This is a genomic window from Arthrobacter antibioticus (assembly GCF_030063205.1).
In the GTDB taxonomy this organism is placed as follows: domain Bacteria; phylum Actinomycetota; class Actinomycetes; order Actinomycetales; family Micrococcaceae; genus Specibacter.
Window position 1 is genome coordinate 271,206 of sequence record NZ_JASISQ010000004.1, and the last position, 57,671, is coordinate 328,876.

Below are 57,671 nucleotides of genomic sequence, written 5' to 3' on the forward strand. Positions count from 1 at the left end.
TTTGCGTTCACTATGACTAACTATCTAGTCACAACTTTTGTTCCCCGGCAGCTTTAATGACTTGTTCAAGCAGTGAAATGGCTTCCTGGGTGGCTTGTAAACGGATCATTTCCCTGTCACCACCAAAATGATACTCATAGGATTGTGCCTCGCCGTCGAGGGCGACACCTATATAAACATGGCCAACTTCCTTGCCCTGATGCGGTTCCGGACCGGCAACACCAGTGGTTGAGATGCCCACTCGGGAACTAGCTGCTGCACAGGCTCCCAACGCCATGGCGCAGGCAACCTCGGCGTCCACTGCCCCCCGGCTTTCCAATAATTCGCAGGAAACTCCCAGCAAACGTTCCTTGAGCACGTTCTGGTAAGCAATGACACCGCCTTGAAACATCCCTGAAGCACCCGGAACCTGAATGAGAGTTGCCGCCACCATCCCCCCAGTAAGCGACTCCGCGGTAGCAACAGTGATATCTGCCGCCACAGCTGAAGCGATCAGCGCAGCCAAACCCGTCTCAGTCAACATCCGCTACCCCTGCTCTTTGTAGTCATTGGTGCTTGCGCGCTCCGCACTGTCAGGCCCTGCACTCTCAAGCCCGGCACTAATGCGACCAGACCTACGCAGCTGCCACGCTTTCAACACGTAATCCACTCCTGTGACCACTGTGACGGCAAGGGCCGCCAGCATGAGAACCAAAGCAAGAATTGAGAGCCAGGAATGTGCCGGAGTCACAGGCAGGAGGTAAACGAAGATCGCCAAAGTTTGCATGACGGTTTTGAGCTTGCCGCCCTTTGACGCCGCCATCACCCCGTAACGGATCACCACGAAGCGCAGTAGGGTAATGCCCAGCTCGCGAACAAGCATCACAATGGTGACCCACCACCACAGCTCCCCTACAACTGAAAGCATGACAAGCGCGGAACCAATGAGAAGTTTGTCGGCAATAGGATCCGCAATCTTCCCGAAGTTTGTGACAAGTCCACGCGCCCGGGCGATATCGCCGTCGAGCTTGTCTGTGTAAATAGCAACCACAAACAACGCTGCCGCCAACCACCGCAGTTGCCCGTAGGCACCCCCGTCCGCCACGAAGGCCCAGATGAAAAATGGCACCAACACGATGCGCAAAAGCGTCAACGCGTTGGGTAGGTTCCAGTTCGAAGGGCGTGGCGCCACCGTTTCACTCACTGTGCAAGGCTATCGGCAAATAGGACGGCAGGACGATTTTTGCATCGTCTGGCCAACTTTAATGTCCTGACAAACGCTAATGTCCTGTCAATGACCATGCGTCCTCGCCACCCTCTTCATCGTCACCTGTTACATCTGCGCCATCGTTGTAGTCAACCACTTGGGTCCGGTTGGCCAGGTCATCCGCAACAAGATCGCCTCCCCAACCATGGTTGGCATTGGCGTTATCGGCAAGTGCGGCAATCTTGGGGTCAACGCCAGGGGCGCCTGATCCTTCGGACGAAGGATCGCTGCCTGAGACTGCCGGGGTGGCTCCGTCACCGCGAATGGCGGCGAGGGTTTCGGCAAGATCATCCGGCTTGACGAGTACATCGCGTGCCTTGGATCCCTCAGAGGGACCCACTACCCCGCGGGACTCCAACAAGTCCATGAGCCGGCCGGCCTTGGCGAACCCAACACGCAGCTTTCGCTGCAGCATCGATGTTGAGCCGAACTGTGTAGTCACCACCAGTTCAGTTGCCTGCAGCAGCACGTCCATGTCATCACCGATGTCATCTTCGATGATTTTCTTGGGCGCCTCGGTAGCAACATCATCGCGATAAGTGGCTTTCAGCTGACCCTTGACATGGTCAACGACGCTCTTGATTTCAGCTTCTGTGACCCATGCACCCTGCACACGGACAGGCTTGGATTTGCCCATAGGAAGGAACAGGGCGTCACCTTGGCCTAGAAGTTTCTCTGCACCGGGCTGATCAAGGACAACTCGAGAGTCAGTGACGGATGAGGTGGCAAATGCCATCCGCGAAGGTACGTTGGCTTTGATCAAACCTGTCACAACGTCCACTGAGGGACGCTGTGTGGCAAGAACCAGGTGGATACCGGCGGCACGTGCAAGCTGGGTGATGCGAACAATGGAATCTTCCACATCGCGCGGAGCAACCATCATCAAATCCGCGAGCTCATCGACTATCACCAAGAGGTACGGGTATGGCTTAATAACGCGTTTTGAATCAACCGGCGGATGAACGCTGCCGGCTTTCACTGCCTTGTTGAACTCGTCAATGTGCTTGAAACCAAAATTCGCCAGGTCGTCGTAGCGGGTATCCATCTCACGTACTACCCACTGCAAGGCTTCGGCGGCTTTTTTAGGGTTGGTAATGATGGGGGTGATCAGGTGCGGGACGCCTTCATAGGCCGTCAATTCAACACGCTTGGGGTCAACCATCACCATCCGCACCTCATCTGGGGTGGCCCGCATCAGGATGGAAACAATCATGGAGTTCACAAACGATGACTTACCAGCACCGGTTGCACCGGCAACAAGAAGGTGCGGCATCTTGGCTAGGTTTGCCACGACAAAGCCGCCTTCAACGTCCTTGCCCACCCCCATAACCATTGGATGTTCGGTCCGCCTGGCGTTAGCCGAACGAAGCACGTCCCCTAGCACCACAATTTCCTTGTCGGCGTTAGGGATCTCGATGCCAATGGCGCTCTTTCCCGGGATGGGGCTCAGGATTCGTACATCCGATGACGCCACGGCATAGGAAATGTTCTTGCTCAACGCAGTGACACGCTCAACTTTTGTGCCCGGAGATAATTCAATTTCATACCGGGTAACTGTGGGCCCGCGGCTAAATCCTGTGACCTTGGCATCAACGTTGAATTGTTGCATTGTATCTGTCAGTGCCGCCACCACTGTGTCATTGGCTGCGGTGGCGTCCTTCCCTGGGGGCCCTGCCGGCAAAAGTTCAGAACCCGGCAGCGTGTAGGTGACGTCTCCGGAAAGTTGGAGTTGTTCCGAGCGGGCCGGGATGGGACTTGGGGCCGTTCTTGGCGGGGCCGCAATGGTGCGATCTACCACTGAGCCAACGCCGTCTGCGTTAGCTGCAGGGTTGCCTGCAGCATCCCTGGCCGCGTTTGCGGCAACAATACCGATCGCTTCGGTTACGGGCTCCGTGTTCTGCTGGCCGTCAAAAACTTCGCTGGTGGTGGGAAGTCCCTGCCTGGCCTTGATCTTATCCGCTGCCAACTCATCTCTGGTTGGCCGGCGCACCCCTGGCCGCAGTGAGGCATTGGCCGACGCCGGGGCCTGGTTTTCATCCTCGTCCGCGTCTATGAGAGGGGTATCGAATGCTTCAATACCCAGAACATCATCATTCTCAGCCTCACGGGCAGCCTTCTGTCGGGCCCGCAGTCCTCGCGGCTTCTTCGGCGGGTTGGCGCCGTCGTGGTTGTCCTGGTACAAGTAACTTTGATCGTGGCCAGTCCCGTCCACGTCATAATCCGACTCCGGTGCGCTACCCATGAGTTTCTCGTAGGCACCGCGCAAACGTGCCGGAATGTGGCGCACCGGTGTGTTGGTTAATACCAGCACACTGGCGAAGGCAACAACGGAGAAGAACACTACTGCGGTAACGGAACCCAATTTGGCCACGAGGCCTCCACTGAGTGCACCCACCATGCCACCGGCCGCACTGACACCAGCAAAACCATCAGCAATGTTGGGGTTGCCCGCGGCAACATGCGCCAAGGCGCAGCCAGCCAGTGTCAGGATACAAAAGCCTAGCGCCACCCGATTATTCGTGGACATGTCGGTTGGCTGCCTAAAAACTAAGACAGAAAAAATAAGGAACATTGGTGGCAGCAGCACGGCGAACCAGCCAAAGCTGCCCTGCACAACACCCTGCACTGCGTCGGCAACGTTTCCGGAAAGTCCCCACCACTCAAAAGTGGCAATAATGATGGCAAGTAAAATGAACAGCAGTCCCGAACCGTCACGACGTTCGTGGGCGGGCATGGCGCTTTTGTCGGTTCCCATGCGGCGGATGGCGCCTCCAATCAAGTGGCCCGTGCCCTGCCACAAGCCCACCACCATGCGCACTGGCCACACCAAACGCACCTCCGGCTCAGGAACGGGAGGTTTGCTGCGTGTTACCGGCGTCTTTGTGGTCTTTGCGGTGCGCGGTGAAGCGCCACCCTGCTGACCGGCGGACGAACGGGCGGGGGAAGAACGAGTCGCCATAGTCCAACGGTACCGCCCGCAGCGCGGGATCCTGCGGATTTGGCCAGCAAAGAACACGTGGTGGCAGGCACACACACCATCCGGAGCGGCTAAGCCTCCAGCACCACCGGGATGATCATTGGGCGTCGACGCAGCTTACGATTGACCCAGGTGCCAATCACCCGGCGTACAACCTGCTGGAGCTGGTGGGTTGTGTGATCGGTTGAAGCCATAACAGCTTCTTCAAGAGCTGCCGCAATTTTGGGTTTGATCTCATCAAAAACGGATTCATCTTCGGCAACACCGCGAGCATGAATATCTGGACCAGAGACGATCTTCCCGGTGGCCCGATTAACCACAGTGATGATGGAAATAAATCCCTCATCACCAAGTACGCGCCTGTCTTTGAGATCGGCATCGGTGATCTCGCCAACGCTGTGACCGTCAACGTAAACAAAACCACATTCCACCTGGCCCACAATCTTGGCCACGCCGTCTTTTAGATCGATAACAGAGCCGTCGTCGGTGAGCAGCACGTTTTCTGCCGGGACACCGGATGAGATAGCGATATTGGCGTTGGCGATGAGGTGCCTGGTTTCCCCATGCACTGGCATGACGTTCTTGGGCGTCAGGATGTTGTAGCAATACAACAGCTCCCCCGCAGCGGCATGACCTGACACATGAACCTTGGCAGTGCCCTTGTGGATGACGTCGGCGCCAAGCTTGAGCAGACCGTTAATAATCCGGAACACAGCGTTTTCATTGCCTGGGATCAGTGACGAGGCCAAAATGACTGTATCGCCCTTGCCCACTATGATTTTATGATCTCCGTTGGCCATGCGTGACAGTGCGGCCATGGGCTCACCCTGGGAACCTGTTGACATCAAAACAACTTTATTATCTGGAAGCTTATCTACGTTTTTCAGGTCAACAAGAACATCTGCCGGCACGTGCAAATAGCCCAGCTTGGCGGCAATGGCCATGTTTCTGACCATTGAACGCCCCACGAAGGCAACTTTGCGATCGTGCAATACTGCAGCGTTGAGCACTTGCTGCACGCGATGGACATGGGAAGAGAAGCTAGCGACAATGATGCGTTTGTCGGCTTTGCCGAACAGTCCCTCGAGCGTGGGCCCAATCTCTGCCTCACTGGTGGTGAAACCGGGCACATCGGCGTTGGTTGAGTCAACGAGGAACAAATCAACCCCCTCCTCCCCCAGCCGGGCGAAGTGGCGCAGGTCAGTAATGCGCCCATCAAGGGGCAGCTGGTCCATCTTGAAGTCGCCCGTGTGCAGCACAGTGCCACCGTCAGTACGAATGAACACAGCTAGCGCGTCAGGGATCGAGTGATTTACGGCAATGAACTCACACGCGAATGGGCCCAGCTGTTCGACTTGCTCCTCTTTGACAGTCAACGTCCACGGCTTGATGCGATGCTCAATTAGCTTGGCTTCGATGAATGCCAGTGTCAGTTGCGAGCCGATCAGGGGGATGTCTTGACGCAGACGCAAAAGGTACGGGACCGCGCCGATGTGGTCCTCGTGACCATGCGTAAGTACTACTCCAACAATGTCCTCTAAACGGTCCTTGATGTAGGAAAAGTCGGGTAGGATCACGTCCACACCGGGCTGGTCCTCTTCAGGGAACAGCACGCCGCAATCAACTATGAGCAGCTTGCCGCCCATTTCAAAGACTGTCATGTTGCGGCCAATCTCACCAATGCCGCCCAACGGAACTATGCGCAAAGTTCCCTTGTCCAGTGTGGGTGGTGTTCGCAGCCCGAGCTCGGTCATTTGGCTCATGCCTAGACTTCCATTCCAGCTTCGGCAAGGTCAGCCTTGATCAAGGCGATCTCCGCTTCGTCCGGCTCCACCAGGGGCAGCCGGACAATGGAGTTGGGCAGGAGTCCTTGCCACTTGAGAATTTGTTTGACGGCGACAGCCCCTTGCACGTGGCCCATGGTTGCCCTAATAACTGCATCAAGTTCAAAGTGAATACGGCGGGCCGTGGCAAAGTCTCCAGCCGTGGCGGCGTCAATCAGGGCACGGAACTTGCGGGGAGCAACATGGGCGCTGACACTGACAAGTCCGACGGCGCCAGCAGCCATCAGCGGCAGCGTCAGTCCGTCGTCGCCCGAGTAAACATCGAGATCGGTGTTCGCCAGGACCCGGCTTGTCGCGGTGAAATCTGCCTTGGCGTCCTTCAGCGCAGTGATGCGAGGGTGCGCGGCCAGCCGGATGATCGTCTCGGTGGTGATAGGCACCCCGGAACGTCCAGGGATGTCATAAATCATGACTGGAAGCTCGGTGGAATCAGCGATGGCTTCAAAGTGAGCCTGAATGCCGGCTTGGCTGGGCTTGTTGTAATACGGGGTCACAAGCAGCAACCCATCGATGTCCAGCTTGGCAGCACGGCGTGAGAGTTCGATCGAGTGGCGGGTGTCATTAGTTCCGGTGCCGGCGATGACCCGGGCACGGCCACCCACTGCATCGATGACAGCCTGAAACATACCCAGGTTTTCTTCATCAGTGAGGGTGGAGGTTTCACCGGTAGTGCCCGTGACCACTATGCCATCACAGCCGTCGTCAACAAGTTTGCTCGCCAACTCTCCGGCCACTTGGTAGTCCACTGCTCCAGCGGCAGTAAAAGGGGTAACCATGGCGGGCAACAAGGTACCGAAGGGACGTAGGGAGCGCTCAGAGACAGACATACCTAAAACGTTACCTGTAAGTTCACGATTTAGCGCAACGCAGCCCACAACTCTGGTTGTGGGCGGGTGATTTTGTCTCCTTTGTTCAGTTTGGCACCCTCAGAGTGAATCCAGGAACGGCAACCACTGTTCAAGTACGGGACCGGCAGGACCCAGCGTTGTGCCGTGGTTGCGCCCGGGAAGCTCCACGAACCGGGCATTGGCCATAAGCTCGCAGGCACTCTTTGAGTCTTTTAAACGGCCTGTGTCAGCACTGCCAGCCATCAAGAGCGTGGGTGTGGCAATGCCGGCCAACCGACTCTCCGGGATGGGCAAATCCCTCTCCGTCTGGGCAAAGTAGGCGCGCATCGCCGCTGCGTCGTTAGCAAGGAAAGCAGCCCGGGTCGCGGCGTCTAAGGCGCGTCCCAGATGTTCCTCCCAACCCTGCACAAAGGCGGGCATACCGCCTGAGCTGAGGGCGTCGTCGTACCCGGGGAAGAAAAGATCGCCAATGTTCCCCGGCTGGATGCGGTACGTGCCGCCAAGAGTAGTTAGCGAAAGCAGCCTTTCCGGGGCCTGGACTGCCAGCGAGAGCCCCATGCGTCCCCCCACTGAATACCCGCCAAAATGGGCTTGCGGGGCCTGGACAGCGTCAAGGACGGCCAGCACATCGGCCACCAAAGTGTCCATGGTGTAGTCACCCGCAGAGTCCGGCTTGCCGCTACGGCCGTGCCCTCGCAGGTCCATGGCGATGACCCGGAATTGTTTTTGAAACTCCTTGGTGTAGCCAAATCCACGCCAAATGGCCCTGCTCAGGGCGCTGCCATGGACCAGCAGGAGCGGCTCGCCCTGCCCAACCTCGTCATAGGAAAGTTCGACGCCGTCGTGCGGGTTCTGTGTGACTGCCATCTCTGCCTGCCCCTCTCCTGTGCTGGTGGTGACTGTGCTGGTCTTGACTTTACTGGTGGTGACTGTGCTGGTGGCGACTGTGCTGATCTTGACTGTGCTGGTGGCGACTAGAGATCGCTTCGGCAGCTGTGCGTCTCCACAGTTCGGGGTTTGCTGTATGGGGTTTAGCGCTTTGGGCGAAACAGTGCAATCGCGTCACGCATGGCTTTGCGGGCGCGTTTGCGGTCCCCCGCCGCGTCGTAAGCGCAGGAAAGCCTGAACCAGGAACGCCAGTCTTCGGGCTCAGCTTCCGCCTCGAGTTTGTATTTTTCAAACTCTTCATCTGCCGCACCGCGCACTATCCGGCCGCCCGGAGTTCGTGGCAAATTGTCCTCGGGCAGGCCACCTTCAGCCTCAAGAATTTTCGCCATCTGTTCGGTTTTTGCCCCAAACCTGACTTCGCTGATCAGCGCCCACCCCGCAACTAGCGGGATGACAAAGTAGGACACTCCCAACAGTTTGGCGATCCAGTCCGAGTCACCAATGAGCAGGACGGCTCGTTGCATCATGACGACCATGTAAAAAACCAGCAAAAGGCAGATGAGCGCTACCCAGATTTTGGTCTTAGTAATTTTCATCTTCGACACAGCAGTATTTGCCATGATCCTAACCTTCCAGATCCATGTAGCCGTCAAGACCCACGGTTAGGCCGGGCCGGCTGCTCACCGTTCGAACTCCGAGCAGAACGCCCGGCATAAACGATTCGTGGTTGAAGGAGTCATGGCGAATGGTTAGTGCCTCGCCCTGGCTGCCAAAGAGAACTTCCTGATGGGCCACCAAACCTGCGAGTCTGATGCTGTGCACGGGGATACCCTCAACACTGGCACCGCGGGCACCGTCCATTTCCGTTTGAGTGGCATCTGGGGCTTCGGGAATTCCTGCCGCTTTACGGGCTGCTGCAACAAGCCCAGCCGTGCGCAACGCCGTACCAGAGGGGGCATCAACTTTGCGGGGGTGGTGGAGTTCAATAATTTCAACGGAGTCAAAGTACCGTGCAGCTTGGGCGGCGAAGCGCGTTGCCAAAACCGATCCAAAAGCAAAGTTCGGGGCAATCAGCACGCCAGTCTGCGGGTGCCCAGAGAGCATTTTTTCAAGGGTTTTTAGCCGCGCAGCATCCCAACCGGTGGCGCCAACCACCGCATGGATGCCGTGTTGGAGAGCAAAGTGAACGTTCGCCTCGGTTGAGTCGGGAACGCTGAGGTCAACAACAACGTCGGCACCATTGTCAACGAGCAGCTCCAATGAGTCATGTCGCCCCAGCGACGCCACCAGCTCCATGTCCGGTGCCGCCTTGATTGCCGCAACGGCGGCAGTTCCCATTCGTCCCTTGGCACCGAGCACGGCAACCTTCAGCATTTCACTCATGGGTTTAAGCCTACTGGCTTTCCGGAGCCCACCCATTCAACGCTGCCATCAGTGAAGAATTGCTCCTTCCAAATGGGTACTTCTGCCTTGATCCGTTCCACCAGCTCCGAACACAACTCAAACGCCTCTGCCCGGTGGGAGGATGCTACGGCACAGACAAGGGCCGGTTCACCAATTTCCAGCGGCCCCACCCGGTGCGCAACCCAGATTCGCACAGGGTGCCCATCCGGGTCCTGTGAACTATCGCGCAGCGAGTCCACAACACCGTTGAGTACACCCGTGGCTAGTGGGTGCGCACTGTAGGCCAAACGCGCAACTTGTTTTCCGCCGTCGTGGTTGCGCACTACCCCACTGAATGTGACGACGGCACCGGCAGTTTCGGATTCCACTGCCGCGATCGCGGCGTCAACAGAGATGGGCTCTGCACTCAAACGTGCATAAATGACTTCGATGTTAGTGGCCATGGTGACCCGCCACTTGATCGCAAAGATGCTTGATGACGGGATCCAAAACCGCCAGACCGTCCATGACTCCAGAGGGAGAACCGGGCAAATTCACTATCAGGGTGTTTCCGGCTAGACCCGCATGCCCGCGGCTCAGCGCAGCCATAGGTGTTTTTGCCAAACCGGCTGCCCGCATCGCTTCCATCAGCCCCGGGATTTCCCTGTCAATCAATGGCAGCGTCATCTCCGGAGTTTGGTCATCGGGACTTAATCCGGTCCCGCCACTGGTGATGACGACGGCGGGTTGTTTCAGCAGAACTGCGCGCAGGGCCGAACCCACGGGCGCTCCATCAGGAACAACCAAGGATTCCATGGCGTCGAATCCGTGTTCGCGAAGCCAGTTGATGATGATGGGTCCTGTTGTATCCTCGTACACGCCCAGAGCTGCCCGCGTGGAGGCAATGATGACCCCGGCGCTACCCAATGAGGTTCCGGGTTCACAGGCACTCATGCTGTGCCGTCCGTGGTGCGCGAGGTTTGCGAATCCAGGACTACGTCAGTTTCTGCTGGGTGGGTGGACGATTCACTGACCCAGTCCCCGCTCTTGCCCCCACTTTTTGCCAGCACCTTGATCCCTGAGATCACTGCGTGTTTATCGACTGCCTTGATCATGTCGTACACGCTCAGTGCAGCCACCGAGACAGCTGTCAGTGCTTCCATCTCAACGCCTGTCACACCGCGGGTTTTTACAGTGGCTAACACTGTGACAGCGCTTTGGCCAAGATCAAAGTCAACTGTGACCTTTGAGATTGGCAGGGGGTGGCATAACGGTATGAGCTCGGAGGTTTTTTTAGCCCCCATGATGCCGGCAACACGGGCTACGGCCAGGGCGTCGCCCTTGGGCAGCCCTCCCTCACCCAGTAACCGCATCACTTCGGCGCTGGTGGACACCGTTCCCGTCGCGGTGGCTTCTCGGGTGGTAGTTGCCTTCGCAGAAACGTCCACCATGGCGGCAGTTCCGTCGCGGCGCAGATGGGTTAATGCGGGAGTCTCGGGGATAGTCACAACAGCCATACTTCCACCTTTGCACCAGCCTGCAATTCCGTGACACCCGCTGGGATGCTGATCAGCGCGTTCGCCTGCGCCAGGGCTCCCAATAGGTGAGAAGATTCCCCACCTATTTCTCGCACTGAGGGCGCCGATTCAAATTCTGGACCGGAGTAAATACCACGGCGGACCTGCTGTTTACCCACAGGCGAGATGATTGGGTGTTCCAGGGTAGCTACCACTCGTTGACGCGGCGCTGGAGCGCCAAGCAACATACCAAGAGCGGGGCGCAGGAACATTTCAAAGGATACAAAGGCGCTCACGGGGTTACCTGGAAAACCGATGAACGGAATGCCTCTGTAGGTTCCCAGCGCTTGTGGTCCTCCGGGCTGCAATGCGACGGAGACAAAGTCTACGGCAGCCTCGGAGCTAGGCTCACCCAGCGCCTGCCGGATAACTTCAAAGGCACCTGCGCTGATGCCACCGACCGAGATGATCAAATCACAGCAGGGGCCGGAAGCACCGTTGAGCAGCTGGTCTTCACCGACATAGCTATCCAACAGTCTCAACAGCGCCTCCGGGTCATCCCTCACCACGTGCGAACGGACCACTTCTACGCCGGCTTGAGTCAGGCTGGCTCTGAGCAATGACTCGTTAGCGTCAAAGATCATCCCCGGTGGCAGGCCCGCGCCTGCCATGGAATCTCCGGGGGCCAGGACCTCATCACCTGTTGTTAGTAGCAGCACACGAGGTTTAGCCCGCACTGCCAGCTCAGTGCATCCAAGAGCAGCCGCAAGACCCACGTGGGCTGCGTTGATAAGCGTTCCTCCAGCAATCACCACAGAGCCCCGTTGCACGTCGCTTCCTTGAGCACGAACAAATTTTCCAACTGTGGTTGCAGGCAGCTCAACATTCTCCCCGGGCGCACCAAAGTGTGCGGGCAGGGCAAGCTCAATGGGAACTACGGCGTTGGCGCCAAGGGGCATCATGGCACCGGTCATGATGGGAGCTGCCTGGCCAGCTGCCAGTCGCTGCGGGACGGCTCCTGCAGCAATGGTTTCAGCTACACCGTAAACGGTTGATTTATCCAAATCAATGTTTTCAGGTTGTTCTGCTTCTAGATAAATTGCATACCCGTCCATCTGTGAGTTTGCAAAAGGAGGCAGGTCCAGCGGCGCCACCAGATCGTTGGCCAGCACCCGGCCCAAGGCACTCTGCAGTGGGAGGGGCGTACCGCCGTCGCCCATTTTCAAGGTAACGCCGGCACCGACACCAGCTTCAGCAACAATGCCCCCAGCCCAGCTTCGCCGCAATAGCTGTTCAACTGCCTCAAGATGTTCAAGAACTGCTCTGCGCATGGCTTCCTTCCAATGGGCACCGGGCGGCGCGCACTTCACTAAGCGTAGGCGAACCATCCCTCAGCAGGCGGCACCGCTGCTTCTTTTGTTACGGTACAAATTAGCGGATCAACGAAAGGAACGATCGTTATTCCACCGTCCATGAGCTGGCTGTTTGACAGAGCAATTCTGGTGGGCATCCCACTGATGGCAGTAGTGGTTGCCGCACTCATAACCCCCGCATATTTAGCCCTCCGCGGCGACTGGCGGTCCTGGTGCGTGGCTCCACCGATCACCACTCGTAAATGGCGCAGGCCTACCACCTACTTCCCGTTCTCGCTGTTGCTCGCAGGCATCACAATCGTCACTGTGATGCCTTCCCTGGTGTTCGAGGCGTTGGGCTGGGAAGGGGCACGGCAGTTCGTTTGGAGTGTCCTGTTTTGGTTCCCTATGGCGGTGCTGATGCTCTCGATCGTGTGGTGGCCGCCATTTCTGGGACCCCGATGGTACAGGTGGTGGCGGGCAGCCGGTGGGAGTCGTGATATTTTGCCCTGGACTGCCAGTGAACTATCGGGCGCGACAGCTCTGCCGGAGGGACGCCGCAAGAAACGTTTGCTGCGCAATATAGAGGTTTCAAAGGCATTCGTCCAAAACGTTTTAGGATAGTTGCGCTGTCTGCCTCCAGCGGATTCCACCAGCGGATTCCTCCAGCGGCACGCCGGGAACCTGATAATGGCGTAGCGTTGAGGCATGGAGACCAAACGTGTAGGGCTGGGCATGCCGGAGATGCCACCTGGATCACCGGAGTCCAGTGCGCCACGCCCCGGCGGGACGGGAACATCTCTGGTGGACCAGTTCGGTCGAGTTGCAAGCGATATGCGCTTGTCACTGACCGACAAGTGCAATTTACGGTGCCATTACTGCATGCCTGAGGGCGGTTTGGAATGGTTGAAGAAGGATAAGTTGCTGACCGCGCCCGAGATAGTGCGGCTGGTGGGCTTGGGCGTTAACAACTTAGGTGTGCGCGAATTACGGCTCACGGGCGGGGAGCCGCTTGTGCGTGGCGACTTGGTTGAAATCATTGCTGGGATTCGCATCAATCACCCGGAACTACCCATCTCACTGACAACCAATGGTGTGGGCTTGGCGAAGAAAGCACAGGCCCTGGCCGACGCTGGGCTGACGCGCCTGAACGTTTCCATGGACACTTTGCACCACGACGCATTTCTCCAGCTGACACGTAGGCCTTTCCTAGACCAAGTGCTTGCCGGGATTGAAGCCGCGGATGCCGCTGGTCTAACACCCATTAAGATCAACGCGGTTTTATTGCGTGACATTAATGATGCTCATGCCGCCGAGTTGCTCCAGTGGAGCTTGGACCGGGGATATGAGCTGCGCTTCATTGAACAAATGCCGTTGGATGCCGACCACGGCTGGACCCGTGAGGGTATGATCACTGCCGCCGAGATGCGTGCACTATTGAGCAGTGACTTTGAGCTGACCCCGGATCCTCGGGCACGCGACGGCGCTCCCGCTGAACGCTTTGAGGTTCGTCATACCGGCTCCTCACAGCTATTGGGCACAGTGGGCATCATCGCCTCGGTGACCGAACCGTTCTGCACGGACTGCCGGCGAACCCGCATCACGGCCGAAGGAAAAGTCATGAGTTGTTTGTTCTCCCGGACCGAGGTAGACCTCCTTGACCTGCTGCGTGCAGGAACAACAACGGCCGACGACGACGCCGTGATCTCCCGCTGGCAGGACGCCATGTGGGCCAAACCTCGGGCGCACGGAATGGGCCATCCCGGTTTGGGTGATGCCGACTTCGTGCAGCCTGACCGCAGCATGAGCGCCATTGGAGGATGAGTATGCGAGTACGCTTTTTTGCCGCCGCTGCAGCCGCGACGGGTGTTGAAGAACAACGCGTGGACCTGCAAGCCTTGGCCGCGAGGCCACCGTTTACCTTAGCTGACTTATCGCAGCTGCTCGTGAACACTTTTCCGGTGTCAGCCTCAAGTCACGCTCCCCCGTTGGCGGAGGTTCTGACCCGCTGTAGCTTCCTGCTCAACGAGGTCTCTACCAGGGACCTGACAAGGGTGCTCTCACCTGGAGACGTGGTTGACGTGCTGCCACCCTTCGCCGGAGGCTAGCGCCCGCCTCTACTCCTGCGCACGGTAAGTCAGAAATGCTGCGCCACCGGCATGGTGGCGCAGCATTTCTGACTTACCGCGCGCACACCCCGAACGTCTCAGTTTCTTCAAACGGGCCAACCACAGTGATAGTGCGTGGGGAGGCGGCTAGTTCTTGAGCCAGCTCCTGAATCTGGACAGCCGTGACCTTGCGGATCCGATCTAGAGACTCATCAATGTCAAGGAACTTCCCGGTGACCAGCTCAGCCCGGCCAAGTCGTGACATGCGAGAGCCGCTGTCCTCAAGACCCAGCACGATTCCGCCGGCAAGTTGCCCCAGCGCCTTCGCCAGCTCTGACTCGCTGACTCCGTGTTCGGCCAATTTCTCCAATTCGGTTTCAAGCAAACCTATAACTTGACCAACTTTGCTTGGCGCACAACCTGCATACATGCCGAAGTACCCGGTATCCGCATAGGCAGAAGCAAAGGAATAGGTGGAATAAACCAGTCCGCGCTTTTCGCGGATCTCCTGGAATAAACGTGAGGACATGCCACCACCAAGGATGGAGTTCAGCACGCTCATGACATAGCGTCTGGGATCCGTGGCACGCAGTGACGGGCAGCCAAGAATGATGTTGGCCTGTTCAACCTGGCGTTTAATCACGTGCAAACCGGTCATTCCGCTAACATCGGCAGGCTCGCTGGAGCGTCTGTCAGCGGGAGCAACCCCGTCATCCAGTGACCAACCAGCCGTGCGCAGAGCCTGCAACACCTGCTCACACACCGCCTCATGGTCAAGTCCGCCGGCAGCGGTGATAACAAGCGTTTCCGGCCTGTAATGCTTTTGGTAGTGCGCCCATACTGACTCCCGGCCAACAGCCATAATGGCTTCGGGCGTGCCGCCAATGGGACGTCCCAACGCGTGTTCACCAAGCACGGCTGCAACAAAATTTTCGTGCGCAACGTCTGTGGGGTCATCGCTATCCATAGCGATTTCCTCCAAAATGACGTCGCGTTCCTGCTCCAGCTCGGCCGGATCAATCACGGCTGAGGTGACCATATCCGCAATCACGTCAATGGCCATGGGCAGGTCAGTGTCAAGCACACGTGCGTAGTAGCATGTGCTTTCTTTGGCCGTAGCTGCGTTGGATTCCCCTCCCACCTCGTCAAAGGCGGAAGCAATTTCCAACGCCGTGCGGCGTTTAGTTCCCTTGAACAACAAGTGTTCAAGGAAATGGGTTGAGCCGTGTTGGCCCTCGGATTCATCCCGAGAGCCAACACCAACCCAAAACCCGATTGTCGCACTGCGCTGTCCGGGCATGGACTCCGTAAGGACCCGCACTCCCCCGGGCAAAACCGAGCGGCGCACTACTGCACCACCGGCCTCGCCGGAGATGACTGTGGAACTCTCACTCGTGAGTGTCTCGGCAGCGCTTACTAGCGGCAAAAGGGTAATCGCCATGAATTACTGCGCAGCGCTTTCGGCTACTGCTTCATCGGCTGCGTTCTCATCTTCGGCAACTACCGGTGAGAGTGAGAGCTTGCCACGGTCATCGATCTTGGTGATTTCAACCTGGATCTTCTGGCCCACGGAAACTACGTCATCAACGTTATCCACGCGCTTGCCATTGGCCAGCTTACGTAGTTCGGAGATGTGCAGCAGACCATCTTTGCCCGGTGTGAGCGAAATGAACGCACCAAACGTAGTGGTCTTAACAACTGTGCCCAGGTAACGCTCGCCGATCTCAGGAACCTGAGGATTGGCGATGGCGTTAATCGCTGAACGAGCGGCGTCAGCTGACGGTCCGTTCGTTGCACCGATGTAAACCGTGCCGTCGTCTTCAATGGAGATGTCTGCGCCGGTGTCTTCCTGGATCTGGTTGATCATCTTGCCCTTCGGCCCAATGACCTCGCCGATCTTATCAACGGGGATCTTAACCGCGATGACGCGGGGCGCGAACTCGGAGAGCTCATCCGGTACGTCAATGGCACTGGTGAGGACGCTGAGGATGTGCAAACGAGCTTCGCGAGCCTGCTTTAGTGCGGCGGCCAAGACTGAGGCCGGGATACCGTCGAGCTTGGTGTCCAGCTGGATAGCCGTAACAAACTCGGAAGTACCTGCAACCTTGAAGTCCATGTCGCCGAATGCGTCTTCGGCACCAAGAATATCGGTCAGTGCCGCGTAGCGGGTCTGACCGTCAACCTGGTCGGAAACCAAGCCCATGGCAATACCTGCAACAGCAGCCTTCAACGGCACGCCCGCGTTCAACAGTGAGAGCGTTGATGCACACACCGAGCCCATGGACGTGGAACCGTTGGAGCTCAGTGCTTCTGAGACCTGGCGGATGGCGTACGGGAATTCTTCACGCGAGGGCAGAACAGGCATGATGGCCCGCTCGGCCAAGGCGCCGTGTCCGATCTCGCGGCGCTTGGGCGAGCCCACGCGGCCGGTTTCACCGGTTGAGTACGGCGGGAAGTTGTAGTTGTGCATGTAGCGCTTGCGCGTTACCGGGGACAGCGAGTCAATCTGCTGTTCCATCTTCAACATGTTCAGTGTGGTGACACCCAGGATCTGGGTCTCGCCGCGTTCGAAGATTGCTGAACCGTGAACACGGGGCAGAACCTCAACTTCAGCGGTGAGCTGGCGGATGTCCGTCAGCCCGCGGCCGTCGATGCGAACCTGCTCGGTGAGGATACGCTGGCGAATGACGTGCTTGGTCACGGCACGGAAAGCAGCTGAAAGCTCCTTCTCACGGCCGGCAAACTCGGTAGCCAATGCGGCAACGGTTTCATCCTTCAAAGCGTCAGAGGCGTTTTCGCGCTCCTGCTTGTCAGCGATGGTGAACACGGTGGCCAGCTTGCTTGCGGATGCCTTTTCAACGGCGTTGTAAACATCATCCTGGAAGTCCAGGAACACCGGGAACTCAACGGTGGGCTTGGCTGCGCGTGCGGCCAGATCTGCCTGAGCTTCACAAAGCGCCTTGATGAACGGCTTGGCAGCTTCAAGACCCTGGGAAACGATCTCTTCGGTGGGGGCCTGGTGGCCCTGTTCCTTGATGAGGTTCCAGGAGTTCTCGGTTGCTTCAGCTTCCACCATCATGATGGCGACGTCATCGCCGGCAACCTTACCGGCCACAACCATGTTGAACACGGCGTTTTCCAGCTCGGAGTGCTTCGGGAAAGCTACCCACTGTGGCCCCTGTCCATCGTCAACCAAGGCAACGCGTACGCCACCGATCGGGCCGGCAAACGGCAATCCGGAAAGCTGAGTTGACATGGAAGAAGCGTTGATAGCTACCACGTCGTACAAAACGTCGGGGTTGATTGCCAGCACTGTGACAACGACCTGAACTTCATTGCGCAGGCCCTTGACGAATGCCGGACGCAACGGGCGGTCCATCAAGCGGCAGGCCAGAATGGCCTCGGTTGAGGGACGGCCTTCGCGGCGGAAGAAGCTGCCCGGGATGCGGCCGGCGGCGTACATACGCTCTTCCACATCAACTGTCAGCGGGAAGAAGTCAAAGCCCTCACGCGGGTGCTTGCCAGCCGTTGTGGCTGAAAGCAGGACGGTGTCTTCGTCAATGTAGACCATGGCTGCGCCGGCGGCTTGCTGAGCAAGACGTCCGGTCTCAAAGCGGATAACTCGCTTGCCGTAGCGGCCATTGTCAATGACAGCCTCTGAATACTGAATCTCGGGACCCTCCATAAGAGAGTCACCTCCATTTCTTGGTAGATGTTCATAATGAACCCCCGCCAAGGAGCGGCACCGCGCATTCTTCCCAGGCGTGCCACCGGATCATGCTGTGGCTTTCTGTACAACACCCGGTCTTCGATCGAGGCCCACGGGCGTGAAGCGTGAATCGCTTCTTCCCGGAGGCCACTACCGAGGACCACGAGTGCGTGAATGCGTCGGTTGCGCCCTTGTAATGCAGGGGTACGTGCTGGCTGCACTAGGCGGCCTGCACAATTTTTTTGTGCTTTATCTGTTTCTTACACTGGGAAAGGCGGCCTTCCAACACCTAAGGACATTACATCCCGGCAGTAGGAAGGCCGCCTTAGTCACAGACTAGCGGCGCAGACCGAGGCGCTCGATGAGCGTACGGTAGCGGGCGATGTCGGTGTCCTTGAGGTACCCAAGCAGGCGACGACGGCGACCAACCAGGAGCATGAGCCCACGGCGGGTGTGGTGATCGTGCTTGTGCATCTTCAGGTGCTCGGTCAGGTCTGAGATGCGTCGTGTGAGCATCGCTACCTGAACCTCGGGCGAACCGGTGTCGCCTTCGCTGGTTGCGAAAGCCTGCATGATTTCTTGCTTTACAGCGGCGTCTAATGCCACAAGTAACTCCTTGAATGTGCCGTGAACATGATGAACTTCAACTCAGCAATTTCTTGCTGAGAATGAAGCGAAGCCAGCCACCACGGACTGCAGCCGGATTCCACTTTTGAGTTTAGTCCAAAATGAGCGTCGATGTCGAAGTGGGTGAGGAAGCACTCACCGCGCGAGGAAACCATACCCCAGGCTTCTCAACTCAGAATGTCCCGGCTTTCGGTGACGTCGTGGTGCATTTGTTCGATGAGCGCTTCGGCCCCTGTGTAAGCCACCATCCCACGAAGTCGTTGAACAAATTCCACGACTACATGCTGACCATATAAGTTGAATGCCTCCACCGGCTCCTGCGGCCGGTTGATCACATACGCCTCAACCTGCCTGCTCACCCCAACAAAAGTAGGGTTCGATCCCACCGAGATGGCTGCTGGCCAACGGTGCCCGTGCGTGTCAGTAAGCCAACCGGCGTAAACCCCGTCGGCCGGGATGATCCCGCATGCATCCGGGGACAGGTTCGCCGTGGGAAAGCCTAGTTCGCGTCCGCGTGCAGCCCCGTGCACCACTTCTCCACTCATAGTGTGCGAACGGCCCAGCACTTGGGCGGCCATGTGGACGTCACCCTTATGCAGCGCCTCGCGCACCCAGGTTGAGGACCAGCGCCTATCGTGGCCTTCATCATTGACAACCACGACGTCGAACCCCAGATCCGTGCCCAGCTCCACCATTGTGCTCAGATCACCCGAGTTGGACTTGCCAAACCTGACATCGTTACCAATGACAACAGCACGAGCTCCCAAGGTGTTAACAAAGACACTGCGAACGAATTCCTCCGGAGTTTGCTGAGCAAATTCAAGCGTGTATGGAAGTACAAGCACACCATCAAGGCCAAGGTTGCTCATGGCTGAGAGTTTATCTACCAGTCCCATAATTTGCTCCGGGGCGGACTCCGGCCGGTGAACAAGTGCCGGATGCGGATCAAAGGTCAGTGCCACTGATAAGGCACCGCGGGCCTTCGCCTCAGCACGCACCTGCGCCAAGACTTCCTGATGCCCCCGGTGCAGCCCATCAAAGTTGCCCAAGGTGACCACGCTGGGGCCAAAGTCTTGGGGAACTTCATCCAATGAGTTCCAAATCTGCACTACTTTTCCTCATCCAATTCGTTGCTCGCGCCGCTGTTGTGCGCCTGGTCGTTTCAGTGTCTGCCCACGATTACCTGTCCAAGATTACCTGCTGACAGGCCCCGGTCCGGTCCAGGGTTCCATGGGCGTGCGTTCATCCCCGGCAGCCAGCGAAAGGATCCAGCGATCAGAGGCAGTGCCCCGATCGTTGTAGTCTCCTCGGATCATGCCTTCAAATTTGAAACCAAGCTTCCACGCCAATTTCCGGCTGCCCCAGTTAGGCACCAGAGCATTCCAATGCACATAGCTGAGGTTTAGCTGGTTGAAAGCAAAATCAAGGAGCAGCCGAATGGCCGCCTCTGCGGCTCCTGTGCCGCGGGCATGGGCACCAAAGTTAATGCCAATGGCTGCTGTCCCAGGGTTTTTACACTGCAGATCTACTGTGCCAAGAAGCGTATCGGTAACGGGATGGGCCACGGCAAAAGTCAGTATGTCCCGATTGGACCAGCCCTGCTGCGTCAGCGTCTTGATGAAGTACTCTGCATGCTCCATTGAGTAATCGAGGGGCACAGTGGTCCACCGCACGGCCTCTGCATTGCGACAATTCTCAACCAGCTGAGGGGCATCGGCCATGGTCAATTCACGCAGCACCACGGTGGCGTTACGCAGCGTTGGGATAACAGGGGTGTTCACCAACAGGGCGGGGGAAGGCGCCAGAGTCCCGCCAGCGGTCTGGCCAGCAACAGTGGCTTGGCTAGCATCAGCGGCCTGGCCAGCATCAGCGAACTGCGCAGCGGTCTGACTGAAAATACTGGCATCACTGACTTGATCGTTGGCTTTACCGTAGCCAGGTATTTGTGCAGCGAGTGAAAAACCACAGCGTTGTGCCAGGGCAATGCTGGGCTGGTTGCCGTCAGTGCACAACCAGTGCAGAATGCCCAAGCCCAAATTGCCAAAGGCGTACCCGCACAGCAGTCCTATGGCGCGTTGGGCACTGCCAGTCCCCCGTCCTGCGGGCAGCATCTTGATTCCCACGCTTGCCGAACCCCCGTCAGTGGTTGCATAGACTTCCTGCAAGCTCAACGTGCCAACTACTTGCTCGCCTTTCGGCATGCGCTCAAGGATCGCGAAGCGTAGATTCGTTCCTGCAGCCCATCCGGCGGCAATGGATCCTGTTATGAATTCGCTGGCCTGGTCCGCGTCCATATCCGCAACGGAACCGGAGAACTTCACGTTCAACGGGTCTTGATGAATCTCGGCAAAGACCTGCGCATCCTCGGTTCTTAACCGGCGCAAAGTGGTGCGGCCATCGCTCAAGACGGGGTACGCAGGAGGCCGCGTCAGTGTACTCACTTCACTTCCCTGTGACGGTAGAGCCAGATCAGCCCAATAATGGGCAGTAGCAGCGGTATGTACCCGTACCCTTTTCCAAACATGCTCCACACGGTTGAGTGCGGGAAAGCGGCCGGATCGAACACGCTCAGCGCACCAATAACAAGTACGCCCAGCAGCTCCACGCAGATGGCGATCGTGGCCGTCAGGGCCCATTTCGCACCCGGTTTCGCCAGGGCTACTGTCGCCACTATGTAGACCACAGCCGCGAAGGCGGATAAGAGGTACGCTACGGGGGCGTCGGCAAAGTGGGTGGCGATCTGGTAGCCAGCACGGGCGGTTGCCGAGATGGCAAACACTGCGTAAACCGTGATCAGCAGACGGCCTGCCCCGGTAGTTCGTCCGCTCGGAACCTCTTGCGTGGCGGTGTCTGAAGTCTTCATAATCCAATTCCTAGTTGCAGTGCGTGCGATGCCTGAACGGCTGCGGCGGGACCATACCAAATCTGCGCCATCCGAGCCGCCATGACTACCACGGTGACACCCACCGCTCCCATCACATAATTTGACCAAAAGGTTCGTTCCATCATGGCCCAGTAGAAACCAGCTACGGGAAGCATGGCGGCCGTGAACATATAGCCCCAAAATTCCCATGCCTCACCAGCCATTGTTTCACCGTTGGCCAGCCTGACAATTGAACCAATGGTGTAAGCCACAATGAAAAGTTCGACGGCGATCAGGCCCAGCAAGGTGATGTCGTTGGGTTTCTTCTTCAGCACGGCTGCAACGAAGCACACCATAGTTGAGGCTAATCCGAGAATGCCACCAATAATGAGCCAGGCATCAACAATCATGTGGCGCTCGTTTCCGGCTTGGCAGTTGTTGGTGTGGGATCAGGCGGGAAGACAAGAACCGGCTTGGCTGATTTTCCTGCATCGGCCAACAATGCCACGAGCGTGCCATCGGGGGCGAATGCCGCTGCTGGCTCGGAAACTGTGTGCAGGCCTTCAGCGCTGGCAGGGATACGGCGGCCGAAGGAGAGCTCATTGGCTTCAGCTGCGCTGAGTTCACGCACGGGCATCAAGGCGCGAGCCGCATCGGCGATATCCACAATTTGAAGGTTATCCGCCAATTCTTCAAGGGTGCGGGCGCCGTCAAGGTTGTAGGGTCCCACTGCGCTGCGGCGCAGGACTGTGAGGTGGCCGCCAACACCGAGACCGGCACCCAGATCGCGGGCTAACGCGCGGATATAAGTTCCTGAGGAACAACGCACTGTGACGTCAATGTCAATGTAAGCAATTGCGCAGTCTATCTGGGGATCCAGCTCGGCTATAGAGGCCTGGCCAGCGGCCTCACTAGTTTCATTCACCAAGGGGCCACGTTCCAGTGTTCCGCGACGAATGGCGTGTACCTCAAAAGCGTGGATAGTTACGGGTCGCGCGGCAAGTACCACGTCCTCCCCGGACCGGACCCGCGCATAGGCACGCTCACCGTTGACTTTGATGGCGCTGACACTGCTGGGGACCTGAGAAATGGGACCCCGCAACGCCGCAATGCCAGCCTCAACGGCATCATCCGTAACACCGGCGGTGTCCGTGGAGCTCGTAAGCGCCCCCTCGGCATCGTCGGTGAGCGTAGTGGCTCCAAGTCGAATAGTCCCCTCATAGGTCTTGGAAGTCCCCACGATGTACGTCAACAGGCGCGTGGCCTTGTTGATGCCCACCACAAGAACTCCTGTCGCCATGGGGTCAAGAGTGCCGGCATGCCCAACTTTTCGGGTCCCTGCCAGCCTTCGCATCCGGGCAACCACATCGTGGCTAGTCCATCCTTGCGGTTTGTCTACAATTACCAGTCCAGAAAGCACGCTTTGAAGTATATCCTCAGCCAGCGGCTCTGATGGTGAGTTGTCCCCATCGCGGCCTGCGCGCCGGAGAGTTACGCTAAGGAAAGGATTAACTACTCGCTACATTTACTACGGAGAACCATGAACAACCAACCACGTATTAGTTATCATCGCTCCATCGCTGCGCTGAGCGCCGGCGCCGTGCTGGCATTGGCCCTCACCGGCTGCTTCCCAGGCGGCGGTTCGGCCAAGCCTGCCGAGAACACTGCAGCGTCGCAGGAACAGTCACCGGCGGCGGACCGTGGCAGCGATGATGCAAGCCCCACCGCCAGAAAAAGCGCAAGCAAGGAGTCGGCTAAGGCACCCTCTGACGATGCTCCGGCAGGCAAAAATGAACTAACAGCTCCGGGCGCCACCTTGAAGTTTGGTGAGGTTGCCTACACCCACGGAAACAGTGGCAAGAAGGATTCAGAAGATTATCGGGAAGCTACCTACGAGACCAAGGTCACCAAAATCGTGGCAGGTAGTGAAGCAGATCTGGCTGATTTCAAGGACGCAGCCAAGTTTGCCGGACAGACCCCCTATTACGTTCACGCGGACGTGGTGCTGACATCACTGTCAAAGCCGGCTGCAGGCCTGAGCGATCCCCGTATCACCGCCCAGCTGAAGGACGGTTCCGACGCCCAGAAACTCATAGTGTTCGGAAAGATGGCCGACTGTGAGACGACGAGCTTTGAAACGCAGGGCGATGGCGACACTTTCAGTTATGTAGTGGGCTCGCACAAGTCAATGTGCGGCGTTTTCTTAGCTCCCACGGGTGATGAGATCACCACGGCAAGCTACGATGATTCAAACTTCAGCTACGAGAACTACAAAGACAACAAATACCGTGACAATCCCATCGTGTGGAGCAAATAGTTCACCTCCCCAGCCGGAGCATAGCTGTTCGTCCTAACTAGTTGTCGAACCAGTTGTCGGCAAAGAGGGGGTGTCAAAGGGATTCTGGCCTTGACACCCTCTGTACGGTTAGTTCCAACTCACACAGGAGGAATAGTGCCCGGAACTTTTCAGGGAGCAGACGTTGCACAACTGCGCGACTTTGCCAAAGAACTTGTTGGTGCTTCGAAGCGGCTGAACAGCATTGGGCTTTCCCTAAACGGCGCCTTGGGTGCCATCGGTTGGCACGGAGCAGACAGCGACCGCTTCCGCAAAGACTGGAGCGGCTCCCACTTGCGCAGTATCAGGAGCGTTGCGGCCGAGCTTGACTTGGTGGCCAAAATTCTGCGCTTGAACGCCGATGAACAGGACAAGGCAAGTGCGGCCACCGGCATGGACTGGGCCAATGTACCTACGGAGGTAAACGCTGACCAGGAATCCAAGAACTTTTTGAACGACAAACTTTCCGGCATGACCCCGGATGAGGTAGATGCGTATCTCCAATCCGAAGAATTTAGGACATGGGTTCGCGAGAGCCAGGTTAACGCAGATGCGGCTAAGTCCATTCTTGACACACTCGCTGACTCCGGTGGCCTTGATAAACTAGGTCCCAATAAGCTGTCTAACGGGTATGGCGCATTCCTACAGCAGTACTGGGCGGAGTCCGCCATGCGGGACGCCGGAATTGACCCCAACCATTGGGACCCGGCTCAGGGTGTCAGCCACAATCGCGAGGATATCTACAAGGTCTACGCCTTCTATGCCGAGCTTTATAAGAATGATCCGCGCATGGAATGGATTGGCATGGCTAATCAAGTGGGGCCTACATTCATTGCAGGATTTGAGGACTTGGCCGTACTTCATACAATGGCGACAGCTGGCCAAGACGCCACCGATTATTTGAGTCGTATGGATCCAGTGAGATACACCGCACTTAAATCGCTGATGAGCTTGGGCGAATCCGATCTAGCTTTCTACGAGACCACTTTCCTGTCTATGCAGAAACAGATTTTTACTGACATAGGGTCGCAGCACTTTGCCTTTCAAAATGGTTCAATAGCAGAAATTGAGCGTATGCGCGCGGCGGGTTTGGTCACCCCGAACATGGAACAGGCATGGCTGAATATTGATTCAGTACCTGCGTATTCGAATCCGCAGGACTATCACAACCTATCGGCCACTGACCAGCAGCTCCTCCACCAAGCGTCCTACAATATCGCCGACCGGGAGCAGAACTTCGTCATTGCAGACGACTACGACACCATCCGAGACCGGCCCTCTGGAACTGTATTTACCGAAGCTATGACAGTACTGGGCAAACCCAGCATCGAGGGTGCAGAATCCTATTACCAGAAGTTCCCTGTGGTTGATCCGTACCTTGATTTTGGCAGGATCCCCCCGCTGGGAGCCGATGTTCACCATGGCAACATTTCCGTGCGTGAGGACCGCTGGAACTTGATCGACCAGGACACTCTGGGAGCCTACGAGGACTGGTTACATTCGCAAGCGGACCCCTATGGTGAAATGATGAAGCCTATGCCCGAACGTGTTGAAGAATACCGCATGGTGGATAAGACCCTACGAAATCTTGTGGGTGCACCATGAAACGAACGTTGATTGCAGTTTCGCTTTCAGTTCTTCTGCTAGCGGGCTGCTCCATGATCCCCTCCCCCAATTCCAGCAAGGAGCCCACCACAGTGGTTAACGGCAATACGCAGTTCACGCCCGAGGGCATCAAGGACATGAAGAAGACCCAAAAGGCCAGCCTTGACGTCAGTGAACGCCCGGTGTCCATGTCTGCGCTCGGCTTCCCTGCTGGTTCCGATGGAACACTCATAGCTACCGACCCGGACAAGAAAATTCAGCTCAGCATCAAAACCCCCAATGGCATCGTGGAAATGACCACTGACACTATCCGTGTCCGACCAGGTGTACCCCCGGAAATCCTCGATCATGTTGACATCTTCTATAACTTCCCTAACGCCAGCGATGCAAACCCTGAAATTGCTCGTGCCGCCCAAGAGCTTGGTTTCCGTTTTCTTGACGACTTCGCACCTATTGGCACGGATTTCAAGGACGGGTCCGGAAAGGAAACGTGGGTGCCCGGATTAGGCAACAGTACAGGGACTGTGTTTTCAGTCGAGGCAATCGCCAACCATACAACAGGCAGCCTGACCTGGATCTACTCAATTCAGTTGGACGATAGGTATTACACGCCGGATGCTGCGGCAAGCATTGCCGCCACCGGTGACTTTCCGCGCTAAGCCGCCAGTGCATCAGTGAATCATCTTCAGATTCTGATTTCTCGTCTGCAGAACGCAAAGCGGGAGGTCACCTTTTCTTCAAAAGGTGACCTCCCGCCGTCGTATCTGGCTTACGCCTCTTCGGCGTCTTCCTCGGCCGACTTGTACGGGTCAGCCTCGCCGGCAAACTCGGCGTTGGCGGAAAGCTGCGCCAACGCGGCGTCGCGCTCCTTGGCCACACGCAGGAGAGCCTCCAAGTTCGAAGCATTCTCCGGGATCACATCGGCAATGAACTCAAGTGTCGGCGTCAACCGAACAGTGATGTTCTTACCAACTTCGGCGCGGAGCACGCCCTTGGCCCGCTCCAAACCGATCTTAGCGTCGGCACTTGCTGTCTCGTCACCCAAGACCGTGTAGTAGATGGTGGCGTGCTGAAGGTCGTTCGTGACACGGGCATCGGTGACTGTGATGCCTTCAACGCGCGGATCCTTCACCCTTGAGCGAAGGCCTTCGGCCACCACAACCTTGATGCGCTGTGCCAGTTTGGACGCGCGGGCTGAATCAGCCATGATGAACTCCTTAATGATGTGAGGACTGCTTATGGTTCTAAAACCATCTTAGGGAAAACAAAACCGGCTGGGCGTCCGTGTGGACGCCCAGCCGGCTATGCAACGTTAGACGCGCGGCTTTTCGCGCATCTCGAACGTCTGGATGATGTCCTCGGCCTGGAGATCGTTGAAGGATCCCAAACCAATTCCACACTCGAAGTCCGTACGGACTTCGGTTGCGTCATCCTTGAAGCGCTTCAGTGAGTCAACCGTGAGGTTGTCACCAATGATCTTGCCGGCACGCAGTACACGAGCCTTCGTGTTACGGCGGATGGTGCCGGAACGAACGATGGAACCAGCAATGTTGCCATGCTTGGAGGAACGGAATACTTCGCGGATCTCCGCAGTACCCAATTCAGCTTCTTCGTATTCCGGCTTGAGCATGCCCTTGAGAGCTAGTTCAATGTCATCGATGGCACCATAGATGACGGAGTAGAAGCGCATGTCAACGCCCTCACGGTCCGCAAGTTCTGCAACACGCTCAGCAGGCTTGACGTTGAAGCCGATGATGATCGCGTTATCTACTGTTGCCAAGTTGACGTCGTTCTGCGTGATGGCACCCACACCGCGGTGGATGACGCGCAGCGCCACGCCTTCGCCAACATCGATCTTGAGCAACGAATCTTCCAAGGCCTCAACGGCACCGGAAACGTCACCCTTGAGGATGAGGTTAAGGGTGTCAACCTTGCCGTCAGCAACGGCCTGGTCGAAGTCTTCCAGGCTGATGCGCTTGCGGCGCTTAGCCAGCGCAGCGTTGCGGTCAGCGGCTTCACGCTTTTCAGCGATCTGTCGAGCCGTACGCTCGTCCCCTGTCACAAAGAACGTGTCACCTGCACGAGGAACGTTTGAAAGTCCCAATACCTGAACTGGACGCGAAGGACCAGCTTCAGAGATAACGTCACCGTTCTCATCAAACATGGCACGCACACGGCCGTGAGCAGTACCGGCAACAATGATGTCACCTACGTGCAAGGTACCTGACTGCACAAGCACAGTTGCCACGGAACCGCGGCCCTTGTCCAAGTTCGCTTCAATAGCGATGCCTCGGGCGTCCTTGTTCGGGTTGGCACGCATGTCCAGAGCAGCATCAGCTGTCAACAGCACAGCTTCAAGCAGTTCCTCGATGTTCACGCCGTTACGGGCTGAGACATCAACGAACATGGTGTCTCCACCGTACTCTTCAGGAACCAAACCATATTCGGTCAGCTGGCCACGGATCTTCTCCGGGTTCGCTGCATCTTTATCGATCTTGTTCACTGCAACAACGATCGGCACGTTAGCGGCCTGGGCGTGGTTGAGCGCTTCAATGGTCTGCGGCATGACACCATCATCAGCGGCAACAACCAAAACGGCGATGTCGGTGACCTTGGCACCACGGGCACGCATGGCGGTGAACGCCTCGTGACCGGGAGTGTCAATGAAGGTGATCTTGCGATCGGTACCTTCATGCTCGTGGACAATCTGGTATGCACCAATGTGCTGGGTAATACCACCGTGCTCGTCAGCTACAACATCTGACTTGCGGATCGCATCCAACAGGCGAGTCTTACCATGATCAACGTGACCCATGACAGTAACAACTGGGGGACGCATTTCAAGGTCTTCGTCGCCTTCAGCTTCAAGCTCGGCTTCAAAGTCGATGTCGAAGCTGCTCAGCAGTTCGCGCTCTTCATCCTCTGGGGACACAACCTGGACCTTGTAGCCCAGCTCAGTACCCAACAATGCGAAGGTGTCTTCATCCAGTGACTGTGTTGCAGTAGCCATTTCACCGAGGTGGAACAGTACAGTCACCAGTGCTGCGGGGTTTGCCTCGATCTTGTCGGCGAAATCGGAAATGGAAGCGCCGCGGCGCAACCGGATAATCGACTTGCCGTCACCGCGAGGAACGCTCACGCCACCCAGTGAAGGAGCGCTCATCTGCTCCAGCTCTTGGCGCTTGGCACGCTTGGACTTGCGCTGCTTGCCACGGCCTGCGCCGCCCTTACCGAAAGCACCCTGGGTTCCACCGCGACCGCGGCCACCCTTGCCAAAGCCACCGCCGGCGGGAGCTCCACCTGGTGCGCCACCCGGAGTTGCACCGGGGGCTCCTGGACGCCCGCGACCCGGAGCACCGGGACGGTCATTGCCGCGACCGGGCGCAGCAGGGCGCTCGGTACGGTTAGGCATCATGCCGGGCGTGGGACGCGCAGCACCTCCGGGCCGGGGAGCGCCAGGACGGGGACCACCAGCACCAGGACCACCGGCACCGGGTGCGCCGGCCGGGCGAGGTGCGCCCGGACGGGCAGCGCCTGAGCTGGGACGCGGTCCGCCTGGACGGGGTCCACCTGTTCCAGCTTCAGCACTGCGGGGTGCTCCCGCACGGGGCATACCCTGCGAAGGAGCGAAAGGATTATTTCCGGGGCGAGGCGCCCCTCCACCGGCTGGGCGCGGAGCCCGGCTGTCACTGCGGTTTTCGCTGCGGCCTTCGCCACGGCTGTCACTGCGGTTCTCGGTGCGGTTTTCGCTACGACTGTCGGGGCGGTTCTCGCCACGGTCCGGACGACTGCCTGAACGAGGCATGCCCTGCGACGTAGCAAAAGGGTTGTTCCCGGGGCGTGGCGCACCGGGGGTCCCAGCCTTGGCAGCGGGTGTTGCCGCAGCAGGGGCAGGAGCAGCTGGCGTTGCCGGAGCCGGTGAAGGCGCCGCTGGCGCTGGTGCGGACGGTGTTGCCGGGGCTGGTACGGAGGTTGTTTCGGCAGCTGCCGTGGTGCTCTTCGCACCAGGTTTAGCTCCTGCAGGCTTGGCTCCTGCAGGCTTGGGGCCGGGAACAGCAGCGCCGGGGACAGCCGGCGAGGCTGCCTTTGGGGTTGCGGCAGCTGGGGTTGCAGCAGCCTTGGGCGTGCTCGCCTTGGGTGCTGATACCGCGTCTGCGGCAGGCGTAGCTGCGGCGGGTGCGGGATCGGCAGCCTTTGCTGCTTGAGGGAACGCGTCGCGAAGCTTCTTCACGACGGGCGCCTCAATGGTTGAGGATGCTGAACGAACGAATTCGCCCAACTCTTGCAGTTTGCTAACTGCTTCTTTTGAGGTGATACCGAGCTCTTTTGCAAGCTCGTGGACGCGGGCCTTGGCCACATTTCTCCTGTCTCGGCCCGCACCGGACAGGTACGAACCGCTTAATTCTTACTGCGCCATTCCATGTCGGAATGGGCGGCGTGAGAGCACATGAAATTGCTCATTTTTGGGCACTCATCGCTGGGTACTCATCGGGTTTCCATCGGTTTTCTGACCCGCTTTCACAAAGGGACAATTAGGTTCGTATTACTTGACTTGCCAAAAGTGGCAAATCGTTTTGTGCAAACGCTGCAACGTCGCTGACATTGGCAACTCCCGGAAGGGCTCTGCCAAAGGCGCGTCGTTTGATCGCCAGCTTCCAGCATTCCTCGCAGGGGTGCAGCCATGCTCCCCTGCCAGGCATACGTCGTCGTGGGTCAACCAACGCTTCTGTTTCACCAGAATCATTCATTGACCGGACAATGCGTACAAGCTGATGCCGTACCCCAGCTTTCCTGCATCCAATACATGTCCGCACATTTTTGTAAGCAACAACAGTCTCATCGCGCGCTTTTACCGCTTGCGCTTCAACTGCTTTCTTTGCCAATTCTACTGTGCCTTCACGTATATTTTCGATGTCAGGGCAGTTTCGGGCCCGGCTTCTCCTATTCTACCGCGTTGCTACACCTGTGACCTAAACAGCCGCGGTATCGGAAACGATGTCAATGCGCCATCCAGTGAGCTTGGCAGCCAACCGGGCATTCTGACCTTCCTTGCCAATGGCCAAGGAGAGCTGATAATCAGGAACTACAACGCGGGCGGAGCGAATAGCCTCGTCCACGATGGTGACCGATATCACCTTGGAAGGCGAGAGTGAGTTGGCGATAAAGATGGCCGGATCTTCATTGAAATCAACAATGTCAATTTTCTCGTCGTGAAGTTCGGTCATTACCGCGCGAACGCGTGAACCCATTTCACCAATGCAGGAGCCCTTGGCGTTGACGCCGGCCTTGTTGGCCTGAACGGCAATTTTGGTGCGGTGGCCGGCTTCGCGTGCCAAGGCCACGATCTCAACCGTGCCGTCAGCAATTTCAGGAACTTCCATTTCAAAGAGCTTGCGCACAAGTCCTGGATGAGAGCGCGAAAGGGTAATCGAGGGGCCCTTCAAGCCGCGGTGAACGTCTACAACAAAGGTGCGAATCCGGCTACCATGACGGTACTCCTCGCCAGGGACCTGCTCATTGGGAGGTAGAACACCCTCTACGGCACCTAAGTTAACCTGGATCATATTGGGGTTGTTGCCCTGCTGGATCTGGCCTGAGACAAGCTCGCCCTCTTTGCCGCGGAACTCGCCCAGGACGTTGTCGTCCTCAACATCGCGAAGACGCTGCAAAATTACCTGACGTGCTGTGCTTGCCGCAATACGACCAAACCCTTTGGGCGTGTCATCGAACTCGCCAATGGGGAGGTCGTCATCGTCGAGCTCTGCGGCCCAAATAGTGACACGTCCGCTCTTGCGATCAAGTTCTGCACGCGCCACCTCATGGCAGCCCGGGGACTTGTGGTACGCCATGAGTAGTGCCTGCTCAATGGTGGGGATCAACAAGTCCAGGGGAATTTCCCGCTGACGCTCCAACTCCCTCAGTGCGCTCATATCTATATCCATGGTCAGCTTCCCTCTCCATCAACCGCGTTGCCGCTGGTCGGCTCAAATTCCAAATCAAGCTCAGCCTCATCCAGGCGAGCAAATTCAAGTTCTACAACTCCACGGCGGATAGCCGTGAACAAAATTTTTTCCGGCTCGCCTTGTTTAGGCTTCATTCCTTTTTTCACGGGCAGTTCAGGTTTGAACAGCACCCCGCTGTCATCCACGGACAGAATTCTGCCCATGAAGTTTTCTCGATCGCTTGCATTAACCTTGGCCATACGCCCTACGGCCCTGCGCCAGTGCCGGGGTTCAGTCATGGGCCGGGTTGCCCCGGGCGAGGAAATCTCCAGGTCGTACGCTCTGCCGTCATCATGGGGGTCTGTATCCATCACTTCGGAAAGCTGACGCGAAATGGCAGAAATAGCATCGAGGCCTACCCCACCGGACTCGTCCTCGGGTAAGTCAACAACAACTGAGACAGTACGGTGGCTTCCTGCGAAGTGAACCTTCACTTCTTCTAAGAACAGGCTGGCGGCTGCCACCGTGGGGGCAAGGAGTATATGAAGCCTTTGTGCCTCAGCGCCGGAATCCAAAGCTGAGGGAACGTTCCCTGAGCGTGCGGCCATTTTCGGCCTGTCTGGCTTGGTCATTCGACGCACGCCTCCCTATTGATGATGTTGTAGTTATACAGACTACCGAGTTTCCAGCCCCGCTGCTGAACCGATCGAGTGTGAGTATGAACGCATGTTGGTTTGGATTTGGATCAGGCAGTGCGCAGAAACGGCTCACGTGCACGGCATTATGGGTAGACATGAGATGATCAACAGTTGTGACCAATCCAGATTCCCACGTGGGACCAGAAGCGCCTATGATTTCCGCGCCGCCGCCGACGGCTGGCACGCAAGCGGGCAGCAGCAAGCGCAAGACCCCTCGCCGAGCGAGCGCTCCAGCGGGTGCTCCAGCATCAAGCGCCGCAGAGCACGCGCTTCTGATAGTGAATGCAGATGGCCAGGTCACCTCAACCACTCCCCCTGTTGAGGTTGGAGATAATGACACCTCAACCGCACCGGAAGTAAACGTTGAGGTTGGAGATAATGACACCTCAACCGCACCGGAATTTGCCTCCGAGGCCCTGTCTGCCACGACAGAAATTGCCAAACCGGCTCTGCCGACTGATCCGAACGAAGCAGGCAACTGGCCCGCACCAGATTCTGATACTCATACTGCGGCTGATACTGATACTGATACTGATACTGATACTGATACTGATACCACGGATGTTATCGCTGACGCCGAACACACGCCCGAGCACACAACCGCCGCGGAGCCTGATGCAGACGCCACCAAGGATGCCCATCCTGAGGCGATTGATGCGCCTGAAGCGATTAACGCGCCCGAGGAGGTTGAAGCAACAGAGGAGGTTGAGGCAACAGAAGCCACAGTCAGTGCGGCAACAGCTGACACACTCCCTTTGTCCCGGCGTGAAAGACGGCTGGCCGAGCAAAAGCTCGAATCCGGGCTCACACCCAGTAAACGCTCCGCTTACTTAGAAGAGTCGCCAGACTCAGTTGCTGGCAAGGAGCCAACTCTGGGGATCGGCTCCGAACCAGAAGAAGGTCTGGCCAAAAAGATCAAGCCAGTCAAGAAACGCAATAGCTTCGTTGCTTTCCTGCGCGGGCTGTTCTTCCTCCTGGTCATTTCTGCGTTGGTGCTTGGTATTGGAACTGTGCTTTCAAGTAGCGAGGATGCCGCTGTTGGCCCATCACAAACTGAAGAAAACCGGCAAATGGCATGGGATAAAACCTCTGCGCTGCTAGCCCAGACGACAGCCCTAAGTCAGACAACCCCTGACTCGAAGGTCCAGGAAACGCTCAACCAGGCTGCCAAGGAGCTCAAAACTCAAGCTGCAGCGCTGGGCGACGGCCGGCCCTCGGATAATGCTGTTCCCGCATCTCCAGTGACCACCGCGGCCACGTTGTCTATCGCCGAGCTCGCACTCTCATTCAGCACTAATGGGGATCAATTGTTGAGCAATTCGTTGACCGCCGATCAAGCCATGGGAAGGGTCTTTGCCGCAGTGGGAACAAGCCAACTTCTTCAAGGTCAAAGACTCAGCGCTATCGATGGGAGCCTCCCTCCTGCGTCGGCCTTCCTACCAGCACGGATCGATTTCCCTGGCCCGCAGGGTCCAGAATGCAAAACAACTTTAGAGCCGCGCGCGGGAGTAACCCTTGATTCGGCACTTGGCGCTGCCGCACTCGGCGAGCAAAAGGCCATCTATGCGTATCAAGTGGCCACCACACGCTTTGCTGAACCACAGTTCAGTCAATCCATGGATCTGTTGTCACGGCATCAGGCAAAGCTGGAGGTGCTTAATGCAGAACTTCACGTGAGGTGTTTGCCTGTAGTAACCCCTGCTGCGGGATTTAATCTTGCCCCGACATTCACAACGACACCCAAGAAGGCGCTGGCTCAGCTGGAAACAGAGCTGAGCGGTGCTTACGCGGACCTTACCGCCCTGAGCACCGCCCTCAGTGCGGATTCAGTGGCCGCTGCAGATCCATCGTCAACAACCACCGCCACGAAGCCACCGTCGAATACGACGACTCTGCGTGAGATTGCTGTGACGTGGCTGCTGGACTCTGCGCAGACACACGTGTTCTGGGGTGGATCTACCGGAGCCCTGGCTGGAATCCAGCAGGAACAAACGACGCCAACTTCAGCTGTCCCATAGCATCTTTAATCGCCCAACCGAATTCAGCGCTGACCTTCAGTTCATGACTTCCGCAAAAAAGACACTGCGAGCACTTATGGCCGCCAGCGGTAAGGTCTAAGGTGTGTCCTTTAGAGTCGAAATCCCGGAACCTCTGCGGTTACGTCATCGCCAAACTGCTGAGAGCCGGAACTGGTTGGCTCAATTGCCGGACTTCATCAGCCAAGCTCTTCAGCAGTGGCAGTTAACAGTAGATCTGCCTGCTAGCGGATCACCGTCATACGGGTACACCGGGGTTGTGATTCCGGTGCTGGCTGAGGACGGATCTGCTGCGGCATTGAAGCTAGCGTTCCCTCACGACGAAGCCCATCTGGAGCCTGTCGCTCTTTCCCTCTGGGACGGCCATGGGGCTGTCCGATTGTTAGCCCACGATAAAACACTCTCAGCGCTACTCTTGGAACGGCTCGATGACAGCCGTTCGCTGGCAAGGCTCCCCGTCGACGATGCTGTCCCTGTGTGGGGCGCCCTCGTTAAAAGCTTGAGCGTGGGGCCCGATAACCGGAGTCAGTGGCAGCAAATCCCCCAGTTAGCAGCCACTGCCGAAAGGTACTGCGACGAATTACCCCAGCGCTGGTCAGAAACGGCCGAACCGTTCCCACGCTGGCTACTCGAGGCAGCTTTGGAAGTCTGCCAAACGTGGGGCGCCGTTGGCAGGCGCAGCAGTTCTGATGTGTTGGTCCACACCGATCTGCACTACGAGAACGTCTTAGGCAGGCCGGGTACGCAGGAATATTGGGCAATAGACCCGCAAGTCACTCTGGGGCACGCCGAATTCGCTCTAGCGCCTTGTTTATGGAACCGACTCCAAGATCTACCTGAGCGCAACGCAGAGGCAGGTCTCCGCCGTCGGGCTTCCCAACTTTCACAAGCTGCCGGATTCGATGAACTCCTCGCCATGCAGTGGACAGTGGTGCGTGAAGTGGAAAATGCGTTGCACTATTTTGAGGAGACGGCCAACAGCGCAGATGCCCAAAGGTCATTATGGGTGGCAAGCACCATGGCCGGGAAAACACTCCCCTGGTTGCCAAGAGCACACGCGCTCAAGCCAATTTCCTAACTCTGGCGGATGTTCTCATTCCAAACATCGAACCCCAATTTCATGATCAACGCCGTGACAACCACCAGGAACACGATCCTGATAAATTTGCTGCCCTGCTTAACTGCGGTGCGGGCGCCAACATATCCTCCGGCCATATTGGCTCCGCCCAAAATGAGTCCAACGCCCCATAGCAAAGATCCATGGGGCAGGAAGAACATTAAAGCCCCTGCGTTTGTTGCGAGGTTGACGATCTTTGCCTTGGCACTGGCTTCAAGGAACGCATACCCCATGAGGCTGACCATGGCGATAATAAGAAACGAACCAGTCCCAGGGCCAATGAGACCATCATAAAAACCGATCAACGCACCAATGCAGCCAGCCACAATGTGATGCTTTTGCCCTGAATAGCGCAGGGCAGTGAGCTCGCCAAGCCCCGGTTTGAAGGCTGTAAAAAGCAACACTGCCACCAATGCCACCACAATGATCGGTTTAAAAACTGAGCCAGGCAGGCTGGCGGCCACCACCGCCCCACCCAGGCTGCCAACAAGCGCCACACCAGCCATCGGCAAAGCTGTACGCAGATCCGGTTTCACACGTCGATAGTAGGTGACCGAACTGGTGGCAGTTCCGAAAATCGAGCCCATTTTATTGGTCGCCAAGGCCTGTATGGGTGTAATTCCGGGGATCATTAGCATCACCGGAAGTTGCAATAGACCACCACCACCCACCACCGCATCAATCCAGCCGGCTGCGAAGCCGGCCACGATTATCAACAAAATGGTGGCCATGGTGATGTTCTCAAAGCCTGAGATCATTCGTGCTCCTCGTTATGCCAGTTGCGTGCCTACTGGTTGTCGAGAATGTACTGCACGGCTTCGCCAACGAGGACGTTCTCAGCCACGCCGGTGCCACGATTCTTGATCTCCACAAGGCCTTCAACCAGGCCACGGCCAACGGCAACTATGGTGGGGACACCAATAAGTTCAGCATCGCCAAACTTCACGCCCGGTGAAACCTTGGCCCGGTCATCATAAATGACCTCTAGTCCGGCGGCTTCCAGTTCAATGGTGAGCTGTTCCGCTGCATCAAAGATCTCAGACCCACGGCCTACGGCCACCACATGAACATGTGCCGGCGCCACATTGGCAGGCCAGATTAATCCCTTGTCATCATGGTTGGATTCGGCCAGTGCTGCCACTGCGCGGGTGATCCCGATACCGTATGAACCCATGGTGACGACAGCAAGCTTGCCGTTATGATCCAAAACCTTAAGGTCTAGTGCCTGAGCGTACTTACGTCCCAAGGCGAAAATATGTCCCATTTCAATGCCACGGGCGGCTTCAAGGGGCCCTGAGCCATCAGGAGCGGGATCGCCTGCGCGTACTTGGGCAGCTTCAATGGTGCCATCCCAGCTGAAATCGCGGCCGGCCACTAAGCCGAACACGTGTTTGCCTTCTTCGTTGGCGCCGGTGATCCAGCTGGTGCCGGAGACAACGCGAGGATCTACCAAGTAAAGAATCTTGGTGGTGCCCTCGGTGCCCAAGACTGCTGAGTCCAGAGAAAGCCCCGGGCCAATATAGCCCTTGATAAGTCCGGGGTGCTTCTTCAGGTCAGCCTCACCGGCCGGTTCAACGCCAACTTCACCACCGGTTGACAGATGGACGCCAATGGTGGCTTCGATCCGTTTGAGGTCAACGTCGCGGTCACCGGGCAGGCCCACCACAACGATTTGACGCTCACCGGTAGGCAAGGAGACGGCAAGAACAACGTTCTTTAACGTATCTCTAGCACTCCATGCACCTTCGGCACGCGGGGCGAGCTCGTTCGCAGCTGCCACCAATAATTCAATGGTGGGAGTTTCCGGGGTGTCTCTGACGTTGGCGGCTGGTGCCGTGGTGAAATCGATCGTCTCCGGCACCACAGTGGTGACTGCTTCAACATTGGCAGCGTATCCTCCGGCGGAACGCACAAAGGTGTCCTCGCCAATGGCCATCGGGTGCAGGAACTCTTCGCTCTTGGACCCGCCCATGGCACCAGCTGTGGCCGCGACAGGAATGACTTCAAGGCCGAGGCGCTCAAAGATACGCAGGTACGCACCGCGGTGAGCCATGTAGCTGACTTCCAGTCCGGCGTCGTCAATATCAAAGGAGTAGGAATCCTTCATGATGAATTCCCGACCACGCAATAGCCCTGCACGGGGTCGCGCCTCATCGCGGTACTTGTTTTGAATCTGGTAGATCGACAGCGGCAGGTCCTTGTATGAGGAATACAAGTCCTTCACTAGCAGTGTGAACATTTCCTCATGGGTGGGAGCCAGCAGGTAGTCGGCACCTTTTCGATCCTGCAGGCGGAAGATGCCATCGCCGTACTCCAACCACCGGTTGGTGATTTCGTAGGGTTCCTTGGGTAGCAGTGCAGGGAAGTGCACCTCCTGGGCACCGATCGCATCCATCTCCTCACGCACAATGCCTTCTACCTTGCGCAGTACGCGCAGGCCCAGCGGCAACCACGTGTAAATACCCGGGGCAGCACGGCGGATGTAGCCGGCTCGCAGCAGTAGTTTGTGGCTGTCGACTTCGGCGTCAACAGGGTTCTCACGCAAGGTGCGTAAAAAGAGGGTGGAAAGGCGAAGTGCCACGCGGGTCATCCATTTCTTGAAGTTGGGCGTGCCGCCATGAAGAGAGACGGACATGTACTAATCTACCGGGTCGGAGGCGCTCTGTGGCACACCCAACCGCTGAGAGTGCGATGCTGCTTGGGTGACACTGGACAGTGCCGTGTCCCGGGTCTAGTTTGAAGTGATATCTGCATAAACTAACAGCTTCGGAGGGCCGGATGTCCCATAGAGCAGCCATGCCCGCCCGAGGAGCTGCGTTTGTCCCCGTTCCAGCTGATCCTTCAGGGGCACATGGCCCGGTGAGTATCAGCATTGAGGGCTTGCGCGTTCACCGGGGAAAATCCACAGTGTTGGCCAACATTACCGCCAGTATTCCCGAGGGGCACATCACAGGGCTATTGGGTCCCTCCGGCAGTGGCAAAACTACTTTGATGCGCACCATTGTGGGTTTGCAGAAAATCAGCGCAGGCACAGTGACAGTTCTTGGCCGCCTGGCAGGGGACCCCCAAAACAGGCACGACGTCGGATACCTCACCCAGTCCGCCAGCGTCTACAGGGACCTGAGTGTCATTGACAATGTTCGATATTTTGCTGCTTTGCAGGGCGCCTCTCGGGAGCAGACTCACGCCGCCTTAGCCGCCGTGGGGATGTCTGCACTTGGCAGGCGTAGGGCTGGTCAACTCTCCGGCGGGCAGTTAAGCAGAGTGTCCTTGGCGTGTGCCCTGGTAGGGAGGCCGCGGTTACTTGTTTTAGATGAACCGACGGTGGGTCTAGATCCGATACTTCGGGCGGATTTGTGGGCGCGGTTTGCCGCTATGGCTGCCGCCGGCACCACCTTGATCATTTCAAGCCACGTCATGGAGGAGGCTGGACACTGTGATTCCTTGCTGCTGCTGCGTGAGGGGCTATTACTTGCACAGCTGACACCGGCCCAATTACGGGTAAAGGGGCGAAGCGAAGAACTGGAGCTGGCCTTTTTGCACATCATTGAAGATTCGGTGGGCTCACACCCAGAGATGCGCGGCGCCCACCCCGACGGCGCCCACCACAACGGCGCCCACCACAGTGCACAAGCATGAATATCTCGATGATGTGGGCCACCTGCACCCGCGTGCTTCGCCAGCTCAGGGGTGATCCGCGCAGTCTGGGCATGATTCTGCTAGTGCCGGCAGTGCTGTTGGCACTGGTTTACTGGCTGTACCAAAACGAAAAACTTGCCCCCGGCATGCCCCGGACATTCGACCGGGTGGGGCTGATGATGTTGGGTGTCTTCCCGTTTGTGGTGATGTTCCTAGTCACTTCAATCACCATGTTGCGGGAGCGAACATCAGGGACGTTGGAACGCCTCCTGACAACACCCATCCACAAGGGCGACCTGCTTTTTGGCTATGCCCTTGCGTTCTCGATCATGGCGACTCTGCAGGCATTCGTAGCCACAGCCACCGCCTACTGGCTCTTTGGGATGAAGATTGCAGGCAATGCTGGCTGGGTGGTACTGATTTCGGTGTTGACGGCAGTTCTCGGGGTGGCGCTGGGCCTCCTGTGTTCGGCGTTCGCCACGACCGAATTCCAAGCCGTCCAGTTTATGCCTGTGGTGGTCATCCCGCAGATCCTCCTGTGCGGGCTCTTTGTTGCCCGGGATCAGATGAACAGTGTTTTGGAGATAATCTCAAACATCATGCCGCTCAGTTACGCCGTTGACGGGCTGGCGGAAGTTGCCTTGCACGGCGATCCAAGCTCAACTTTGGCTTTTGATTTGTGGCTGCTTGGCGCATTTGTTCTGCTATTCCTGCTGTTGGCAGCTCTGACACTGCGGCGCAGAACCGCCTGACTGCGTGGCTTCTGGGTCATTGGGAAACTGGCGTTGATGGGTACCTCTGCCCATCGCGCATAAAGCACATCTGAGTCTAATGTTGAGGTTCATCAACTTTTGAAATCTAACAACTGGTGATGTTCCATGAGAAGGAAAATGCGGGAGAAGCAATGAGCACTGGCCTTTATGGCAGCGACCCAGAGGAGCTGCGTCAATTCGCTCGGGAGCTTGAACAGGCAACGAATATTCTGCTGGCAGTAAAAAGCGAGTTGAGCACACGCATCAGCTCCAAGTTGCGGTGGGAAGGGCCCGACGCCTTCTTTTTCAGGCATGCATGGCAATCTTCTTATGCTCCGGTGATTGGACAAGCGGCGCAGATGCTCGAGGACACGGCGCATACCCTCTTGCTGCAGGCATCAGAGCAGGAATCTGCCAGTAGCTAGGCTCGGTTTGCGACTGCGCTGGAACAAGTGCCCAGCGCTGTCAGCTTCTGTCCAGGGTACTGAGCGTCTGTTCACACCACGCTAGCCACGACCGCTCATACGCAATCCCAGCTCGCAGAACAGCCAGCTGCAATTCATCCGCCACGGAAAGGACACCGTCCGCGTCAAAGTCACGCCGTTCAATGCTCTCGAATCCTTCTAGGCTCTGCCCGTGTAACTTTTCATGCCGCCGCAGCTCACCTGTGATATCCACATTTCCCAACACTGCTGCCGCCCGCAAACGCACTAAAAGCTCGTCCCTGATGGGGCGGGGTTCACCCGGGCCGGCGCACCACGTTTGCAGAGCACTACGACCAGGCTCCAGCACCTCAAAATGCCTTTGTTGCCCCCGCACGGTAGCTAACCCGCGGGCCTCAAGCAGCCCACTGTGCTCCATTTTGCCCAACTCTTTATAAATTTGTTGGTGCGTAGCCTGCCAAAAATGTCCCAGCGATTTATCGAACCTCCGCGCCAATTCAGCCCCGGTGCACGGCCTTTCAAGCAGTGAAGTCAAAATGGCATGAGTGAGCGACATTAGATTCGTGCTGCCAAACGAGTGCCTTGATCAATGGCCCGCTTTGCATCGAGCTCGGCCGCCACATCCGCGCCCCCGATCAGATGTACGACGGCGCCGCCAGCTTCCAGCTCTGGAGCCAGTTCACGCTGGGGTTCTTGGCCGGTGCACAAGATGACGGTGTCAACGGCGAGGACGGTGTCGGTGCCGTTGACACGCAAGTGAAGTCCGGCGTCGTCGATCTTTTGGTACTCCACACCAGGGACCATTTGCACTCCCTTGGACCGCAACGCTGTGCGATGTATCCAACCGGTTGTCTTTCCCAGACCGGCGCCAACTTTGGTTTCTTTGCGCTGGAACAGCCCAACACGGCGGTCCGCGCGGGGTGGAGCTGCAGTGGTGATGCCGCCAGGACCGGAATAAGCGGTGTCGATCCCCCACTCCTTGTAGAACTTTTCTGGGACCAAAGTTGCGCTGGTACCGTGTGCCGTGATGTATTCGGCAACGTCAAAACCAATCCCTCCGGCGCCTAGGATCGCCACGTTGGTACCAACTTCCTTCTTATCGCGCAGCACGTCGAGGTAGTTCAGTACACTGGCGTGGCCCACGCCCTCGAGCTCCGGCTTGCGGGGTAGGACGCCGGTGGCTAGCACTACCTCATCAAAGTTCTCCGCCAGCAGCTGTGCCGCCGTGGCCCTGGTTCCGAGCCGCAACTCGATTCCTCGCAGTTGGATTTGGCGCGAGAAGTAGCGAATGGTCTCGTTGAATTCCTCTTTGCCTGGAATCTGTTTGGCAATGTTGAATTGACCGCCTACCTCATCGGCTGACTCAATGATTGTTACCAAGTGTCCACGTTCGGCCGCTGTTACAGCGAAGGCCAGTCCGGCCGGTCCGGCCCCAACCACCGCGATTCTCTTAGGCTGCGCTACTTTTTCAATGACTATTTCAGTTTCGTGGCAGGCACGGGGATTCACCAGGCAGGAGGAGGTTTTGCCCATGAAAGTGTGATCCAGGCACGCTTGGTTGCACGCGATGCAACTATTAATCTCATCGCTTCGACCCTCACTGGCCTTACGCATGAAGAACGCATCGGCAAGGAACGGCCGGGCCATGGAGACCATGTCTGCGGCGCCATCGGCCAGTAGTTTTTCCGCCACATCAGGGGTGTTGATGCGGTTGGTGGTGATCAGCGGGATGCCCACCGAGCCCATCACTTTTTTGGTGACCCAGGCGTATCCCGCTCTCGGGACTGAGGTGACGATGGTGGGGATGCGTGCCTCGTGCCAACCGATTCCTGTGTTTATGATGGTGGCGCCAGCTTTCTCCACCGCCTGTGCCAGAGTAATGACCTCATCAAGGGTTGAGCCGTCCTCGACAAGGTCAAGCATTGAGAGCCTGAAAATAATAATGAAGTTCTCGCCCACACGTTCACGGGTGCGGCGGATGATTTCCACCGGGAACCGCATCCGGTTTTCATAGGAACCGCCCCATTCATCTGTTCTGTGGTTGGTTCTTCGAACCAAAAATTCATTGATGAGGTAGCCTTCGGAGCCCATGATCTCAACACCGTCATATCCGGCCGATTGTGCCAGCTCTGCGGCGTGGGCAAAGTCCTCAATAGTTTCCTCCACTTCACCGGCACTGAGCGGGTGTGGGGTGAGGGGACTGATCGGGGCTGCCACAGCGCTGGGTCCAACCAGATTACGGTGGGAGGCATACCGGCCAAAGTGCAGCAACTGCAACGCGATCTTACTGCCTTCGGCATGCACTGCGGCTGTAACCACCTTGTGTTGCTCAGCTTCTTCGCGGGTGCTGAGTTTGGCGCCACCCTTCATGGGCCGGCCGGCCTCGTTCGGCGATATGCCTCCTGTGACCATCAAAGCCACTCCCCCACGGGCACGCTCGCCATAGAACGCAGCCATACGGTCAAAGCCGCCTGGGAGCTCTTCCAAACCCACATGCATTGAACCCATCAGCACCCGGTTGGGCAGCGTGGTGAATCCAAGATCCAGCGGGGCGAACAGGTGAGGGAACTGACCAGCATTCATTCATGCACTCCTTTGCGCAACAAGTTGCATAATCGTAGCGCACAATGAGGTGCGGGACACACCCTCGGGGCTAAAACAACACGGTGGCGAACGTTCCCACCTGCGCAAACCCCACCTGTTCATACACGGCCCGGGCACGAGTGTTGTAGTCGTTGACGTAAAGACTGGTGATAGGGGCATGCACTTGGGCCAACAACACCGCAGCTGCCATGTAGCTGGCGCTACGTCCCTGTCCGCGATACCGGGGGTTCATCCAGACGCCCTGCACCTGGGTGGCGAATTTCGTTACAGCGCCTAGATCCGCCTTGAAAATGATTTCCCCGCCGGTTTCATCATGAAGAAAGGAATAGCCGTGACTGATCAGCCACGCCACCCTACGGCGGTAGCTGCCATCTCCACCCAGGAAAGGCGAATAGCCCACTTCCTCCTCAAACATGGCTGCAGCAGCGATGAGCAGCTGATTAAACTGCCTACTGTTGCCCACCACCAGTGCGTGGTTCGGTGCAATCAGCGGAGGACCTGACAATGTCAGTAGGGGCTGGTTAGCCCGAATTTCTTGGGCCCGGATGCCCGCCTCATGCAGTACCTCCATTAGCGCAAGCGTGGGCTCAGCCGGGCCAAAAATGGAGGCATGTGGTTGCCAGTGCTCAACAATCCACCGCGCAAAAACAACAGCGTGTTCCGCCGTTGCCTGAACTGGGACCACGTTTGAGCCCACCCAACAAGCGGCAGCCAAGCTCACGCCGTCGTCCATAAAATAACCCAGCATGACGGCTCCGGCATGGGGTGGAACGGCGCTGTTGTTTTGATTGATAAGCGAGTCAACAAACACGTTGGCAACGCGGTCGCGCGCAACCAGCACCCGGAGCGCATCCGTGTCCGCATGGACCAGGACGCGCACCGGTTCGTGGCGTTTTAGCTTAGGAGACGCTAACCACGGGGCCACCCGCGAGAGTCGTGTCATCCGCATCGGACTCCATCTCTTCGGCAAGCCTCATGGCTTCTTCAATGAGTGTCTCAACAATTTGGTCTTCAGGGACAGTCTTGATGACTTCTCCCTTCACAAATATCTGTCCCTTGCCGTTACCAGAGGCAACACCAAGGTCAGCTTCGCGAGCCTCGCCAGGTCCATTGACCACACAACCCATCACGGCAACGCGCAAAGGTACTTCCATGCCTTCAAGGCCGGCAGTAACTTCTTCTGCCAATTTGTAAACATCAACCTGGGCGCGTCCACAGGAGGGGCAAGAGACTATTTCCAGTTTGCGAGGACGAAGATTCAGCGATTGCAGAATCTGGTTGCCAACCTTGATTTCCTCCACTGGCGGGGCGGAAAGTGACACGCGAATGGTGTCGCCAATGCCCTTGGCGAGCAGCGCGCCAAACGCCGTAGCTGATTTGATGGTGCCCTGGAACGCAGGCCCGGCCTCAGTAACACCAAGGTGCAGGGGCCAGTCACCCTGCTCGGCAAGCAACTCATAGGCGGCAACCATGATGACAGGATCGTTGTGTTTCACGGAGATTTTGAAATCATGAAAGCCATGCTCTTCGAACAAGGACGCTTCCCACACGGCCGACTCAACCAGTGCCTCAGGGGTTGCCTTGCCGTACTTCTTCATAATTCCCGGTTCCAGCGAACCGGCATTCACACCAATGCGGATGGACGTGCCATGATCCTTGGCAGCCTTAGCAATTTCTTTAATCTGGTCATCAAATTTGCGAATATTGCCAGGGTTCACGCGGACAGCGGCACAGCCAGCTTCGATCGCTGCAAAGACATACTTCGGCTGGAAGTGGATGTCAGCAATAACAGGGATCTGAGACTTCCGGGCAATAATAGGCAACGCATCGGCATCATCCTGCGACGGACAGGCTACACGCACAATGTCGCAACCGGACGCTGTTAGTTCAGCGATCTGCTGAAGGGTGGCGTTTATATCAGTGGTTTTTGTGGTTGTCATCGACTGCACGCTGATGGGCGAATCCGACCCCACACCAACCGAGCCGACCTTGATTTGCCGGGTTTTGCGGCGCGGCGCAAGTACTGGCGGTGGCAGCGGCGGCATGCCGAGACTGACGGAGGTCAAAATATGCTCCTTGGAGTTCATTTATCTAACACTGCGGCAGCTGTACCGGTTTGTGGTACCACTAAAGAGTCCCGCAATATCTATCTTTGATTGTAAGCTCGATCCCACCTGCGTGAGGACCAATGAGGGCTATCACACGTATTGACTGAGTTGACCGATCACAGGATTCCAGCCGGAAATCTTCAAACCGGTCACGCCGCCACCAATCGTCATTGGATCCTGAGAAACAATCTGTTGCACAGCAGCTTCATTTTCTGCGCGGAAAATCAGCAGCGCCCCGGCCCCGTCAGCGTAAGGACCGGAAGCCAACACCACTTCAGCCTCTGCCTGGGCGGCAAGCCATTCCCTGTGCTTGGGGCGGTACTCCACACGGGCTGCTTCAGCTTCCGGACCATAAATATACTCAACAGCGAAAATAAACATAGTTTCAGCCTATATGCAGCAGGGTTTTCACGAGGACCGCAACACTGGCCGCCCACAACATCGAGGCTAGCGTGCCAATAATAAAGCGCTCACTGGCTCCTGGCGTATTTTTCAATTCCGGATACCTGCCCAAACCCTTGATAGCCACCACATAGGCAATCGCCACCGGCTGACCGGAGAGGATGGCCACGGCGACAGCCGCACGTTCAAGAAACCCAATAAGCAGGCCTCCGCGCAAAACCTCACCTGTAGCTGGGGGCCCGGACCCGCTGCCTTCTTCGGGAGTAGTTCCAGTTCTGCCCGGAGTTTCCTCGACCGTGCTCATCTGCACTTCAGATGTCATTTCCGTGCCAGCAGCAGGAGGTAATTCACTGATTGGCGTTGGCGCCGGGCTCTCAATGGACTCTGCGGCATCGATTGCCAGCACTGGCTTGGACTTCGCCAACACTAAAATGCCGGCTGTGACTGGCCACCCACCAGCCACAGCCACGATCAAGGCCACAGCAATCCAGATCGCTTCCATGGTGCCTCCTTAAGCCAGCCCACTGCGGAGCAGCTGCTGGCATCGTCGCGAGAAATAGTTCAGGACTTTCACACTAGCGCCCTGCACTGACATTCCAGAGGGGCCGGGGCCTGAAAAGTTCAGCCGTGTGAGACAGGTTCTACGTGGTTTAGGAGCAGCCTGGCTGCCTTACGTCCGTTGAGCTCTTCGTGGTGACCTGATCGGAGAATCGCCTTACTGACGGCTTGAGGGCTGATCCCCAAGTGAGCTGCAACCTGTTTTTGCGTCGAGTTGGGAGAGGCCTTAAGCGCATCCAAAACCCGCCATTCAGCTTGGGACCGCCGCCGGATCAGATCACCAAACAAGACCAGGACAGCTTCTGCTGCATCCGCCCATTCCGAGCCGGCTACAGTTCTGACACTGAGTGGGACACGTTCGCCCGTTTTTTTGGCAGCATCAACAGCTTCGCGGGCGGCAACAAAGGCATTGCCCGCTCCTTCGCGCGAGCTGGGAGGCAAGGGTAGACCCACATCTCCGACCCCTATCCCGATGTACCAATCATGAACACGTAAAACCCTCGCCACCACTTCAACCACCGCGTCAGGGTCCGCAATAACTCCTTGCACTTCATCACCAACAGAGCGCTCGAAGCCGCGAAGAGCGTCAATGTCGGCAAGCGCGGCCAAAAGCCGCGGAACTTTATCGCCATGAACGCGGCTACCACGCTGATCGATCGTCAAAACAAACATGACTAAACCATAATTGATTGTTTCCTAGTAATCAACCGTTTATGTTTGTCTGGGGGAGAATTTGCGGACTGTGCGCCTGTAAAAAAACCAACAAGACCACGAAGCAACTCTCCCTATCCGAAGAGATTGACAGGCTTCACAATGTCAGCATAAATCAACAGCGCACCCATGCCTATCAGGACTATGGCTGCCACATAGGTGACCGGCAATAGCTTGGCGATGTCGAAGGGACCTGGGTCCCGTCGCTTGAATACCTTGGCAACAATGCGCCGCGCACCTTCATATAGCGCACCTAGGACGTGACCGCCGTCGAGCGGGAGCAACGGAATGAGGTTGAAGACAAACAATGCCAGGTTCACTCCGGCCAGCAAACCGATGAGTGTTGCGGCCCGGGCACTGAGCGGCACCTCCTCCATGGCTGCAACTTCACCGGCTACACGCCCAACACCAACAACAGAGATGGGACCGTTGGGATCTCGCGGTTCGGAACTAAATGCTGCTTTGGCCACACCAACAAGTTTCTGTGGCAGTTGGAAGACCACACCGCCAATTTGAGTGACGTTGTGGGCCACCGCCGGCAGCACGGCCGAGGCCGGCTGCGGCACCATGGCTGAGGTGGGGCCAACTCCAAGGAAACCCGCTTGCACGGTAACCGCTTTGCCAGCGTCATCCACTTGCGCCAATCCATTGGCGTCAATGACGGGACGCGCAGTCAAAACCGGGGTAATGGTGGTGGAGATGCTCTTCCCGCCACGTTCGTACACGAGGGCTACGTTCTTGCCTGCAGAGGCTCGAACTCGCTCTGTAAAAGCAGTCCAATCCGTGACGGCCTGACCATCAAAGGACGTGATGGAATCCCCTGGAAGCAGTCCGGCCGCGGCGGCTGGAGTTTTGGTGCAGTTATTTAGGTCGGTGGGCACAGGTTGGCCATAGGCCACCTGACACGCATTGACTTCAGAAAGCGTTGTGGTGGCTTGCGCAGAGCCAAACCCCATCAACAGCACTGCCATGAGCACAACGCCGATCAGTAGATTCATGAAGGGCCCGCCCAGCATGATGATGATCTTTTTCCAGACGGGCAGTTTATAGAACACCCTGTTGGAATCCTCCGGGCCAACTTCTTCGTGGGCAGCACTGCGCGCTTCGCTGGCCAAGGTTTGAAACATGCCGGTGCTGGAGGGGCGCACACTGCCATCGGAACGGTTCGGTGGGTACATCCCCACCATCGCCACATAGCCACCGGCGGGAATGGCCTTGATACCGTATTCAGTTTCACCCTTTTTGCGGGAGAACATTGTGGGTCCAAAACCAATCATGTACCGCGTTACGCGAACGTTGAACAGTTTGGCGGGCAGCAGGTGGCCCACTTCATGCAAGGCGATGGACACGGCAATACCAATGGCTACGAAGGCCACTCCACCGATGAAAAGCAGTACAGTCACAATTTACTTTCTTTGCTCAATTGTTCTAAACCTTGGCATCCAATAACTCGTTGGCTCGCGCCCGTGCCCAGACTTCAGCTTCCAATACGGTTTCGAGCGTCAGCTGCGAACCGGGTGTGTGTTCGCTGAGAACCTGCGCAATCGTGTCCACAATATCCAGAAAGCTTATCCGCCCGGCGTGAAAAGCATGGACTGCTTCTTCGTTGGCAGCGTTATATACGGCAGGGCAGGTACTCCCCCGACGCGCAGCGTCCTTGGCAAGTTCGACGGCGGGAAACGCCACGTTATCCAGTGGCTCAAATGTCCAGGTGGCAGCCTTTGTCCAGTCACAGGGCGGAACTGCCCCGGGTACTCGATCCGGCCATCCCAATCCCATGGCGATGGGCAGCCGCATATCCGGCGGGGAAGCCTGGGCCAGCGTGGAACCGTCCGTGAACTGCACCATTGAATGGACCACCGATTGCGGATGGACTACAGCTTGAATTCGATCTAGCGGCACATCGAAAAGCAGATGGGCTTCAATGACTTCCAGCCCCTTGTTGACCAATGTCGCTGAATTTGTGGTGACCATGGGGCCCATATCCCATGTGGGGTGGTTGAGTGCCTGTTCCGGTGTGACATGCGCCAACTCTTCCCGGCTGCGGCCGCGGAAAGGTCCGCCGGACGCTGTCACTATCAGCTTGTCTACTTCATCCGCAGAGCCTGAACGCAGGGCTTGGGCCAGGGCTGAATGTTCTGAGTCCACAGGGACCAATTGACCCGGCGAAGCGGCGTCTTTAACCAAAGCTCCGCCAACAATCAATGACTCTTTGTTGGCCAGCGCCAAAATGGCGGTTGTCCCCAACGCCGCCAACGTGGGCGCCAACCCAATGGATCCGGTGATGCCATTAAGCACCACATCAGCGGCAGAGGCTGTCCCCGCTCCCCACGCGGCAATACGTGTCGAAGCATCCGCTCCGGCCAAGATCTCTGGTGCAAAGCCTTTCAGGCCAGCCGCAGCGGCATGTGAGTCAATCAGCGAACGCAAGCGACCGGCGTCGTCCGACGCCGTACCCACCGCCAAAACCCGCAGTTCAACAGCCTGCCGGGCCAGCAAATCAAGGTTGTTTCCGCCAGCGCTTAGCGCTGTGACGGTAAAGCGCGGGCTCCCATCGGCCAGCTTGGCATGTTCCACAACATCCATCGCCTGTGTGCCGACAGAACCAGTTGAGCCGAGGATGATTATTTTACGATTCGCCATAACACCAGTATTCCGCACTAGTGGCCAGGCCAGGTACTCACCATGGCTCAAGCCGCGGAAAAAGCTCTCCGTTTCAACGCAACATCCCGTGGGGACTCCGGCATGCTCAATCCCGTTCCTGAACAGAACCTTAGGTGAGCGAGCGTCAGGGAAAACACAACGTGGAGTGAGCGAGCGTCAGGGGTTAGGTGGCGGAGCGGCGCAGGGTTTGCTTGGCGTGGAGCAAAATTGGGCCATCCACCATCTGCCCCTTGTAGGCGAATACGCCGGTCCCTGCGGCATCGGCCGCCGCCAATAATTCGCCAGCCGCGCTCACCTCCGCAGCAGTGGGACGGTAAGCGTCGCGGATCACGGCAACCTGGGAGGGATGAATGCTGGCCTTGGCACCGAAGCCGCTGGCCACAGCGTCTTCCGCCTCTTCAGCCAGCCCAGCAAGGTCCGCGAAATCGGCGTAGATGGAATCAATAGCAACTTTGCCCGCAGCCCCAGCGGCCAGCAGTACCTGCGAGCGCGCGTGGGTTGCCACGGCACGGTATCCACCCGCCTGTGGGCCGCGGACAAAGCGGCTGGAGGTACCGCCAAGGGAGGCCACCAGATCTTCAGCACCCCACATGAGCGCAACAACGTTGGGAAGTTCGGCCAGTTTGGCAGCCGCCAGGACCCCTGCCGCACTTTCACACAGCGCCACCACACTAAAATCGCTCAGCGCTGCGATGGCATCGACGTGAGAAGCTTTGGCCACCATGATGGTGGTGAATTTACTCGCACGCACGGCGGCTAGATCCAATGCGGACTCAGCCGTGTCCAGGGCGTTGATCCGGATCATTGTTTTTGCCGGATCCAGGGTGGAATTGAGCATATTTTCGCGGGCCTGGGCTTTGGCCGCTGGCGCCACGGCATCCTCTAGATCCACAATCACAGCATCCGAGCGCTCGGCGGCCTTGGCGAACCGCTCAGGCCTGTCAGCAGGTGCGAACAAGAGTGCCGGTCCCATGGTGAATTCGCTGTAGCGAGAAATAGCGTGCTCCTTATAGTTGGCGTTCTAGTTGGTTGGCTTAAGCCAGAAAAGTGCAGTCCTGCTGGCTTTTCCAACCACGACGCCGGACTGGTTGCGTCCGGTGTGTTCCATAGTCACAATCCCCTGACCGGGTCGGGAGGCGGAAAGCCGCTTGTCCGTGACTACCGTTTCGGTGTACAGGGTATCGCCATGGAACAGCGGATGCGGGAAGGAAATATCGCTCATTCCCAGTTGCGCCACAATGGTCCCCTGCGTCAGCTGGGCCACGGATTGGCCCACCATGGTGGCCAGAGTGAACATGGAGTTCATGAGGCGCTGGCCAAACGGCTGCCCCTCACTGAATGCGGCATCAAGATGCAGCGCCTGAGTGTTCATGGTCATGGTGGTGAACAAAACGTTGTCCGTCTCGGTCAGTGTTCGCCCAGGACGGTGCTGATACAGCACACCAACCTGGAGTTCTTCAAAGAACAACCCTCTTTGCCTCACCACGGCAGGCGTGGTCAGGGGATCAACGTCAGTGGGCTCTGGCGTGGCCCGCAGCTCACTCATACGTTGTCCAGATCATGCATCTCCACGTTCAGCGGCGCTCCGGTTGCACCAACTATCTGCTCCACGCTGACTCCGGGGGCCAATTCCTTCAGCACCAGTCCGTCGGGGGTGACCTCAATAACGGCTAGGTCAGTGATGATCAGATCAACACAGCCTTTTCCAGTCAGTGGCAAAGTACACGCGGGGACAATCTTTGGTGCCCCGTACTTGTCCACATGTTCCATCATGACAATGAGTTTCTTGGCACCGAATACCAGGTCCATGGCCCCACCCATACCCTTGACCATTTTGCCAGGAATCATCCAGTTCGCCAGATCACCGTTAGCGGCAACCTGCATGGCCCCCAAGACGGCAACATCAATGTGCCCGCCACGCACCATGCCAAACGAGGTAGCCGAATCAAAGAACGCGGCCCCTTTATTGGCGGTGACGGTTTCCTTACCGGCATTGATCAGATCTGAATCCACATCAGCTTCCAGCGGGTAGGGTCCAATGCCAAGGAGCCCGTTTTCTGAATGCAACACCACCTCCACACCCTCAGGGATGTAGTTGGGGATCAACGTGGGCATACCAATACCGAGGTTGACGTATTGGCCGTTGTGCAACTCGCGTGCCACCCGTGCGGCCAGCTCATTGCGGGTCAGCGGCACGGCTTTGCTTACTGCCGTGTTACCTACCGCCGGGGCTGGTTCGGAGGTCTGAGCAACCGCATCTGCCGGAACAGATACCGTGCGCTTTTCAATACGCTTCTCACTCCCCGGGGTACCAGCTGGAACATGAACCACCCGCTGAACAAAAATCCCGGGAACATGGACGTGCTCGGGATCCAGCTCTCCGGGTTCCACAAGCTCTTCCACCTCTGCAATAGTGATGCGTCCGGCCATGGCGCACAGTGGATTGAAGTTCATGGCGGTGGCGTGGAAGATCAGGTTCCCGTGCTTATCCCCCTTCCAGGCATGGACCAGGGCGAAGTCGGGAGTCAGAGACTCCTCCAACACAAACTCTGCCTCACCAAAGGTACGCACGTCCTTGGGTGGGGAGGCTACGCCAACCCCGCCAGCGCCGTCGTACATCCGAGGCAGGCCACCCTCACTGACCTGTGTGCCCACCCCTGCGGCGGTGTAGAAAGCCGGTATACCAGCACCACCTGCACGCAGCTTCTCGGCCAGCGTGCCCTGCGGTGTGAGCTCAACTTCAAGCTCACCGGCAAGGAACTGACGGGCAAATTCCTTGTTCTCCCCCACGTAGGAGGAAATGGTGCGCCGGATCCGTCCATCTCGAAGCAGGATGCCAAGGCCCCAATCATCAACTCCGCAGTTGTTAGAGATAGTTTCCAGCTGGGAAACCTCAGCGTCATGGACAGCTTGAATCAATGCCACGGGTATCCCGCACAGGCCGAAGCCGCCTACGGCCAGGGATGCACCGTCAGTAATGTCATGGATTGCCGCAGCCGGGGAGGCAACTACTTTGTTGATCATGGCGGTACCTTTCAGTCGGTTTAGAGGCCCAGTCGGTTTAGAGGCCCAGTCGGTTTAGAGGCCCAGTCGGTTTAGAGGCCCAGATCGCGGGCGATGAGCATCAGCTGGACCTCGGTGGTGCCCTCGCCGATCTCCAAAATCTTTGAATCCCGGTAATGCCTAGCTACGGAGAACTCATTGATGAAGCCGTAGCCGCCAAAGACCTGCGTGGCGTCCCGTGCGTTGTCCATGGCCGCCTCGCTTGCGACCATCTTAGCGATGGCCGCTTCAGTCTTGAAAGGCTTGCCTGCCAGCATGCGCGCGGCGGCATCGTAATAGGCCAGTCGGGCTAGGTGCGCACGGGTCTGCATGCGCGCGATTTTGAAGGAAATGCCCTGATAGTGGCCAATATTGTGACCAAATGCGCTGCGTTCCTTCGCGTAGCGGACCGACTCATCCACGCAACCTTGCGCCGCACCTGTGGCAAGGGCCGCAATGGCAATCCGGCCCTCATCCAGGATGGACAGGAAGTTGGCATAGCCACGGCCACGTTCGCCCAACAGGTTTTCTTCGGGAACATGAACATTGGCGAAACTCAGCGGGTGGGTGTCCGAGGCGTTCCAGCCAACTTTGTTGTAGGCCTTCTCAACCGTGAATCCGGGCGTTCCGTTGGGCACAATGATGGTGGAGATTTCCTTTTTCACCGACCCATCCTTGCGTTCGGAGGTCCCGGTTACGGCAGTGGCGGTGACAAACTTGGTGATGTCCGTGCCTGAGTTCGTGATGAACTGCTTGCTGCCATCGATCACCCATTCCCCGTTCTCAAGGCGCGCCTTGGTGGCGGTCCCACCGGCGTCGGATCCGGCGTCGGGCTCGGTCAGACCAAAGCCTGCCAACGCTGCTCCGGAGGTCAGGGAGGGCAGCCACTGCTCCTTTTGGGCTTGTGTGCCGAAGCGGTGCACAGGCATGGCCCCCAGGGACACTCCCGCCTCCAAGGTGATGGCCACCGACTGATCCACCCGGCCCAGCTGTTCCAGCGCTAGGGAGAGGGCAAAGTAGTCCCCGTCCATGCCGCCAAACTCCTCCGGGAAAGGCAGCCCAAACAGGCCAAGTTCGCCCATCTGAGAGACGATCTCGTAGGGAAAACTGTGCTCCTGGTCGTGCTTTGCCGCGACCGGTGCCACCACGTTGTCGGCAAAGTCCCGCACCATGTCGCTGAGGGCCTGGTACTCGTCATTGAGCTCAAAATTTGGCATATTATTCCCCTTCAGGGTTTGGAGTTGCTGGTGGGTTTTCAATTGTTTGATCGGGGACCACATGGGCCAGGACTTGCTCTGCTTTAACCAGCGCCCCAACAGCGACGCTGATGTGCACTGTGCCGGCGATCGCAGCTACCAGCTGGTGTTCCATCTTCATGGCCTCCACCGCGAGTAGTACCGTCCCTGGCACAACCTGATCTCCCGTGGCCGCATTGAGCATGGTGACGGTGCCCGGCATGGGGCTGCGTACCTGCGGATCGGCGCTGGCATGTTCACGCTCAAGGCCCGCAAGCATTCGCGCGGTTGCCTCCTCACGGTCCAGACGTTGCAGCTGCGCACTCCAGCCGGCATTGCCCAGAAAAACTCTCTTGCCAGCCACCGCGATCTGGTATTCGCGTTCCTGATCCGACCACCGCATAGTCACGGCGTGTCCTGTTCGCCCCTGGGCGTTAGCCTGCATAATCAGTTGTGCGGGTTCGGAATCGGATATTTCCGGCCCCATGACCTGCACGACGCCGGGACCTTTCCCGCCGTCGCCATCTTTGCTTCCGCTGACTCTGCTTCCGCCGTCTCTGCTTCCGCTGACTCTCACCACTGCCGTGCGTTCGCCAGCGGCCCACGACATCCGCCATGGCGCGGAATCACCTAACCGCCAGCCATCTGTTCCGTGCCAGGAAGTTTCTCCCATGGCTTTGCCCCGCCCCAGCGCACCTGACTGCTCAACTGCCCGCACAACCAAGGCTGCCGCTGCGTAATCTCCGGCGTCAACAGTTCTAAAGGACAGCTCCGGGAGTTTGCGTTCAATCAAGGTGGTGTCGAGGCGCCCGGCTTGAACATCGGGATCATTGATGAGCAGGCGCAGATATTCAATATTGGTGGGTACTCCCAGCACCATGTAATCGCGCAGGGCCTCATCCAGCCGTCCCAGAGCTTGCACTCTGTCCCTTCCCCACGCGATGACCTTTGCAAGCATGGGATCGTAGTTTGCGGAAATTTCCAGGTCCTGCATGAGTGAGCTGTCAACGCGCAGTCCAGAGCGATGGGCCACGGATTCATCCAACGCCACCACTGTCCCGGCCGCTGGCAGGAATCCTTGCGCCGGATTTTCGGCATAGACGCGGGCCTCAACTGCATGGCCTTCCAAGCTGACATCCTGCTGAGTGAAGCTGAGCTTCTCCCCTGCGGCTATCCGAACCTGCCAACGCACCAGATCAAGGGCCTCCCCCTTGGCACGGGCCACCATTTCAGTCACGGGGTGTTCAACCTGGAGGCGGGTGTTCATCTCCATGAAGAAGAACTCATCTGGTTTGTCGTTGGATACCAGGAATTCCACGGTTCCTGCACCCGTATAGTTCACACTGGCGGCCGCAGCACACGCCGCTGCCCCAATGCGCTGACGAACCTCTTCGCCGCAGTCCATCCCCTCAAGCAACGGTGACGGGGCTTCTTCAATGACTTTCTGGTGGCGGCGCTGGAGTGAGCACTCCCTTTCGCCTAGATGAATGACATTGCCAAAGTTGTCACCCAAAATTTGTACTTCAATGTGCCTCGGGTTGGCGACCAGCCGTTCAAGAAAAAGCGTGTCATCACCAAATGCGGCAGCAGCCACACGGCGGGCCGTGGCCAGAGTTGCTGGCAGGTCCTCAGCACAGAAAACGCTGTGCATGCCTTTGCCGCCACCTCCGGCGGAGGGCTTGATCAGGAGCGGATATCCGATGTCCACAGCGGCCGCTATCAGATCGGCGTCAGATAATCCCGGCTGGGAAATCCCGGGCACCACAGGCACCCCTGCAGCTACCACGTGATTCTTGGAACGGATCTTATCTCCCATAACATTCAGGGCCTGAATGTTGGGACCAATGAAGGTGATCCCAGCGTCTTGCAGAGCCTGCGCGAAGGCAAGATTTTCGGACAGGAACCCATAGCCCGGGTGGACTGCCTGGGCCCCTGATTCACGGCACGCCGCCACTACCGCCGCTATATTCAGGTAGCTTTCAGCGGCGGCGGCGGGCCCTATACAAACAGCCTGGTCGGCTTCACGCACGTGCCGGGCTCCGGCGTCGGCCACTGAATATACAGCCACCGATCGGATGCCCAGATCCTTTAGAGTGCGGATGACGCGGCAGGCAATCTCCCCACGGTTGGCCACCAGGACCGTATCAAAAAGCGGTGGAACAGGAGGCTTTGGTTCGTGCGGACTGGACTGGGTAAGTGTTGTCATGGTGGCTCACATCCTAAAGAGACCGAAAGCGGTCTCGGGCAGCGCGGTCCGGGCACACACGTCCAGGGCAAGCCCCAAAACTGTGCGGGTGTCCGCGGGGTCAATAATGCCGTCGTCCCAGAGACGCGCGGTGGAATAGTACGGGCTACCCTGGTCTTCATACTGGGCCAGAATGGGAGCCTTGAACTCAGCTTCCTGGGCCGGGGTCCACTGTTCCCCATTCCTTTCGTAGGCATCCCGTTTCACCGTGGCCAAAACCGAGGACGCCTGGTTACCTCCCATGACAGATATGCGGGCGGCCGGCCACATCCATAAGAATCGCGGGCTGTAGGCCCTACCGCACATGGAATAGTTCCCGGCGCCAAAAGAGCCACCCACAATAACAGTCAGTTTTGGTACACGCGCGGTGGCGACGGCGGTGACCATCTTGGCTCCGTGCTTGGCAATACCACCGTGCTCATAGTCTTTGCCGACCATGAACCCGTTAAGGTTCTGCAGGAAAATCAAGGGGATGCCGCGCTGGTCGCACAGCTCAATAAAGTGGGCGCCCTTCATGGCCGATTCGCTAAAGAGCACTCCGTTGTTGGCTACGATGCCCACCGGGTGTCCATGCAGGGTGGCAAAACCCGTGACAAGAGTGGTGCCGTAGTTCTTTTTGAATTCGTGGAACTTGCTGCCGTCCACCAGCCGGGCTATCACCTCACGAATATCGTAAGGGGTGTTCAAGTCGGTGGGTACGGCCCCGTAGAGTTCCGCGGGATCCACCAGGGGTTCGCGGCTTTCCTCTACAGCCCATGCCGGGGCCGGGTTCGGTGGCAGGGTGGCAACAATATCCCGGATAATAGCAAGAGCATGTTCATCATTTTCCGCCAGATGGTCCACCACACCGGAGATACTGGCATGGACGTCTCCACCTCCGAGTTCCTCTGCCGTCACAATTTCACCGATGGCGGCTTTTACCAAGGGCGGGCCGCCCAAGAAGATGGTGCCCTGGTTGCGGACAATGACAGTTTCATCACTCATGGCCGGCATATAGGCGCCGCCAGCGGTGCAGGAGCCCATCACAGCGGCGATCTGCGGAATCTTCTTCGCAGACATCTGGGCCTGATTGAAAAAGATCCGGCCAAAGTGCTCTTTATCGGGGAACACTTCATCTTGTTTGGGCAGGAAGGCACCACCGGAATCCACAAGGTAAATGCACGGCAGTTGGTTCTCAAGGGCAATTTCTTGGGCGCGAAGGTGCTTCTTCACGCTCATGGGATAGTAGGTGCCGCCCTTGACCGTGGCGTCGTTGCACACAATCATCACGTGGCGACCCCGCACCATCCCGATGCCGGCGATCACACCGGCTCCGGGGGACGCGCCGTCGTACATTTCATGGGCTGCCAACGGAGCAACTTCAAGGAACGGGCTGCCTGCATCCAGAAGATGGTCAACTCTGTCCCGAGGCAGCAGCTTACCGCGTGAAATGTGACGCTCGCGGGATTTTTCCGACCCACCCAGCGATGTTCTCCGCAGGTTCTGCCGCAGTTCCTCCACCAAAGTGCGCTGCTGTGCACCGTTGCGCTCGAACGCTTCCCCGGCGGGTTCCACCTGGCTCTGCAAAGTCTCCATCGACCCCTCATTTGCTCAATCAAAGCTACACTAAGTTAATAACCACTAACTGAGTTTCAGGTTAGTCTGTGATTTCTTGGTTGTCCAGCACAGTTCCTACGTCAGGGGTAGATATGAATCAACAACCCGTAACGCCCCGCACCCAGGCAAAAGCCAATCGCCGTTCCGCCCTGCTGACCTCCGCAGCGACGCTGTTCGCCCAGCGCGGCTTCAATGGCGTCTCCATTGAAGATCTGGGGGCCGCTGTCGGGGTAAGTGGCCCTGCCGTGTATAGACATTTCAACGGCAAACAAGCACTTTTGGGGGCTCTGCTGGTGGATGTCAGTGAGGAGCTGCTGGCCGGGGGGCGCTCCGTGCTTGAATCAACGCCCAACCCCGATGCCTCCCTGCACGCCCTGATCGCCTTCCACGTCGATTTTGCCCTCACAAAGCCTGACGTCATCCGGGTCCAGGACAGGGACTTTGAGAGCTTGGGCAAGGCTGAGCGAGCTTCCGTCCGATCATTACAGCGCGCCTATGTGGAGCTGTGGGTTGAGGTACTGGGCCGGCTTTTCCCGCAGCGCGGAGCCGCTACTTGCCGGCTGCAGGCACACGCCGT

Annotated in this window: 54 protein-coding genes (1 of these 54 only partly in view); 12 read left to right on the forward strand and 42 right to left on the reverse strand. The window is 57.7% G+C overall.

From position 1 onward, the window contains the following. Positions 1 to 28: 28 nt before the first annotated feature. The 12 genes from QMG40_RS11070 to QMG40_RS11125 form a co-directional block, all read right to left on the reverse strand. Positions 29 to 523, reverse strand: a complete 495-nt coding sequence (locus QMG40_RS11070; RefSeq protein ID WP_283531105.1) for a CinA family protein — start codon at positions 521 to 523, stop codon at positions 29 to 31. A 3-nt stretch (positions 524 to 526) separates the two neighbouring features. Next, positions 527 to 1,183: a CDP-diacylglycerol--glycerol-3-phosphate 3-phosphatidyltransferase gene (gene pgsA, locus QMG40_RS11075; RefSeq protein WP_283531106.1), complete on the reverse strand. Its 657-nt coding sequence runs from the start codon at positions 1,181 to 1,183 to the stop codon at positions 527 to 529. Between the two features lie 76 nt (positions 1,184 to 1,259). Beyond that, positions 1,260 to 4,205, reverse strand: a complete 2,946-nt coding sequence (locus tag QMG40_RS11080; protein WP_283531107.1) for an FtsK/SpoIIIE family DNA translocase — start codon at positions 4,203 to 4,205, stop codon at positions 1,260 to 1,262. Between the two features lie 89 nt (positions 4,206 to 4,294). Beyond that, positions 4,295 to 5,986, reverse strand: a complete 1,692-nt coding sequence (locus QMG40_RS11085) for a ribonuclease J (RefSeq protein ID WP_283531108.1) — start codon at positions 5,984 to 5,986, stop codon at positions 4,295 to 4,297. Positions 5,987 to 5,988: 2 nt separating this feature from the next. Continuing rightward, positions 5,989 to 6,894: a 4-hydroxy-tetrahydrodipicolinate synthase gene (gene dapA / locus QMG40_RS11090; RefSeq protein WP_283531109.1), complete on the reverse strand. Its 906-nt coding sequence runs from the start codon at positions 6,892 to 6,894 to the stop codon at positions 5,989 to 5,991. Between the two features lie 99 nt (positions 6,895 to 6,993). Next, positions 6,994 to 7,782, reverse strand: coding sequence for an alpha/beta fold hydrolase (locus QMG40_RS11095; protein WP_283531110.1), 789 nt, complete (start codon positions 7,780 to 7,782; stop codon positions 6,994 to 6,996). Positions 7,783 to 7,946: 164 nt separating this feature from the next. Next, a complete protein-coding gene (locus tag QMG40_RS11100; RefSeq protein ID WP_283531111.1) occupies positions 7,947 to 8,423 on the reverse strand; it encodes a hypothetical protein in 477 nt (158 codons plus the stop codon). 4 nt (positions 8,424 to 8,427) lie between these two features. Further along, entirely contained in the window at positions 8,428 to 9,186 is a 759-nt protein-coding gene (dapB, locus tag QMG40_RS11105; protein ID WP_283531112.1) for a 4-hydroxy-tetrahydrodipicolinate reductase, read from the reverse strand. Then, positions 9,183 to 9,650 (reverse strand): molybdenum cofactor biosynthesis protein MoaE, encoded by a 468-nt coding sequence (locus QMG40_RS11110; protein WP_283531113.1) that lies wholly within the window; start codon positions 9,648 to 9,650, stop codon positions 9,183 to 9,185. The genes dapB and QMG40_RS11110 overlap by 4 nt, the downstream gene beginning before the upstream one ends. Next, the gene (locus tag QMG40_RS11115; RefSeq protein ID WP_283531114.1) at positions 9,640 to 10,140 is read right to left on the reverse strand and encodes a MogA/MoaB family molybdenum cofactor biosynthesis protein; all 501 of its coding nucleotides are present in this window, start codon (positions 10,138 to 10,140) and stop codon (positions 9,640 to 9,642) included. Before QMG40_RS11115 ends, QMG40_RS11110 begins: the two co-directional genes overlap by 11 nt. Continuing rightward, a complete protein-coding gene (gene moaC, locus QMG40_RS11120) occupies positions 10,137 to 10,703 on the reverse strand; it encodes a cyclic pyranopterin monophosphate synthase MoaC (RefSeq protein ID WP_283531115.1) in 567 nt (188 codons plus the stop codon). Before moaC ends, QMG40_RS11115 begins: the two co-directional genes overlap by 4 nt. Further along, entirely contained in the window at positions 10,691 to 12,034 is a 1,344-nt protein-coding gene (locus QMG40_RS11125; protein ID WP_283531116.1) for a molybdopterin molybdotransferase MoeA, read from the reverse strand. Before QMG40_RS11125 ends, moaC begins: the two co-directional genes overlap by 13 nt. A gap of 141 nt (positions 12,035 to 12,175) precedes the next feature. Between QMG40_RS11125 and QMG40_RS11130 the strand changes: the two genes are divergently transcribed. The 3 genes from QMG40_RS11130 to QMG40_RS11140 all read left to right on the forward strand — a co-directional run bounded on the left by QMG40_RS11130 (position 12,176) and on the right by QMG40_RS11140 (position 14,163). After that, positions 12,176 to 12,679, forward strand: coding sequence for a hypothetical protein (locus QMG40_RS11130; protein WP_283531117.1), 504 nt, complete (start codon positions 12,176 to 12,178; stop codon positions 12,677 to 12,679). A gap of 84 nt (positions 12,680 to 12,763) precedes the next feature. After that, positions 12,764 to 13,879 carry a GTP 3',8-cyclase MoaA gene (moaA, locus tag QMG40_RS11135; protein WP_459252992.1) on the forward strand — a complete coding sequence of 372 codons (1,116 nt, stop codon included), beginning with the start codon at positions 12,764 to 12,766 and terminating at the stop codon, positions 13,877 to 13,879. A 2-nt stretch (positions 13,880 to 13,881) separates the two neighbouring features. Next, on the forward strand, positions 13,882 to 14,163 hold the full coding sequence (locus QMG40_RS11140) for a MoaD/ThiS family protein (protein WP_283531118.1): 282 nt from the start codon (positions 13,882 to 13,884) through the stop codon (positions 14,161 to 14,163). A 73-nt stretch (positions 14,164 to 14,236) separates the two neighbouring features. On the opposite strand, the gene QMG40_RS11145 is transcribed toward QMG40_RS11140, so the two are convergent. The 8 genes from QMG40_RS11145 to truB form a co-directional block, all read right to left on the reverse strand. Continuing rightward, positions 14,237 to 15,604, reverse strand: coding sequence for a M16 family metallopeptidase (locus tag QMG40_RS11145; protein ID WP_283531119.1), 1,368 nt, complete (start codon positions 15,602 to 15,604; stop codon positions 14,237 to 14,239). A gap of 3 nt (positions 15,605 to 15,607) precedes the next feature. Further along, positions 15,608 to 17,848, reverse strand: a complete 2,241-nt coding sequence (locus QMG40_RS11150; protein WP_283531120.1) for a polyribonucleotide nucleotidyltransferase — start codon at positions 17,846 to 17,848, stop codon at positions 15,608 to 15,610. A gap of 360 nt (positions 17,849 to 18,208) precedes the next feature. Continuing rightward, positions 18,209 to 18,478, reverse strand: coding sequence for a 30S ribosomal protein S15 (rpsO, locus tag QMG40_RS11155; RefSeq protein WP_283531121.1), 270 nt, complete (start codon positions 18,476 to 18,478; stop codon positions 18,209 to 18,211). A 188-nt stretch (positions 18,479 to 18,666) separates the two neighbouring features. Then, on the reverse strand, positions 18,667 to 19,608 hold the full coding sequence (locus tag QMG40_RS11160; protein ID WP_283531122.1) for a bifunctional riboflavin kinase/FAD synthetase: 942 nt from the start codon (positions 19,606 to 19,608) through the stop codon (positions 18,667 to 18,669). An 84-nt stretch (positions 19,609 to 19,692) separates the two neighbouring features. Next, a complete protein-coding gene (locus QMG40_RS11165) occupies positions 19,693 to 20,940 on the reverse strand; it encodes a GNAT family N-acetyltransferase (RefSeq protein ID WP_283531123.1) in 1,248 nt (415 codons plus the stop codon). Then, positions 20,937 to 21,362 (reverse strand): hypothetical protein, encoded by a 426-nt coding sequence (locus QMG40_RS11170; protein WP_283531124.1) that lies wholly within the window; start codon positions 21,360 to 21,362, stop codon positions 20,937 to 20,939. Before QMG40_RS11170 ends, QMG40_RS11165 begins: the two co-directional genes overlap by 4 nt. After that, entirely contained in the window at positions 21,359 to 21,772 is a 414-nt protein-coding gene (locus QMG40_RS11175) for a hypothetical protein (protein WP_283531125.1), read from the reverse strand. The genes QMG40_RS11170 and QMG40_RS11175 overlap by 4 nt, the downstream gene beginning before the upstream one ends. Next, positions 21,769 to 22,782 (reverse strand): tRNA pseudouridine(55) synthase TruB, encoded by a 1,014-nt coding sequence (truB, locus tag QMG40_RS11180; RefSeq protein ID WP_283531126.1) that lies wholly within the window; start codon positions 22,780 to 22,782, stop codon positions 21,769 to 21,771. The genes QMG40_RS11175 and truB overlap by 4 nt, the downstream gene beginning before the upstream one ends. A 120-nt stretch (positions 22,783 to 22,902) precedes the next feature. On the opposite strand from truB, the gene QMG40_RS11185 reads away from it, so the two are divergent. From QMG40_RS11185 to QMG40_RS11195, 3 genes are all read left to right on the forward strand, one after another. Continuing rightward, positions 22,903 to 23,679 carry a hypothetical protein gene (locus QMG40_RS11185; RefSeq protein ID WP_283531127.1) on the forward strand — a complete coding sequence of 259 codons (777 nt, stop codon included), beginning with the start codon at positions 22,903 to 22,905 and terminating at the stop codon, positions 23,677 to 23,679. A 135-nt stretch (positions 23,680 to 23,814) separates the two neighbouring features. Continuing rightward, a complete protein-coding gene (locus tag QMG40_RS11190) occupies positions 23,815 to 25,302 on the forward strand; it encodes a WXG100 family type VII secretion target (RefSeq protein WP_283531128.1) in 1,488 nt (495 codons plus the stop codon). Next, positions 25,299 to 25,961, forward strand: coding sequence for a hypothetical protein (locus QMG40_RS11195; RefSeq protein WP_283531129.1), 663 nt, complete (start codon positions 25,299 to 25,301; stop codon positions 25,959 to 25,961). Before QMG40_RS11190 ends, QMG40_RS11195 begins: the two co-directional genes overlap by 4 nt. Before the next feature lie 110 nt (positions 25,962 to 26,071). Here the strand turns inward: QMG40_RS11195 and rbfA are convergent, their stop codons facing one another. The 5 genes from rbfA to QMG40_RS11220 all read right to left on the reverse strand — a co-directional run bounded on the left by rbfA (position 26,072) and on the right by QMG40_RS11220 (position 31,876). After that, positions 26,072 to 26,509 carry a 30S ribosome-binding factor RbfA gene (gene rbfA, locus QMG40_RS11200; RefSeq protein ID WP_343319962.1) on the reverse strand — a complete coding sequence of 146 codons (438 nt, stop codon included), beginning with the start codon at positions 26,507 to 26,509 and terminating at the stop codon, positions 26,072 to 26,074. A gap of 105 nt (positions 26,510 to 26,614) precedes the next feature. Then, complete coding sequence (gene infB, locus QMG40_RS11205; protein WP_283531130.1) at positions 26,615 to 29,659, reverse strand: translation initiation factor IF-2; 3,045 nt, start codon at positions 29,657 to 29,659, stop codon at positions 26,615 to 26,617. 175 nt (positions 29,660 to 29,834) lie between these two features. Beyond that, entirely contained in the window at positions 29,835 to 30,116 is a 282-nt protein-coding gene (locus tag QMG40_RS11210) for a YlxR family protein (RefSeq protein WP_283531204.1), read from the reverse strand. Positions 30,117 to 30,272: 156 nt separating this feature from the next. Continuing rightward, entirely contained in the window at positions 30,273 to 31,244 is a 972-nt protein-coding gene (gene nusA / locus QMG40_RS11215) for a transcription termination factor NusA (RefSeq protein ID WP_283531131.1), read from the reverse strand. 2 nt (positions 31,245 to 31,246) lie between these two features. Next, entirely contained in the window at positions 31,247 to 31,876 is a 630-nt protein-coding gene (locus QMG40_RS11220) for a ribosome maturation factor RimP (RefSeq protein WP_459252993.1), read from the reverse strand. Positions 31,877 to 32,094: 218 nt separating this feature from the next. Here QMG40_RS11220 and QMG40_RS11225 point away from each other — a divergent pair, with 218 nt between their 5' ends. Then, positions 32,095 to 33,960, forward strand: coding sequence for a DUF4439 domain-containing protein (locus QMG40_RS11225; RefSeq protein WP_283531132.1), 1,866 nt, complete (start codon positions 32,095 to 32,097; stop codon positions 33,958 to 33,960). A 103-nt stretch (positions 33,961 to 34,063) separates the two neighbouring features. Continuing rightward, complete coding sequence (locus tag QMG40_RS11230; RefSeq protein WP_283531133.1) at positions 34,064 to 35,056, forward strand: aminoglycoside phosphotransferase family protein; 993 nt, start codon at positions 34,064 to 34,066, stop codon at positions 35,054 to 35,056. On the opposite strand, the gene QMG40_RS11235 is transcribed toward QMG40_RS11230, so the two are convergent. Further along, on the reverse strand, positions 35,053 to 35,853 hold the full coding sequence (locus QMG40_RS11235) for a sulfite exporter TauE/SafE family protein (protein ID WP_283531134.1): 801 nt from the start codon (positions 35,851 to 35,853) through the stop codon (positions 35,053 to 35,055). The genes QMG40_RS11230 and QMG40_RS11235 overlap by 4 nt on opposite strands. A 29-nt stretch (positions 35,854 to 35,882) precedes the next feature. After that, positions 35,883 to 37,676 (reverse strand): proline--tRNA ligase, encoded by a 1,794-nt coding sequence (locus QMG40_RS11240; protein ID WP_283531205.1) that lies wholly within the window; start codon positions 37,674 to 37,676, stop codon positions 35,883 to 35,885. Between the two features lie 197 nt (positions 37,677 to 37,873). Between QMG40_RS11240 and QMG40_RS11245 the strand changes: the two genes are divergently transcribed. From QMG40_RS11245 to QMG40_RS11255, 3 genes are all read left to right on the forward strand, one after another. After that, complete coding sequence (locus QMG40_RS11245) at positions 37,874 to 38,734, forward strand: ABC transporter ATP-binding protein (protein ID WP_283531135.1); 861 nt, start codon at positions 37,874 to 37,876, stop codon at positions 38,732 to 38,734. Then, complete coding sequence (locus QMG40_RS11250; protein WP_283531136.1) at positions 38,731 to 39,486, forward strand: ABC transporter permease; 756 nt, start codon at positions 38,731 to 38,733, stop codon at positions 39,484 to 39,486. Before QMG40_RS11245 ends, QMG40_RS11250 begins: the two co-directional genes overlap by 4 nt. A 152-nt stretch (positions 39,487 to 39,638) precedes the next feature. Then, positions 39,639 to 39,911 carry a hypothetical protein gene (locus tag QMG40_RS11255; protein WP_283531137.1) on the forward strand — a complete coding sequence of 91 codons (273 nt, stop codon included), beginning with the start codon at positions 39,639 to 39,641 and terminating at the stop codon, positions 39,909 to 39,911. Between the two features lie 40 nt (positions 39,912 to 39,951). Here QMG40_RS11255 and QMG40_RS11260 read toward each other — a convergent pair whose 3' ends face one another. From QMG40_RS11260 to QMG40_RS11335, 15 genes are all read right to left on the reverse strand, one after another. Continuing rightward, on the reverse strand, positions 39,952 to 40,464 hold the full coding sequence (locus QMG40_RS11260) for a PadR family transcriptional regulator (RefSeq protein ID WP_283531138.1): 513 nt from the start codon (positions 40,462 to 40,464) through the stop codon (positions 39,952 to 39,954). Positions 40,465 to 40,484: 20 nt separating this feature from the next. Then, entirely contained in the window at positions 40,485 to 42,512 is a 2,028-nt protein-coding gene (locus tag QMG40_RS11265) for an oxidoreductase (protein WP_283531139.1), read from the reverse strand. A gap of 70 nt (positions 42,513 to 42,582) precedes the next feature. Next, positions 42,583 to 43,476, reverse strand: a complete 894-nt coding sequence (locus QMG40_RS11270) for a GNAT family N-acetyltransferase (protein WP_283531140.1) — start codon at positions 43,474 to 43,476, stop codon at positions 42,583 to 42,585. Beyond that, positions 43,433 to 44,599, reverse strand: a complete 1,167-nt coding sequence (ispG, locus tag QMG40_RS11275) for a flavodoxin-dependent (E)-4-hydroxy-3-methylbut-2-enyl-diphosphate synthase (RefSeq protein ID WP_283531141.1) — start codon at positions 44,597 to 44,599, stop codon at positions 43,433 to 43,435. The genes QMG40_RS11270 and ispG overlap by 44 nt, the downstream gene beginning before the upstream one ends. A 132-nt stretch (positions 44,600 to 44,731) precedes the next feature. Then, positions 44,732 to 45,022 (reverse strand): YciI family protein, encoded by a 291-nt coding sequence (locus QMG40_RS11280; protein ID WP_283531142.1) that lies wholly within the window; start codon positions 45,020 to 45,022, stop codon positions 44,732 to 44,734. Positions 45,023 to 45,026: 4 nt separating this feature from the next. After that, the gene (locus QMG40_RS11285) at positions 45,027 to 45,545 is read right to left on the reverse strand and encodes a hypothetical protein (RefSeq protein ID WP_283531143.1); all 519 of its coding nucleotides are present in this window, start codon (positions 45,543 to 45,545) and stop codon (positions 45,027 to 45,029) included. 119 nt (positions 45,546 to 45,664) lie between these two features. Continuing rightward, on the reverse strand, positions 45,665 to 46,273 hold the full coding sequence (locus QMG40_RS11290; RefSeq protein WP_283531144.1) for a MarR family transcriptional regulator: 609 nt from the start codon (positions 46,271 to 46,273) through the stop codon (positions 45,665 to 45,667). A 113-nt stretch (positions 46,274 to 46,386) separates the two neighbouring features. After that, positions 46,387 to 47,718, reverse strand: a complete 1,332-nt coding sequence (locus tag QMG40_RS11295) for a M50 family metallopeptidase (protein ID WP_283531206.1) — start codon at positions 47,716 to 47,718, stop codon at positions 46,387 to 46,389. 22 nt (positions 47,719 to 47,740) lie between these two features. Beyond that, positions 47,741 to 48,955: a 1-deoxy-D-xylulose-5-phosphate reductoisomerase gene (gene dxr / locus QMG40_RS11300; protein ID WP_283531145.1), complete on the reverse strand. Its 1,215-nt coding sequence runs from the start codon at positions 48,953 to 48,955 to the stop codon at positions 47,741 to 47,743. A gap of 184 nt (positions 48,956 to 49,139) precedes the next feature. Beyond that, the gene (locus QMG40_RS11305) at positions 49,140 to 49,949 is read right to left on the reverse strand and encodes an HpcH/HpaI aldolase/citrate lyase family protein (RefSeq protein WP_283531146.1); all 810 of its coding nucleotides are present in this window, start codon (positions 49,947 to 49,949) and stop codon (positions 49,140 to 49,142) included. A gap of 48 nt (positions 49,950 to 49,997) precedes the next feature. Continuing rightward, positions 49,998 to 50,522 carry a MaoC family dehydratase gene (locus tag QMG40_RS11310; protein ID WP_283531147.1) on the reverse strand — a complete coding sequence of 175 codons (525 nt, stop codon included), beginning with the start codon at positions 50,520 to 50,522 and terminating at the stop codon, positions 49,998 to 50,000. Beyond that, a complete protein-coding gene (locus QMG40_RS17400; protein ID WP_459252994.1) occupies positions 50,519 to 52,000 on the reverse strand; it encodes a 3-oxoacid CoA-transferase subunit B in 1,482 nt (493 codons plus the stop codon). The genes QMG40_RS11310 and QMG40_RS17400 overlap by 4 nt, the downstream gene beginning before the upstream one ends. Before the next feature lie 71 nt (positions 52,001 to 52,071). Further along, complete coding sequence (locus QMG40_RS11325) at positions 52,072 to 53,235, reverse strand: acyl-CoA dehydrogenase family protein (RefSeq protein WP_283531148.1); 1,164 nt, start codon at positions 53,233 to 53,235, stop codon at positions 52,072 to 52,074. Between the two features lies 1 nt (position 53,236). After that, on the reverse strand, positions 53,237 to 55,459 hold the full coding sequence (locus tag QMG40_RS11330; RefSeq protein WP_283531149.1) for an acetyl/propionyl/methylcrotonyl-CoA carboxylase subunit alpha: 2,223 nt from the start codon (positions 55,457 to 55,459) through the stop codon (positions 53,237 to 53,239). Positions 55,460 to 55,465: 6 nt separating this feature from the next. Beyond that, on the reverse strand, positions 55,466 to 57,073 hold the full coding sequence (locus QMG40_RS11335) for a carboxyl transferase domain-containing protein (RefSeq protein WP_283531150.1): 1,608 nt from the start codon (positions 57,071 to 57,073) through the stop codon (positions 55,466 to 55,468). Positions 57,074 to 57,186: 113 nt separating this feature from the next. Between QMG40_RS11335 and QMG40_RS11340 the strand changes: the two genes are divergently transcribed. Continuing rightward, on the forward strand, positions 57,187 to 57,671 hold the 5' portion of the coding sequence (locus QMG40_RS11340; protein WP_283531151.1) for an SACE_7040 family transcriptional regulator. Its footprint extends 112 nt past the window's final position; only the first 485 of its 597 coding nucleotides appear in the window; the start codon lies at positions 57,187 to 57,189; its stop codon lies off the right edge, out of view.

Excerpts from the sequence above, each read along its gene's own strand:
- rbfA (WP_343319962.1), bottom strand. The coding sequence starts at position 26,509 with ATGGCTGATTCAGCCCGCGCGTCCAAACTGGCACAGCGCATCAAGGTT.
- QMG40_RS11270 (WP_283531140.1), bottom strand. The coding sequence starts at position 43,476 with ATGACACGACTCTCGCGGGTGGCCCCGTGGTTAGCGTCTCCTAAGCTA.
- QMG40_RS11115 (WP_283531114.1), bottom strand. The coding sequence starts at position 10,140 with ATGAGTGCCTGTGAACCCGGAACCTCATTGGGTAGCGCCGGGGTCATC.
- QMG40_RS11335 (WP_283531150.1), bottom strand. The coding sequence starts at position 57,073 with ATGGAGACTTTGCAGAGCCAGGTGGAACCCGCCGGGGAAGCGTTCGAG.
- QMG40_RS11195 (WP_283531129.1), top strand. The coding sequence starts at position 25,299 with ATGAAACGAACGTTGATTGCAGTTTCGCTTTCAGTTCTTCTGCTAGCG.
- QMG40_RS11305 (WP_283531146.1), bottom strand. The coding sequence starts at position 49,949 with ATGGGACCGGCACTCTTGTTCGCACCTGCTGACAGGCCTGAGCGGTTC.
- QMG40_RS11100 (WP_283531111.1), bottom strand. The coding sequence starts at position 8,423 with ATGGCAAATACTGCTGTGTCGAAGATGAAAATTACTAAGACCAAAATC.
- QMG40_RS11310 (WP_283531147.1), bottom strand. The coding sequence starts at position 50,522 with ATGAGTGAGCTGCGGGCCACGCCAGAGCCCACTGACGTTGATCCCCTG.
- QMG40_RS11280 (WP_283531142.1), bottom strand. The coding sequence starts at position 45,022 with ATGTTTATTTTCGCTGTTGAGTATATTTATGGTCCGGAAGCTGAAGCA.
- QMG40_RS11185 (WP_283531127.1), top strand. The coding sequence starts at position 22,903 with ATGAACAACCAACCACGTATTAGTTATCATCGCTCCATCGCTGCGCTG.
- QMG40_RS11245 (WP_283531135.1), top strand. The coding sequence starts at position 37,874 with ATGTCCCATAGAGCAGCCATGCCCGCCCGAGGAGCTGCGTTTGTCCCC.
- QMG40_RS11150 (WP_283531120.1), bottom strand. The coding sequence starts at position 17,848 with ATGGAGGGTCCCGAGATTCAGTATTCAGAGGCTGTCATTGACAATGGC.
- QMG40_RS11330 (WP_283531149.1), bottom strand. The coding sequence starts at position 55,459 with ATGACAACACTTACCCAGTCCAGTCCGCACGAACCAAAGCCTCCTGTT.
- QMG40_RS11085 (WP_283531108.1), bottom strand. The coding sequence starts at position 5,986 with ATGAGCCAAATGACCGAGCTCGGGCTGCGAACACCACCCACACTGGAC.
- QMG40_RS11220 (WP_459252993.1), bottom strand. The coding sequence starts at position 31,876 with ATGACCAAGCCAGACAGGCCGAAAATGGCCGCACGCTCAGGGAACGTT.
- QMG40_RS11290 (WP_283531144.1), bottom strand. The coding sequence starts at position 46,273 with ATGTTTGTTTTGACGATCGATCAGCGTGGTAGCCGCGTTCATGGCGAT.
- QMG40_RS11285 (WP_283531143.1), bottom strand. The coding sequence starts at position 45,545 with ATGGAAGCGATCTGGATTGCTGTGGCCTTGATCGTGGCTGTGGCTGGT.
- QMG40_RS11255 (WP_283531137.1), top strand. The coding sequence starts at position 39,639 with ATGAGCACTGGCCTTTATGGCAGCGACCCAGAGGAGCTGCGTCAATTC.
- QMG40_RS11250 (WP_283531136.1), top strand. The coding sequence starts at position 38,731 with ATGAATATCTCGATGATGTGGGCCACCTGCACCCGCGTGCTTCGCCAG.
- dapA (WP_283531109.1), bottom strand. The coding sequence starts at position 6,894 with ATGTCTGTCTCTGAGCGCTCCCTACGTCCCTTCGGTACCTTGTTGCCC.
- moaC (WP_283531115.1), bottom strand. The coding sequence starts at position 10,703 with ATGGCTGTTGTGACTATCCCCGAGACTCCCGCATTAACCCATCTGCGC.
- QMG40_RS11325 (WP_283531148.1), bottom strand. The coding sequence starts at position 53,235 with ATGCCAAATTTTGAGCTCAATGACGAGTACCAGGCCCTCAGCGACATG.
- QMG40_RS11080 (WP_283531107.1), bottom strand. The coding sequence starts at position 4,205 with ATGGCGACTCGTTCTTCCCCCGCCCGTTCGTCCGCCGGTCAGCAGGGT.
- QMG40_RS11145 (WP_283531119.1), bottom strand. The coding sequence starts at position 15,604 with ATGGCGATTACCCTTTTGCCGCTAGTAAGCGCTGCCGAGACACTCACG.
- QMG40_RS11170 (WP_283531124.1), bottom strand. The coding sequence starts at position 21,362 with ATGAAGACTTCAGACACCGCCACGCAAGAGGTTCCGAGCGGACGAACT.
- QMG40_RS11070 (WP_283531105.1), bottom strand. The coding sequence starts at position 523 with ATGTTGACTGAGACGGGTTTGGCTGCGCTGATCGCTTCAGCTGTGGCG.
- QMG40_RS11140 (WP_283531118.1), top strand. The coding sequence starts at position 13,882 with ATGCGAGTACGCTTTTTTGCCGCCGCTGCAGCCGCGACGGGTGTTGAA.
- QMG40_RS11130 (WP_283531117.1), top strand. The coding sequence starts at position 12,176 with ATGAGCTGGCTGTTTGACAGAGCAATTCTGGTGGGCATCCCACTGATG.
- moaA (WP_459252992.1), top strand. The coding sequence starts at position 12,764 with ATGGAGACCAAACGTGTAGGGCTGGGCATGCCGGAGATGCCACCTGGA.
- QMG40_RS11125 (WP_283531116.1), bottom strand. The coding sequence starts at position 12,034 with ATGCGCAGAGCAGTTCTTGAACATCTTGAGGCAGTTGAACAGCTATTG.
- QMG40_RS17400 (WP_459252994.1), bottom strand. The coding sequence starts at position 52,000 with ATGATCAACAAAGTAGTTGCCTCCCCGGCTGCGGCAATCCATGACATT.
- QMG40_RS11175 (WP_283531125.1), bottom strand. The coding sequence starts at position 21,772 with ATGATTGTTGATGCCTGGCTCATTATTGGTGGCATTCTCGGATTAGCC.
- dapB (WP_283531112.1), bottom strand. The coding sequence starts at position 9,186 with ATGAGTGAAATGCTGAAGGTTGCCGTGCTCGGTGCCAAGGGACGAATG.
- dxr (WP_283531145.1), bottom strand. The coding sequence starts at position 48,955 with ATGGCGAATCGTAAAATAATCATCCTCGGCTCAACTGGTTCTGTCGGC.
- QMG40_RS11225 (WP_283531132.1), top strand. The coding sequence starts at position 32,095 with ATGATTTCCGCGCCGCCGCCGACGGCTGGCACGCAAGCGGGCAGCAGC.
- QMG40_RS11265 (WP_283531139.1), bottom strand. The coding sequence starts at position 42,512 with ATGAATGCTGGTCAGTTCCCTCACCTGTTCGCCCCGCTGGATCTTGGA.
- nusA (WP_283531131.1), bottom strand. The coding sequence starts at position 31,244 with ATGGATATAGATATGAGCGCACTGAGGGAGTTGGAGCGTCAGCGGGAA.
- QMG40_RS11235 (WP_283531134.1), bottom strand. The coding sequence starts at position 35,853 with ATGATCTCAGGCTTTGAGAACATCACCATGGCCACCATTTTGTTGATA.
- QMG40_RS11110 (WP_283531113.1), bottom strand. The coding sequence starts at position 9,650 with ATGGCCACTAACATCGAAGTCATTTATGCACGTTTGAGTGCAGAGCCC.
- QMG40_RS11095 (WP_283531110.1), bottom strand. The coding sequence starts at position 7,782 with ATGGCAGTCACACAGAACCCGCACGACGGCGTCGAACTTTCCTATGAC.